The following is a 47,819-nucleotide window of genomic DNA, read 5'->3' as shown; positions in this document are numbered from 1 at the left end:
TGGCGGCGCCGCTGGCACCGCTGCCGGTGCAGTACGCCGACTATGCGGCATGGCAGCGCGAGCGCCTGCAGGGCGAGGGGCTGGCGCGCGAGCTGGGGTACTGGCGCACGCAGCTGGCGGACCTGCCAACGGTGCACGGCCTGCCGCTGGACCGCCCACGGCCGGCCCAGCAGTCCTTCGAGGGCGCGCATCTGGAGCAGGTGTTCGACGCAGCGCGAACCGAGGCCATCTCGGGCTTCTGCAAGGCGCGCGACATCACGCCCTTCGTCTTCCTGCAGACCGTGTTCGCGATGTTGTTGGGACGCTTCAGCCGCGAAGACGACATCGTCATGGGCACGCCGGTCGCCGGCCGCGTGCATGCGGACGTCGAGCCGCTGATCGGCCTGTTCCTCAATACCCTCGTGCTACGAACGCGCCTGGATGGCGATCCGCTGTTCGAGACGCTGCTGGCACGCAGCCGCGACATGGTGCTCGACGCGCACACACATCAGGAAATTCCCTTCGAGACGCTGGTGGAGGACCTCAAGCCCACGCGGAGCCTGGCCTACAACCCGCTGACGCAGATCCTGATCAACAGTTTCGACGCCTTCGAGGAGGCATCCCCGCTGCCCGGTGCGCTCCAGGTCAGCCAACTGGAGGCCGGCGATGGCGAAGACCTCGCCAAGGCCGAGCTGACGCTCTACGCGCGGCGTTCGCCGGCGGGCACGATCCTCAAGTGGTCGTACCGCAGCGGACTCTTCGCCGCGAAGACGATCGAGCGCATGGCCGCGGCGCTGGACACCCTGGTCGGGCAGGTGCTGGCCGATCCGGGGCGCCCGATCTCCAGCTACCGGCTGCTGACGCCCGCACAGGAACTGGAGGTCCTGGCCGCCTGCGCGCCGCGGACGACGACGCTGCCCGGACGATGCCTGCACGAAAGCGTGTTCGACGTCGCCGCGAGCGACCCCTCGCGCCTGGCCATCGTGCACGGCGATGCGACGCTCACGTTCGGCGAGCTTGCGCGCCGCGCGCGATCGCTGGCGCATGCGCTCGGGGATGCGGGCGTTCGCAAGGGCGACATCGTGGCGATCCTGCTCGAGCGTGGGATCGACTATGCGGTCGCGGTCCTGGGCGCGTTGTCGGCGGGTGCGACCTACCTGCCGCTCGCGGTCGACCTGCCGGACGAACGCCTACGCTTCATGCTCGAGGACGCCGGCGCCGGCGCATTGCTGACCCGCGCGGACCTTGCCGGCCGTGTCGGCGACGCGCCACGCACGCTGCTGCTCGAAGACGTCCGCGAGGACCGAGCCTGCGCCGACCCTGCATTGCCCGCGGTCGCGCTGTCCGATGCCTCGCACCTGCTCTACACGTCGGGTTCCACCGGCCGTCCCAAGGGCGCGATCTGCCCGCACTCGGCGCTGCTCAACCGCGCCGCCTGGATGCACCGCGCCTTCCCCTACCGCGAGGACGATGTCTGTTGCCTGATCACCAGCACGGCGTTCGTGCGCGCGGTCTGGGAACTGCTGGTGCCGCTCGCTGCCGGGCAGCCGATGGTCGTGGTGGACGCGGCGGACGTGGTCGACCTGGAACGGCTCGCCGGCATGTTGCACGCGCACCGCGTCACCCGCGTGGTGACCACCCCTTCGCTGGCGCGTGCGCTGCTGGAGCATCCCGGCGCAGTGGCACGGCTGGGCCGGTTGCGGCACTGGTTCGTCAGCGGCGAGCCGCTGAAGCCCGACACCGCCCGTTTCATCCGCCAGTCGTTGCCGGCTGTCGTCCTGTGCAATCTCTATGGGTCCACGGAGACCATGTCCGACGTTGCCAGCCATGTGGTCGACGATTGGCCGGCGGGCGCCTCGGTGCCCATCGGTCGCGCCATCGACAACTGCGCACTGCTCGTGCTCGACGACGCGCTGAGGCCGGTGCCGGTCGGCGTGGCGGGTGAGATATGCGTCTCGGGCGCGAACCTCGCCATCGGCTACCTGGGCCGCGAGGCCCTGACCGCGGAGAAGTTCCCCGGCCATGCGCTCGGCCCGGCCCATGGCGGTCGCCTCTACCGGACCGGCGACCTCGGCCGGCTGCTGGACGACGGCACCATCGAATGCCTGGGACGCCTCGACCACCAGGTCAAGATTCGCGGCTACCGCATCGAACTGGGCGAGATCGAATCCCGCCTGCAGTCGAGTCCGCGCGTGCGCGACGCGGTGGTGACGGTCGCCGGCAGCGGCGAGTCGTCCTTCCTGGCGGCCTACGTGGTCCCGGCCACGGCAGCTGAAGCCGACGACGGCGCGTGGCTGGATGCCCTGCGGCAGGAACTGCGCGACTGGCTGCCCGACTACATGTGCCCGGCGAGCTGGATCCCGCTGCCGGGATTGCCGCTGACCGCGAACGGCAAGGTCGACCGACGTGCGCTGCCGGCGCCGGAGCTGCTGCACCCGGACGCTGGCGAGCCGCCGCGAACCGCCACCGAAGCGGCCATCGCCGCGATCTGGAGTCGCCTGCTCAAGCGCGACGACATCGCCGCGAACGCGCATTTCTTCGAGATGGGCGGCCATTCCCTGTTGGCGACACGCGTGGTGGGGGAGATCTCCCGCGCACTCGACAAGCCCGTCGCCATCCGCAAGCTGTTCGAGTACCCGGTGTTGCGCGACCTGGCCGCGTTCGTCGACACCGCCGGGCACGCGGCCCACGAAGGCATTCCCGTGGCCGACCGCGACGCCGCCCTGCCGCTGTCGTTCGCCCAGCAGCGCCTGTGGCTGGTCGACCGCATGCAGTCGGGCAGCGCGCAGTACAACATGCCGGTGGCACTCGAGCTGGAGGGGCCGCTACGGGTGGACGCCCTGCAGGCCGCGCTCGATGCGCTGGTCGCGCGCCACGAAGTCTTGCGCACCGTCTACGCCGACGCACCGGATGGCCCGGTGCAACGGATCCTGCCGCCGATGCGCGTCGACCTCGCTATCAGCCGCGCGACTGGCGACGACCCGGGGATGCGTCGGGATGCGGTCCTCGCACTCGCGCGGCGCGAAGCGCTGGAGGTGTTCGACCTGGCCGAGGGGCCGGTGTTGCGTGCCCGCCTGGTCGAGCTCGACCGGGACGCGCACGCGCTGCTGCTGACCGTGCACCACATCGCTTCCGATGGCGGTTCCCAGGCCATCATGGTGCGCGAACTGGTCGCGTTGTACGCCGGTTTCGCGGCCGATGCCTGTCCGGGGCTGGCGCCGCTGCCGTTGCAGTACGCCGACTTCGCGGCCTGGCAGCGTGCGCGCATGACCGACGATCGGCAGGCGCAGCAGCTCGACTACTGGCGCACCCAGCTCGCCGGCCTGCCGGTGGTGCATGGCCTGCCGCTGGACCGCCCGCGGCCGCCGCGCCAGGGCTTCGATGGCGAGCGCGTCGAACAATCGCTGCCGTCGGAAACGCTGGCCGGCCTCAAGGCACTGGCGCTGCGCCACGACGCCAGCCTGTTCATGGTGTTGCAGGCGGCATTCGCGTTGCTGCTGCACCGATGGAGCGGCGAGGAGGACATCGTCGTCGGCACGCCCGTCGCCGGGCGCCTGCACCGCGACCTGGAACCGCTGATCGGCATCTTCGTCAATACGCTCGTGCTGCGGAACGACCTGTCGGGCGATCCCGGCTTCGACGTGCTGCTGGCTCGCACGCGCGAGACGGTGCTGCAGGCCTTCGAGCACCAGGAGATCTCGTTCGAGGCGCTGGTCGATGCGCTCCGGCCCGAGCGCAGCCTCGCGCACGCACCGCTGTTCCAGGTCCTGTTCGCCTTGCAGAACCATGAACACGCGGAGGTCGAACTGCGCGAGCTCTCGATCCGGCCGCTCACCGCCGGCCACGAGCAGGCCCGCGTCGACCTGCAGTTGACCGCCACCGAGCATGGCGAGGGCCTCAGGCTGGGTTGGCTGTTCGCGCGCGATCTGTTCGAGCGCGCGAGCATCGAGCGCATGGGCCACGCGCTGGCGACCCTGCTGCAGGGGATCGTCGACACGCCCTCGCTGCCGGTTTCCCGGCTGCCGTTGCTGCCGGTGGGCTGCGAAGAGGCGGCTCCGGTCGGGGAGGCGGGCGGCTTGCTGGTGCATACCCGCTTCGAGGCCCACGCGGCGGCCAGTCCCGGCTGTCCCGCGGTGGCCTGCGATGGCGAGCAGCTCGACTACGCGACGCTCAATGCCCGCGCCAACCGTCTCGCGCATGCCCTGGCCAACGCCGGTGCAGGCCCCGAGACGCGCGTGGCCCTGCACGTGGCGCGCGGCATCGACATGGTCGCCGGCATGCTCGGCATCCTGAAGTCCGGCGCGGCGTACGTGGCGATCGATCCCGAGCTGCCGGCGGAGCGCAAGCGCGCGATCCTCGCCGACAGCGAGGCGGCGGTCGTCCTGACCCAGGCCTCGCTCCGCGACGATCTCGAGCAGGCGATCGCCCCCGGAATCGCCATGCTGGACTGCGAAGCCGTGGCCGGCATGGACCTGCCGGACGGCAACCCGGTCCCGGCCGCGCTCGATTCGACCCACGCGGCCTATGTCGTCTATACGTCCGGGTCGACCGGGGCGCCGAAGGGCGTCATCCTCGAACACCGGGGGCTGATGAACCTGGCCGCCAACCAGCAGGCGCTCTACGGCGCGGGCGAGGGCAGTCGCGTCCTCGCGTTCGCATCGGTCGGCTTCGATGGCGCGACCTGGGAATGGCTGATGGCCCTGGCGTCGGGCGCCTGCCTGCAGGTCTGCACGCAGGCCGAGCGGCACGACCCTGACCGGCTGGCCGACCTGCTGGTCGAGGCGGGCATCACCCACGCGGCGATCCCGCCGGCGATGCTCGCGCAGCTCGACCCCGAACGCGCCTATCCCCTCGAGGTCCTGATCGTTGCCGGCGAGGCCTGCGAACCCGCGCTGGCCTGGCGCTGGGCCCGCAGGTACCGCGTCTGCAATTCCTATGGGCCGTCCGAGGCCACCGTGGCCGCGACCCATGCCGAAATCCAGCCCGACGCACCGATCACGCTCGGCACGTCCTTGCGCAACGTCGTGGTGCGCGTGGCCGACCGGCATGGCCGGCCGCAGCCGGTCGGCGTCGTCGGTGAGATCTGCATCGGTGGCGTGGGCCTGGCCCGCGGCTACCTGGGCCAACCGGTGCTGACGGCCGAGCGTTTCGTCCCCGATCCGCTGCGTGCCGGCGAGCGCCTCTACAGGACCGGCGACCTGGGCCGCCGTTTGCCCGATGGACGGATCGAGTTCCGCGGCCGCAACGACCACCAGCTCAAGCTGCGCGGCTACCGCATCGAACCCGGTGAGATCGAAGCGCGACTGTGCGCGCTGGCAGGCGTGCGCGAAGCGCTCGTCATGGCCCGGGAAGACCGCCCCGGCGAGCGACGCCTGGTCGCCTACGTCGCCGGCGACGCCGCCCCCGGGGCGGACGCCGATGCGCGGACGGCCTCGTGGCGGAACGCGCTCAAGCAGGCCTTGCCCGACTACATGGTCCCCTCGGCCTTCGTCGTGCTCGACGCCTTGCCGGTGACGCCGAACGGCAAGGTCGATCGCCGTGCGCTGCCGGTCCCGGTCTCGAGCGGCAGCGCACAGGCGCTGCCACCGCGTCCCGGCACCGAGGCGCGACTTGCCGCCTTGTGGAGCGAACTGCTCGGCGTCACCGCGATCGGGCGCGAGGACAACTTCTTCGAGCTGGGCGGGCACTCGCTGCTCGCCACCCGCCTGGTCTCCGCCATCGGCGCGCGCCTGGGTCGCCAGGTCCCCGTGCGCGCGGTCTTCGAGCACCCGCGGCTGTCGGCGTTCGCCGACTGCGTGGACGCCTGTCCCGAAGTCGAACTGCAGGGCATCCCCGTCGCCGATCGTAGCCAGGCGCTGGCCCTGTCGTTCGCGCAGCAGCGCCTGTGGTTCATCGATCGCCTGGAGGGCGGCAGCCCGCAATACAACATGCCGATGGCCTTGCGCCTGCGCGGCCGCCTGGACGAGACGGCCCTGCAAGCGGCGCTCGACGCGCTGGTCGCGCGCCACGAGCCCCTGCGGACCGTGTTCGTCGCCCACCACGGCGAAGCCAGGCAGGACATCCTGCCGCCCTCGTCGTTGCCGCTGCGCCGGTTCGACCTGTCCACGCGGCCGGCCGCGCAGCGCGACGCGGCACTGCATGAGGCGATCGCGTCGGAAGCCGCCGCTGCCTTCGACCTTTCGCGCGACCCGATGCTGCGTTGCGCCCTGCTCACGCTGGATGCCGACGAACACGTGCTGGTGATGACGGTGCACCACATCGCATCCGATGGCTGGTCGCAAGGCATCCTCGCGCGCGAGTTCGCCGCCGTGTACGCCGCCACGACGCGGGGCGAGGGCCGTCCGGACCTGCCCCTGCCGCCGCTGCAGTACGCCGACTACGCGGCCTGGCAGCGCAGCCGCCTGGGCGGCGAGGCCGGCCTGCGGCGCCATGTCGACTACTGGCGCGAACAGCTCGCGGGCATCCCGGTCAGCCATGCGCTGCCGCTGGACCGTCCGCGGCCGCCCAAGCAGCGCTTCGAGGGCCGGCGCGTCGAGCACACGCTGGACGCAGCGACGACCGCGCGCCTGAACGCGCTGGCGGCGACGCACGACGCCAGCCTGTTCATGGTCCTGCATGCGGCTTTCGCGCTACTCGTGTCGCGCTGGAGCGGCGAGAGCGACGTGGTGATCGGTACGCCGATCGCGGGCCGCGCCCATCCCGACCTCGAAGGGCTGGTGGGTTTCTTCATCAACACGCTCGCCCTGCGGGTCGAGGTCGACGGTGCGTCGTCCTTCGAGGACCTGCTGGTGCAGGCCCGGGCCACGGCGCTGGCGGCCTTCGAGCACCAGGACGTGCCCTTCGACATGCTCGTCGAGGCGCTGCGGCCCGACCGCAGCCTCAACCACGCGCCGATCTTCCAGATCAGCTTCTCGTTCCACAACATCGAGCAGCCCGTCGACGTCCGCCTGCCGGGCCTGACGATCGAAGGCGTGCGCGGGGCGGAGGACGCCGCGCGCTTCGACCTGGAGCTGCACGTGGGCGAAACCGCCGACGGCCTGCGCATCTCGTGGCTGTATGCCCAGAGCCTGTTCGACCACGACACCATCGAACGGATGAGCCGCGGCTTCGAAGCCCTGCTGGGCGGCATCGCGAACGCGCCGGCGAGCGGCGTGCTCGAGCTGCCGATGGTCGACGCGGCACAGGCCGCGCAGCTGGCGGCCTGGGGCGAAGGCGAACGCGTCGACGTCGACCCGGGCTGCGTCCACGCCCTGTTCGAGCGACATGCGCGGGCCACGCCCGCGGCCATCGCCGTCGTGCACGACGGTGAGTCGCTGGACTATGACGCGCTCAACCGGGAATCCAACCGCCTCGCGCACTACCTCAGGGAGCAGGGGGTCGGCGCGGGCGACGTGGTCGGGCTGTGCACCGAGCGCTCGGCCGACATGGTCGTCGGCCTGCTGGGCATCCTCAAGGCGGGCGCCGCGTACCTCCCGCTGGATCCGGAGTACCCCGAGGAACGCGTGCTGGAGATGCTCGACGAAGCGGGCGCCGAGTTCGTCGTCACCCATGCCTCGGTGCTCGGTGCGCATCCGGCCCTGTCGGATCGCAGCGTGCTGCCGCTGGATGCGCCGATCCGCGAGGCGCTCCTGGCCGGCCAGCCCGGGCACGACATCGCGGCCGGGGCGGCCGGCATCGACGCGCGGTCGTTGGCCTACGTGGTCTTCACCTCGGGTTCGACCGGGCGACCCAAGGGCGTGCTCGTCGAGCATGGCGGCCTGGTGAACCTGGCCGCCAACCAGCGTCGGCTGTATGCGATCACGCCGTCCAGCCAGGTGCTGGCATTCGCCTCGATCGGCTTCGACGCCGCGGTCTGGGAATGGCTGATGGCGCTGGCGCACGGCGCGACGCTGCATGTGTGCGGCACCGGACAGCGGGGCTCGGCGGTCGCCCTGTGCGACCTGCTCGAACACGCGCGCATCACCCATGCCACGCTGCCGCCGGCGCTGTTGCCCCAGCTCGACCCGGACCGCGACTATGCCCTGGAGGCGTTGATCCTTGCCGGCGAAGCGCCGGACACGCGCAGTGCGTGGGCCTGGGCCGGCCGCTACCCGGTCTGCAATGCCTATGGACCTTCCGAGAACACGGTGGCGGCAAGCAGCGTGGAGGTGGCGCCCGGTCGTCGCATCATGCTGGGTCGTCCGATGGCCAACGTTCGCGCCCGCGTCGTCAACGCGGCCGGCGGTCCGCAGCCGGTCGGCGTGGCGGGTGAGCTCCTGCTCGGTGGCGCCGGGCTGGCGCGCGGCTACCTCGGCCGGGCGGAACTGACCGCCGAGCGTTTCATCGAGGATGCCGCGCGACCGGGTGAGCGCCTGTACCGCACCGGCGACCTCGTCCGCTGGGCCGCGACGGGAGAGATGGAGTTCGTCGGGCGCGTGGACGACCAGGTGAAGATCCGTGGCTTCCGCATCGAGACCGGCGAGATCGAAGTGCGCCTGCGCGAGCACCCCTCGGTCCGCGAAGCGGTCGTGGCCGTGCATGGCGCCAGTGCCGCGGAGCGCCGGCTCGTCGCCTATGTCGTGGTCGCTGGGGCCGGGGAGGGCGACGACGCCGCCGCGATCGCCCGGGCGCTGCGCGGGCACCTCCGGCAAACGCTGCCGGAGTACATGGTGCCCGCCGCGTTCGTGGGCCTGGAGCGACTGCCGCTCAACCGCAACGGCAAGATCGACAAGGCGCGGCTGCCCGAGCCGCGATTCGGCGAAGCGCGCGAGCATGTCGAACCGGTAGGCCCCACCGAGCGGGCGCTGGCCGCCTTGTGGGCCGAGCTGCTGGACGTGGACGGGATTGGCCGCGACGACAACTTCTTCGAGTTGGGCGGACATTCGCTGCTGGCCATCAAGCTCGGCGCGCGCTTCCACGAACGCTTCGGCAAGGCGCTCAACGTCAGCGACCTGTTCGCCCATCCGAGCCTGGCCGAACTGGCGGCCTGCCTCGACGGGCGTCCCGCCGAAGGCGAAGGCGACGAGGCCTGGTCCCCGCTGGTGGGCCTGTCGACGACCGCGGACGCGCCGACCGTCTACTGCGTCCCCGGCGCTGGCCTGACGTCGGCGGCCTTCGTGCCGCTGGCGCGCGCCGCCGGCGATCGCCTGCGGGTGCGCGTGTTCGAATCGCGCGGTTTCCGCGACGGCCAGGCACCGCATGCGAACGTCGAAGCCATTGTCGAGGAGAACATCGCCGCACTCCTGTGCGAGGCGCCCGCCGGACCCTACCTGCTGGCCGGGCACTCGTTCGGCGGGGCGGTGGCGTTCGAGATGGCGCGCGTCCTCGAAGCCCGGGGCGAGCAGGTCGGGGTGGTGCTGCTCGACAGCCTGCTCTGCCTGGACGAAGCGCGGCGCGAGGCCTCGTCCTCGGCACTGGCCTCGATGCTCGGTCGCTGGATCACCGGCGAGGCGGGCGTGGAAGAGGATATGGGGCCCGATGGGCACCGCGAGCGCCTGCAACGGCACCTGCAGCGGTCCGGCCTGCTGTCCGCCTCCGACCCGGCCGCGCTCGACCGCTTCCTGGGCCTGATCGAAGCGCAGATCGCCGCCTTCGCCGCCTACCGGCCCTCGGGCCGGGTCGGGGGTCCCGTCGGCGTCGTCCTGGCCGCACAGGGGCAGGCGCACGGCATCGGCGAGGCCAACCTCGTCCGCCATTACCAAATGCACTGTGAACGCCTGGGTGCGCCTGTTACCCTCCAAGGAGGACACGTCACCCTGTTGTCGCAGGTTGACCTCGAACCGCTCGTCGATGCGTTGTTCTCAACGATCCGGGCTATGGACAAGGAACAAGTCGATGGCTCGATGCCACTCCCCGCCTGACCCGATCCTGCCGGCGCAACCGCCCCGGCGGGCATGCGCGTGCGTTCACGCCACCGATGGCCGGCCCGCCGGGCGGGCCGCGTACCGAAAGCAATAGCGAGTACTTCCATGGATATTGCACGACAAGCGGCAAAGAAGAACGGACTCAGGCGCTACTGGCTTCCCATCGCCGTCGGCGCGGGCGTGCTGGTGCTGGTCGGCCTGACCCAGATGGTCAACGGCAACGGGTTCTCGGTGGACCGCGACAAGCTCGTGTTCGGCGAGGTCCAGCGCGGCGACTTCTCGGTGCAGGTGCGCGGCATCGGCACCCTGGTGCCCAAGAACATCCAGTGGCTGACCGCGAACGTGGACGGCTACGTGGAGAAGATCGGGGTGGAGGCCGGCGCGCAGGTCAAGAAGGGCGACGTCATCGTCACCCTGACCAACCACAAGCTGCGCGAGGAGCTCGAGGAGTCGCGCTGGGAAATGGAGGCGCAGGCCAAGGAGAACCGCGCGGCCGAGATGAGCCTGGATTCCGAGCTGGCCGACCTGCGCACGGAGGCGAGCAACGCCGAGCTCGACTACGAGAGCGCGCGCCTCAAGCTCGACGCCGAGGGCAAGCTGGTGGGGCAGGGCATCGTGTCCAAGATCACCTACGAGCAGTCCAAGCTGGCCGCCGAGCAGTCGCGCCAGCGCATCGAGTCCAAGCGCGCCCGGGTGCGCAAGATGCAGGAGAACCTGGCGGCGATGCGCGACGCCCACGTCGCCCGCCTGAACATGCTCAAGAACTCGCACGCGCTGATCCAGCAACAGATCGACGACCTTGAGGTGAGGGCCAGCATCGACGGCATCGTGCAGGAAATGCCGCTCAAGCTCGGCCAGCACGTCAGCCAGGGCATCCAGGTGGCGCGCGTCGCGCCCCACGACGATCTCATCGCGCTGCTCGACGTGCAGGACTTCCAGGTGCGCGACATCGAGCTCGGCCAGAAGGTCGTGATCGACACGCGCAGCAGCAAGATCAACGGCACCGTGGCGCGGATCGACCCCGCGGTCGTCAACGGCGTGGTGAAGGTGGAGGTGACCCTGCAGGGCGAGCTGCCGGGCGACGCCCGTCCCGACCTCAGCGTCGAAGGCGTGATCGACGTCGAACGCAAGGCCGACGCACTCTTCGTCGACCGCCCCAGCTTCGCCCAGAGCCACCAGGTCGCCACCCTGTACAAGGTCGACGGCGGTACCGCGCAGGCCACCCGGGTCGAGCTGGGCCGGGCGTCCACCCGGCACATCGAAGTCGTCAAGGGCCTGGAGGCGGGCGACCGCATCATCGTGTCCGACACCTCGGCGTTCGAGAACCAGCCGCAGATCGACATCGAGTAGGCCATGGCACAGCAACAGACACTGATCGAACTCGACGGCGTCAGGAAGTCCTTCTTCACCGAGGACGTCGAAACGCGTGCGCTGGACGACATCGACCTGGTGATCCGTCGCGGCGAGTACGTGTCGCTGTCGGGGCCTTCGGGCTGCGGCAAGTCGACGCTGCTGTCGATCCTGGGCCTGCTCGACGTCTGGAACGGCGGGCGCTACCTGCTCGCCGGCCAGGACGTCTCGGGCATCGACCGGGCCGAGCGTGCGCGGATCCGCAACCGCGAGATCGGCTTCGTGTTCCAGTCCTTCAACCTGATCAGCGACCTGACCGTCGAGGAGAACGTGGCGCTTCCGCTCACCTATCGCGCGGACCTGGGCAAGGCCGACGTGGCGCCGCTGGTGGCGCAGGCGCTGGAGAAGGTGGAGATGTCGCACCGCGCGCGCCACTACCCCTCGCAGCTGTCAGGCGGCCAGCAGCAGCGCGTCGCGGTGGCCCGCGCGGTGGCGGGCAAGCCGTCGCTGATCCTGGCCGACGAACCGACGGGCAACCTCGACTCCAGGAACGCCGAAACGGTGACCGAGCTGCTCGAGACGCTGCACCGCGAGGGCTCCACCATCTGCATGGTGACCCACAACCCGGAGTCGGCGGCGCGTGCGTTCCGCCGCGTCGAACTGTTCGACGGCCGGGTCGTCGCCGACACCCTGGCGCCGGCCAGGACCCTCGCGGCGGTCTGACGTGTTCCACTGGGCCGACTTCAGGTACGCGCTGCGCCTGCTGCGCAAGAGCATGGGCTTCACCGTGCTCACCATCGTCGTGCTCGCCGGCGGGCTGGGCATCAGCATCTACACCTACGCCGTGCTCAACGCGATGCTCTACAAGGACCTGCCCTTGCCCGGCAGCGCGTCCATCGTGCGCGTCGCCGGCGAGAAGGACGGTCGCATCGGCGCCGTGGGCGCCTACGAGATGAGCGAGATGCGCGCCGCCGGCATCCGTCGCCTGGAAGAGATCGGCGTCTACGAGACGACCTCCGCGGTGCTGTCCAGCATCGACGGGCGCACCCGGGCGCTGGCGGCCGTGCGGGCGGAGTGGAACGTCTTCGAGTTCTCCAGGGTACGGCCGCAACTGGGGCGCGGTTTCATCCGCAACGACGCCATCGAGGGCGCCGAGCCGGTCGTCGTGCTGGGCCATGGCGTCTGGCAATCGGTGTTCGCCGGCGACCCCGACATCCTCGACCGCGTCGTGCGCATCAACGGCAGGCTGACCCGCGTGGTGGGGGTGATGCCCGAGGGCTACGCCTTCCCGGGCGCCGCCACGGCCTGGTTGCCGATGTCGAACCGCGAGGTATCGCCTTTCGCCCGCAGCGACGCCAGCGTCGACGTGTACGCCCGCCTGGCCCCGGGCGCGAGTCCGCGCTCGGCGGGGATGGAACTCGACAGCCTGCTTGAGCGGGTGCATGCGCAGACGCCCGGCATCAACGCCGAGGAGACCCGCCTCGACGGCATGACCGTGCTCACCTTCCAGGAATTCCAGACCTATCCCGACGGTCCGTTCGTGTTCGGCATCCTCAACGTGGTGTCGCTGTTCATCCTGCTGCTTGCCTGCGTGAACATCGGCAACATGCTCTTGGCGCGGACCAACGAGCGGCTCAAAGAGATCGCCGTGCGCGTGGCGCTCGGCGCGCCGCGCCTGCGCCTGGTCTTCCAGATGATGCTCGAGAGCGTGATCATCTGCGTGGCGGGCGGCATCCTGGCCATCTTCCTGGCGGGCTGGGGCCTGCACGCCACCAACGGCTTCATGAACTCCACCCTCGAGGGGCACCTGCCGTACTGGTGGCAATGGGGCATCGACCTGCCGACCGTGGTCGCCGGACTGGCCTTCGTCCTGCTCGCGATCGCACTGGTGTCGGCGCTGCCGACCTACAGCGCGACCCGCGTCAACTCCAACACGCTGTTGCGCGACGGCACGCGTGGCGCCCGGGGACGCGCGAGCGGACGCATCTCGCGCGCCCTGGTGACCCTGCAGATCGTGCTGATCTCGGTGATCATGGTCGTCGGCAGCGCCATGGCCCTGATCGCCTACCGCGCGGCCCACATCGACTTCGGCATCGACACCGAGCGCCTGCTGACGACCACCGTCAGCCTGCCCGTCGACGCCTATCCGGAGGACGAACAGCGCACCCTGTTCTACGACCGCCTGCTGCAGGAACTCCGGGGCAACCGCGAGGTCGAGGCGGCGATGGTGTCCAGCAACCTGGGCGAAACCCGCTTCGCACTGGACGGGGTCGAGTACAACGTGCTCGACGATTATCCGCTCGCCACCGCGATCGTGGGTTCGCAGGCGCCCGAGCCGGTCGGCACGCGCCTGCTGGAGGGCCGTTACTTCGACTCGCGCGACGTCGCCGGCGGACTGGCCACGGTCATCGTCAGCGAGGCGCTGGCGCAGGCGTACTGGCCCGGCGAGTCGGCGCTGGGGCGCCGCGTGCGCCTGGTCGACGAGGCCGGCAAGGTGCTCGAGCAGCGCACCATCGTCGGCGTGATGAGCAACGTCCGTCGCGGCGAGAACCTGCTGGTCACCGACAGCCAGACCTACGCCGCGCTCTACGTGCCGCTGGCGCAGTCGCCGGTCGACTCGGCCGGCGTGCTGGTCAAGTACCGGGGCAGCGAATCCGACGCCCGCAGCGCCATCTACCAGGCGATCTCCCGCGTCGACGCCTACGTCGTGCCGGGGCCGATCTCCAGCTACAGCGAAGTCCTGCAGAAGCTGACGGTGATGGCAACGACGATGACCGACATCTTCGTCAAGTGCGGCATCTTCGCGCTGCTGCTGGCGATGACCGGCATCTACGGCCTCAGCAGCAACGCGGTGGTGCAGCGCACGCACGAGATCGGCCTGCGGCGCGCCATCGGCGCCACCGACGCGCACATCATCCGCCTGTTCATGGCGACGGGCATGCGCCAGCTCGCCGTGGGCCTGGTCGTCAGCGCGCTCATCTGCGTGGCCATCATGTTCCTGGTCTCCCGGTTCGCCGGGGTCGGGGCAGGGACGCTGACGGTGATCGGCGTGCTGGTGGTGGCGCTGGTCTCGGCCCTGGTGCTGGCCGCGATCTACATCTCGACCAGCCGCGCGGTGCGGCACGAGCCGAGCGTGGCATTGAGGTACGAATGACGGGACGTTGAGGACGGCATCGGCGCGGAGGGCGCCGGCCGCAGGACAAGCAATTGCCCGGCGCACCGCCGGGTCCATGGAGACAGCCAGGAAGGGCCATGAACAGGATCGCGGACATTGGATGCGGGGAGCTCGAGGAGCTTGGCGGCGCGCGGATATTGCTGGGGGTGGAGGGCACGGGCATGCGTGCGACCGAATGGGCCGAGGAGAACAGGGCCGACGTCGAACGCCTGCTGCGCGAGAACGGCGCGCTGCTGGTACGAGGCCTGAGGTTCACCGGCAGCCAGCAGTTCGGCACGGTGCTCAAGACCCTGTTCGGCGAGGAACTCGTCCAGTACACCTACCGCTCGACCCCACGCACCGAGTTGCGCGGCAACGTCTACACGGCGACCGAGTACCACGCCGACCAGACCATCCCGCAGCACAACGAGAACTCCTATTCCAACCGCTGGGCGATGCGCCTGGGCTTCCTGTGCACGACGCCGGCGGAGCAGGGCGGTGCCACGCCGATCTGCGACAGCCGCCGGATCCTGGAATGCGTGCCCGATGCCCTGCGTGCGCGCTTCGAGGCGCACGGCGTCCTGTACGTGCGCAATTACACCGACCTCGACATTCCCTGGACCGAGGTGTTCCAGACCGACGACAAGGGCGAGGTGGAAGCCTTCTGCCGCGACAACCAGCTCGACTTCGAGTGGGTGTCGGACGCGCATCTGCGCACTCGCCAGGTCAACCAGGCCACCGCCATCCATCCGGACAATGGCGCCCGGGTCTGGTTCAACCAGGCGCACCTGTTCCACGTGAGCAACCTCGAGCGCGAGGTCCGCGACAGCCTGCTGGCGACCATCGCCGAGCCGGACCTGCCGCGCAATACGTACTACGGCAATGGCGATCCGATCGCCGACGAAGACCTGCGCACGATCCGGGCGCTGTACGAGGCCCACCAGGTCGCGTTCCAGTGGCAGCGCAACGACCTGCTGCTGCTGGACAACATGCTGTATTCGCATGGACGCACGCCGTTTTCCGGCAACCGGCAGGTGCTGGTGGGGATGGCACGCATCCATGGATCGACCCCGGGCGCGGGCATTGCCTGAACCCGGCCGCCACGCACGGACACGCGAGGACCGACATGAAGAACCCCTGGCTCGTACCGATCTCGATCGGCCCCTTCACCGACCACCGGCTGTTCTGCTTCCCCTATGCGGGCGGTAGTGCGCACGTCTTCCGGACCTGGGGCCCGCTGTTGCCGCCCGCGGTGGATGTCATCGCCATCCAGTCGCCGGGGAAGGGGAGTCGCCTGATCGAGCGTCCCTGCCAGACCGTGGAGGAGGTGGTCGATGGCGTGGTGGACGCCATCGAGCCCTACCTCGACGAGTGTCCCTTCAGCTTCTTCGGCCACAGCAATGGCGCGCTGATCGCCTTCGAACTCAGCCATGCGTTGCGCGCGCGTGGCCTGCCCGCACCGACCCACCTGAACCTCTCGGCCAGTCCCGCGCCCTGGACGCGCAAGCCCGAGCGCAACTGCGCCCACCTGGACGACGCCGGCTTCATCGAGCACCTGCGCGAGCTGGACGGCACGCCGCCCGGCGTGCTCGACAACGCCGAGCTGCTGGAGATCCTGCTGCCCGGCCTGCGTGCCGATTTCTCGCTCGGCGAAACCTATCGCTACGCGCACCCCGCCAAGCTGGACGTCCCTACAACGGTGTTCCATGGCGAGGAGGATGCGATCGAAGCCGGGCAGATCGAAGCCTGGCAGGAGGCGATCGCGCCGCGCATCCGCATGGAACCGATCGCCGGCGGGCACTTTTTCGTCCACAGCCATGCCGAACGCCTGACCGGCCTGCTGTCGCGGCAACTGCAGCGCGACATCGCACGCACGATGCCGTCGCCGGCCTGACGCGCCGCGTCGCCCCGCCATATCCACACCGATAGCCAACGGAAGCACCCGATGAACCAGGAAGAACAGCTGTATCTCAGGGAAGACGTGTATTTCGAACCCCTGGTCAACCAATGGTACGCCTGGCCGTACCTGCTCCCGCCCGTGCCGGGCGCGCGCCACATGGTCAACACGCACCGCCGCATTATGAGCTCGTTCGTCAAGAACTACCGCCTGCACATCATGGCGGTGAACCAGCCGGGCATGGCCGGCAGCGAGTTCATGGACTGCAGCGAGGAGCAGGTCGACGAGATCAAGGCCCTGGTCGAGCGCATCAATGCCGAGCACGCCGACCTGGTGGAACTGTCGGACGCGGTCCGCGAACTCGACGAGATCCTGCGCGAACACACCAGCGGCGAGTCGATCGAGCACCTCTACGAACGCATCCCCGGACCGCTGAAGGGCTACGTCGAGATCAGCATGGACCTGGAGCACCATCCGTCCTACCGCCTGATCGAGAGCCTGCTGTACCGCAGCCGTTACTACAAGAAGTCCCTGCAGTCGGTCTCGTTCGGCATCCTGGACGAGGCAGGGCAGCGGCCCTTCGTCCTGAGCACGCCGCGCCTGCCGGCCGCGGACAACCTGCAGCTGCCGATCGACTACGCCCATCCGATGCTGGACGAGCTGTTCCGCGCGCGGGAATTCCCGATCCCGGCCTCGCGCGTGGACGCGCTGTTCGAAGGGCTGGAGACCAGCGGCGGCCTGTCGCCGCGCGACCTGTTCACCACGCAGGCGCCGCCGCAGCGGCACCAGCCGGCGGGCGAGGGCGTCCACATGGCCTACCTGGGCCATGCCGGCTTCCTGATCGAAACCCCCGAGGTGTCGATCCTGGTCGACCCGGTGATCGCCGCGCGCGGCGAGTCGTTCTCCGACGAGGTCCTCAGCTTCAGCCAGCTGCCCGAGCGCATCGACTACATCTGCATCACCCACCTGCACCAGGACCACGCCAACCTGGAGACCCTGCTGCAGCTGCGCTACAAGACCGACACCATCCTGGTGCCGCGCAACAACGGCGGCACCCTGGCCGACCCCTCGCTGCGCCTGCTGCTGCAGCAGTTCGGCTTCAAGGTGCACGAGCTCGACGACATGGACGAAGTCCCCGTGCCCGGCGGCCGCATCGTCGCGATCCCGTTCCTGGGCGAGCACGGCGACCTCAACGTGCGCTCCAAGACCGCCTGGTTCTACGAACTGCTCGGCAAGAAGATCTTCGTCGGCGCCGACTCCTCGAACCTCGACCCCAACCTCTACGAACACATCGGGCGCGAGATCGGCGAAGTGGACATCATGGCCATCGGCATGGAGTGCGTCGGCGCCCCCTACACCTGGCTGTACGGCGCCCTGCACACGCGCCTGGTCAGCAAGAAGGTCAAGGAATCCCGCCGCCTCAACGGCTCCGACTACGACAAAGCCCGCCAGATCGCCGATGTGTTCAAGCCCAGCCAGGTCTACCTGTACGCCCTGGGCCTGGAGCCCTGGTACAAGTACTTCATGGGCATCGACTACGACGAGAACTCCATGCAGATGATCGAGACCGGCAAGATGCTCGAAAGCTGCCAGTCCCTCAACGTGCCCGCCGAACGCCTCTACGGCAAGAAGAGCGTGGTACTGGCTTGAGGTTGGCGGCGGGTGGGGCTCCCTTTGCTGGATTCGGGAGTACGATACGCTGTGGCAGCATGTGTTCTTAACGGCGCGAGAGTAGGGGTAGGGGATGGGCGCTGGCGTTGGTGAACGTCGGAGTGACGGCGGCGTGATCCTCGGCCAGCACTGACCAGTATCTACTTATGTCGATAAGGGATGTTTATCGAGGGTAGGGAAGGGCAGCCCTCGACCCGAAGCGGACACCCTTCCGGCAGCCGGCGCGCGGAGGTTCCCGAGTCTTACGCTGTCTTTCGGGCATAGCGAGGCGATCAAGTAGCCTACTTCAGACTCTCAGCCGAGATACCGAGGGAGCGTGTAATGCCCATGCAGCGATATGTCGGTCAAAGGTTGTACCACTTGGTGGGTAGTCGGCAACCAGATGCAGACGAAGCTAATTTTGAGATCCTATGCGCGATCCTGCGTTCGATGGAGCTAAGGACCTGCGAGGTCGCGGGCCAGCGTGGAGGAGTCCGAACCGTTCGCGACCCGAGTCGTCCGCTCACCAATGGAGAGCCGATCCAGCAGACAGTGGTTTGTTTTTGCGACATCCCGAGGGACGATCTACCGTTTCATGCCCGGCGCTACGGCCGCTTCGGTCTTGGCGTGTGCCGTTCTGTGGTTGCCCAGTGGGGCGGACGCCCAGTCATTTACGTCCCGTTCTCAAGAAAATCTTATGGGACATGGGCTGCCCGATTTCCGGCTTTAGTAAACTCGGTATTGGACGGACTCGATCGCTTCTTCCCTGACTCGTCGGACACTCGGTCAAAGATCGAAGGCGGACCGGCCGAGGACGCTCAGGAGGCGGTGGATGAAGCGAGTAGCCTAATCACGCGGGACGTGCAGGCATTCCTAAAGTTTTGGGATGTGGATCTCCCCGAAGACCATCCCGAGAACTTCTACATGGAGCGCGAGTGGCGGAAGTTCGGAAATCTTGGCCTAGCGTCGTGCCTACAGGAAATTATCGCACCGCCTCACTACCACCAGGCCTTGCGATCCATCCTGGACAGCCTACGGGTTGGAGGAAGATATTTGATTGGAGAAGTCGAATTTACGAGCATTCCGGATCAGCCCTAGCGGGCGCTACCGCGGCTCACTTGCAAAGCTTTCGCAGGCTGAGCGCGGTCCTATCTTCTGAAGAGCAGTAGGCTCATCCCGCGCGGGAGGACGGCGGAGGCATCGAGATTGAGCGCGCTGGGGAATCTGGGATTCATCGGGAATAGAGCTGGCTCGCTATCGACCCGAAGCGGACAGTGCATCATTTGAATCGACAAGGCCCGCAGAGATGCGGCCTTGTGCATGATGAGCGATCAGGAAGTGAACCTGACCCGGGTAGTTGCTCGGCCCGCTACTCAATGCGGAGGTCGTCGGGCATACAAGTCAATGCAATACGACCGGTCGCAGGTCCAGAAGACGAACCACGAGCAGCGATTCAAATCCCAGCCGGGCGGCGATATCGTCCGCATCGACCTGCAGCAGGGCGATGACTTCCTCGACGTCTATTAGGTGTCCGTCCTCGAGGTGTTTCCATTGTCTGGATGATGCAAGCGAAATCATCAGGCAGCCCACTCGGCGCGCTTCCGGCACCATGTACCGACCCACCAGCTGGTCGCGCAGAGCCTTGCGCAAGTCCGCCACCGAGTAGTCCTTGTCGCCCACCTTCAGTTCTATCACGGCCTCGATGGGATAGCCGGAGGAGCGCAGGCGAACGTCCGTTTCCTTCTCCTCGCCGGTGACTTGCTCTTGCGACACGTTGTACGCCCCGTTGGCTAGGTGCTCGAGCTCTGCGGCAACCAGCCGTCGCAGTTCCGTCTCTTCCCGAAGCCGAGCCCACAGTTGCCGTGGGGTGGAATCCTGGCGTAGCCGATCATCGAGCTCGCCCAGGCGATCGAGCAGCAAGGCCGCCATATCCGCCCGCGTAACCGGCGCCATGTCATGGATGGATTCGAGCGCGGCCACGTCCGATAGTCGATACAGCGGCGCATCCCATTCTTGCGCCATGGCCTGCTCAGCCAGAGCGGTGACGCGTTCTTTGAAATGCGTTGCCAAGGGATCTTGCGCGAACTTCAACTTGTATTCCCAAGCGGCCGCGCCCTTGCTTTCGAACAACAGCTGGACCAGTCGGCTTCGGGCGAATTCGGCATTGCTGCGCGAATCTGATCGCCTGGGCCCATCGTGCTCGCGATCGTCAGCGACACGGATATGGCGGTAAGCCAGCAGCACCAGGCGATACAACAGCTCGGGGTCCGCCAGCAGCTCGGTGGTCACGGCCTCGCCGCGCGAGTGATGGCCGAACATCACGCCGAGCCAATCGGTCACGATCGACATGAAGGCGGGCGTGACGGGCGCTGCCAACCGCTCCATCTCGTCCACTGCCTGGCGCGGGGCAAGCCGCAACAGCAGGGGCAGCCAGAACAACAGCCCTTGTTGATCCAATCCACGCGCTATGAATGCCTGCGCGGCGGCAACAATCGACGCCGCATCCCCGGGCGTACCGTGGATGAGCAACAGGTCGATGGCCCGTTCGAACTTGTTGGACCCGTGGAGTGAGGCGCCGGATGCCAAGGCAGCGCTGAGCCAGCCCCGGATCGTGTCCACGAACAGAGCGATGACACCGGGTCCGGAGTGCTCGATGTACTGAAGCAGCGACGAATGCGTGGACTGCTCGCCGGTGTCGTTCAGTTGCGCCTCCAGTTCAGGCGCCAGCATCTCTCGGACGACCTCCGGGTGTGCCTGCGCCAACGCGCCTACCCACGCAGGCAACCCGTTCACCGCCGTGATCGCATAGCGCATCGCCAACTGCGCCTCGGCCTTCGTCAAGCGTCGCGCCCAGTCCGGGTCTTCGGCCTCTGCATAGAGGCCGATCACTCCCACCCACCAGCTCTTGTAGTACCAGTTGCGTTGTTCTTCGGGCCGCTCGGACGGCAAGGTGGGTTTGACCTTGCGCCACTGGTCGATCAGCAACTGGCGAAGCTGCGCAACCTTGTCGGGGAACGTGCGCTCAAGGAAGCCTCGGTTCCAACCGATGTGCTGGTTATCGTCGCGCACGCGCGACATCACTTCGACCAAGTTAATGGCCGAGTTGGCGGCGCGATCTGCGGACATGGGCAGGCCTTGGGCGTCGTTCAATTCGCGGAAGAACAACTTCCAACTGGCGCGGTCCTTGAGTTGCTTGCGCTCGCGCTCGCGCTTTTTCTTTTGGCTCTCCTGTGCCCTTTGCGGCAGCGGCCGGGGATTTTCGATGTGGCCTACGGCTTCATCGAGGTGGACCACCAGCGTCGGAGTATCGCTCACCATCGGCCGCAGTGCCTTGAGCGCGGACAGGGCGGAGGCGGTGCCGCGCAGCGTTTGAATGAAGCAATCGAGCACCAAGCGACGCCGTTCGGGCGGGCTGGCGCTGTCGCGCAGCGACGCCTCCATCCACGCCTGGTCCAATGCCAGATCCAGCGCGAGCGAGGGCGCCCACAAGATGCGCACCAATCGATCGTCGGCGTCCTTGCCGATCATCTTGCTCGACAGCAGGGTTTCTTGGGCCCAGAACACGGCGGCGCGCAACGAGGGGCGCGCGGTGGCGAGCAGCCCGCGCATGCGAAGCGTGTCACCGTTGGCAAAGTCATCATCGCGCGACAACTGCAAAACCAGGGCGACGGATTCGGCCAGAGGACCATCGGCGGCCCGATCCTGGATTTGCAGTTCGCACACTCGCATGAGCGGGCCGACAAGGTCGCGCCGGCTGGTGCGGATGCGATAGTTGCCGGGGTCCCACGCGCAGTCCGCAGCGACGTATTGGGTCAGTCCGTGGCGAAGCCGTTCCAAGTCGCCCGGCGCAAGTTCCGCGCGCGTGATCGCGTCGGGCAGGAAACTCGAGATGCCGCCCGCTTCGAAGCGACGGTACTTCAGGGCACGCAGTGCCCCCAACATCTGCACCAGCGTCATCTTGGCGGGAAACAGATACAAGATCGACAGCTTGGCCAGATCTGGCGGCCAGCCGGCGTGCTGGGAGGCGATCTGGTCGAGTAGCCCGGTGAGACGCGGGTCATCGGTCGCCGCCAGGCCCTTGAGGCCGTCCAGGCGCTCGCGCACGTAGCGCGTGACATCCACCGCCACGTCAAAAGCGATGTCCGCGCAGGCATGGATCCGGCCAGTTTCGATCAGGTCGAGTAGCGTCTCGCGCACTTCGTCATTTTCGATGCCTGCGTCCCACAGCTTGCGGATCGTGGGAGCCAGCTCCGGCGACGCCAGGCGGCGCGCCTGTAGCGCCGGCACGTGCATGCCGCGCCAGCCACCGCTCCCGTAGCGCTGGGCGTACAGCTCCAGGGCCTGGACGCGCATCCCCGGTTGCAATGCGCCAGGATCGCCAAAACGCAACAAGATGCTCGGATCGCGCTGCAGCACTTCATTGCGAATCGGGTCCAACTGCGGGGCCAGCCAGGCCGCCACCGGTTGCATGGTCGGGCGCACGAGTTTCAGGCCGACGGGTGAGGTCACGAACAGCAAGCGCTGCAGTGTGCGCATGCGCAAGCCACGCTTCATCAACCCGAGCAACCGGCAGGCCGCCAAGTACTCGATGGCGGAACGATTGTGAAAGCGCACGCGGCCATAGGAGGCAAAGCCGAACAGTGGCCGTTCGAGCAGTGTCTGGATTTCCGCGGCGGTCCAATCCGTCAGGACCGACTGGGGGTCAAGCGCGTCGGCGGCGCCGTGTCCCCGGCCGGTTTCGGCGTCATGCCACAAGGTGAAATTGCGCGTCATCAGCGCCGCGAGAGCCAAGCGCTCGGCGCCCTCGCGCGCTTTGTCGGGCTGAAGATCCGCCGGCTCATCGCGCTCGCTGCGGGCGCGCGGTCGCAGCTTGACCGCGATGCTAGACTCCAGCTGGTCGCGGTGCCCGCGAATACGGCCGTAGGCCTTCCAGTCCGCGCACAGCTCGATGAAGTCGAGCGGCCGCTTGCTAAACTCCTGCGCGTGCGCCGCCTCGATGGCTTTCAATAGCTTGTCCGGATCGCCTACGCCTTCGAGATGGGCCAATGCTCGCATCTGCACTTCGTTCAGCGGCGCCAGTGCGACAAAGCGCGACCGCGGCATGGCGCTGGCGACGGCGTCCTTGGGCAGCTCCACTCGCATTGCCACGTCGGCAAAGGCTTCCTCCGCCTCTATAACGCGCACGACCTGTCGAAGAGGCAGCTCGTTCTCGACAATGGCGCGATCGTCGGTGCCCGGTCGCGTCGTCAGCACGATACAGGCCCGGTCAAGATTGTCCCCCAAGGCATTGGCGAACTGGCGAAGCGTGAGGGCGAATGAGTGCGGGGTCAGCCGCAACTCGTCGATGGAATCGAGGAAAAAAACCGCGCGCTCGTTCTGCGCGCTCCGCCAGCTCTCCAATCGCTGGCGCTGCGCCGGCTTGAGTTGCGCTTCCGGCGTGGAATTGGCCAGGCTCGCCAGCTCCAGGTAGAACGCCGACTCGCCCTGCGCGAAGAGGCGCTCTTGCTGCGCTTTGCACTCGTAGGTCTTGCCAGCACCCGCCTCGGAGACGATCAACACCCGGTCCGCTTCCAACAGCTGGTCCCAGGTCAGGTCCCCGCTGGGCATCAGGCCGTAAAGGAATTCATAGTCTTGGGTCTCGGCATGGTCCTTCTTGGGCAGGTCCAGGAACGATCGCGACAGGGCGGAATCGGAAGAAGGCATGGGGCGCGCTGGGGGTAGGAAGCGCTCATCGGCGGTTGCATCAAAAGTAGGTGCCGACGCTGGCCCGGTCAATGCGAACGCCCCCGCGCTCGCGCCCGGAATCTGCCCGGCGAGAGGGAAGCTCAGCCTATGGCGGCGGCGAATTTCGCGACGATCAGCTCAAAGCCTTCTTCGTCGGATGCAGTTCATTCGCCTCACTGTTTGTTGTAGTTGGTGCTATTGGACAAGGTCTTGCGAAGGTCCAAATGCTTTTCGTGGGCAGGTCAGAACTGCCAGCTGGCGCCTGTCCCCGTTAATGTCTACTCTTGGCCGGTACCGGACGCTGCGCATCAGCTGGTGACAGGTATTCACTTCAGAAGTCTGGCCGCAGGATTATCTTCCGCAGCTCCAGCCTGAAAGTACCCGATCACACTCGCTATCGATCGGTGCTCGGTCATCGCCATGACCGCTGGTAGCGGCACCCCCTGTTTTCCTGCCTCAGTTACGAACCCCGACCGCAGCCTGTGTGCCCTAAAGTCCCCCTCCAATCCCGCCAAGCGAGCCCGGCGCTTCACGATCGAAGCCACTGACCCGGGGAGGAGGGCAGGCCAACACGATCCTTCCAGATACGCCGAAAGATCGCCCCTTCTACGATTTGTGCTGCCTCTAACCACGCGGATGAGGCAGCAGCGCTGCGCCCCAGAATAGGTTTATCCGGCGTCGAATCCGCCTTGACCCCAGCCTGCTGGGTCTTCGAATACTCCAGTAGGTAGATGTAGCCGTCGTCACCGACCTTGCGTAGGTCCCGCATGTCGGCGGCAGCGATCTCGCTACGACGACGCCCACCGCTGGCAAACCCAAAGCAGAGCAGGGCGCGATCGCGCAGGCCCTCCAGGCTGTCATCGCAAGTCGCGAGCATGGCCTCGAGCTCAGGCCAGGTAATCGCGGTCTTCTTGGTCGGGCGCTCGCCGCGTTTGACCGCAGCACGTCGAGCGCGACTGAGCAGCGTTCTCACACTCGGCTACTCACAAGGGTTGGCCAGACGCTTGAGCTTATGTGCAGTGGACAGTACGGCCACGCGCTGCACCACGGTCGAAAGCTTGAGCGGCGCAACCCTGGCCTTGACGCCGGCGGCCACCAGCGCCTGATCCAACGCAGGCGGCAATTCGCTGACCAGACCAGTCTTGTTCTTGCGCTGGATGTGGTCGACCAGGAACTGGATCACCACAGCCTCGCTCGCCGGCAAGACCAGCTCAACACCATAGCGGGCCTAATGCCAACCGGCCCAGTAGCGAAGGGCAGTGGCGTAGCTGCGGGTGGTGTTGGCGGTGGCGGCCTCGGCGAGCAGTTCGCGCACCGCATCGGCGGCCTGCTGGGCTAGCTGCTCCGGCAGGACCAGATTTACGGCTGTAACAGGTGGCGGCTGCAAGCCACAAGGCGGAGCTGGCTACCACCCGGGCCGCGGACCTTCAGCGCTTGGTGGGCAGGCTGTCTGCCGCCAGCGCGATGCGGCCGTTGTCCAGGCCGCGGACGGGGCAAGCATCCGCGACGCTCTGGAGGTCAGGATCCGCTCGTTGCAGGATACCGGCCTAGCTGAGCGCGAGTCACTCGGCCAGCATGTCCGTGCCGTGGAGGATCGAGCCCTCCAAGAGATCGATCGAGCTCTTCAGGAGACAAAGGAACTGCAAGGGAGGCTGTCGGCCGCAGCACGCCAATCGGCTGCTGCCGAGAAGTCGCTACGTGAACTGATCGATCAGGCGAACATCAAGTCGCTGGAAGTTTCTCGCGAGGCCTCGGCGCAAAGGGCGCGCGCCGACGCGCGTGAGGGTCAGCTGTTGGCGCTGCGGGATCTGCCTGCGGAGTTCAGGGCGGCATTCCCCCAAAAATCGCGCAGTCGAGGCAAAGCTGCGCCCTAAAAGCAGGCCTCGGAGCACGACACTGTTAAGGGGATACGGCGCCCGGATCGTCCACGGCAGACGTTAAAGCATGGAGGCTACAAGTCATTGATCAATATGGGAATGGCCGTCGGACGATGACACGGTTTCGGGGCACGACAGGGTTAACAAGCTAGCGTCGGAGCCTTCTGCGGATCATATGACATAATATGCATTATGCGAAGTGCGAGGCGCTTGGCACGGAAGGTGCTCCACCACCTGTCCCGTCTCAAGGATCGAGCGTATGCACCCGCCCTGCTGGCGTCCCGGTAGTCCCTGTCCCAACGACTGCGCGGCCCAGTACCAACGACGAACCGTCTACAACGAAACGCCTCTCTATGGGGCATGGTCGGTGTTCATGGCAGAGATTTTCGCCTCTTCCAGGTAAATACTCTGCGTTTCCGGGCAGACAATTTTGTCCTCCGGTGAACCTAGGCAGACTTTATTGCCTTGAGGTTGGCGCATTGCAGAAACGTCTGCCGAATCGATGCACCGGGTTTGCGGTCTACGCGCTGTTGGACGGCCAACTTTCGCACTCCCAATGCTCAATTCACGCAGTTTGATGGGTTCACCGGTTTGGCAGTGCACTCCAAAGTATGCAGCTTTCCAATTAACGCACTCGAGTCTGCCTATTCGTCCCACCAACCTGAGTGCTGCCACCGACTCGCCGTCTGGTCAACTTGGTACTGGCTGGAACGATCCTGCATGAATTCCTCCCAGGCGACCGACCGCCCTGCAGCAAATGCAGTGTGTAGCCCTCACCATCGGTCGCTAGCCTCAAGAATGGCTTTCACCGGTCCAGAATAAGCTAGCCGTTCTGACCACCAGAAATGGATTGCAGATAGCGCATTGCCTTGTCGGAGTCGCCCTCAAGGATGGCCTCTTCCAGCGTGCGATTCCCAAGGACGCGGATCTTGGTGTCCTTCAGTTTGAGCGCTACATCGAGGTCATTTGGGCGTAATTCTCGTAGAGCGCCAAGTACGCTCCGGTACGCGTCAATTTCCGATTGTTCGCCCTGACGATCATTTGAGCCACCCAACTCGGATTCACCCTCGGCTCGAGACATGTGGCCTCCTGATGTGCCTAGGACTTGTCCATTGCCACTCTAGCGCGCTTCGCCGGCTTTCGGCTCGCCGTTTTTTCAGTCTTCTTGCGTGTGCCTGTTGGTGCACCCGTGCGGCGTAGGGCCGCTTCGATCGCAGCTGGAAAGTCCCTAAGCTTGGCCAACTGCTCCTCAAGCGCATCTGCGCGAGCACGTTGAATGTCCTTTTCACGAGTCGCGGTGGTTGCGTCATTCCTGATCGCTTCAACGACACGACGCTGGGATTCCTGGTCAGCCGCGCGTTCCTTCTTCATTGTCGAGAGGGTGGCTTGAAGCGCCTTAGCTTCCTGCCTTGCACGATCGATCTCCGTATTGGCGCGGTCTTCGGCGGTGCGACTGTACTGCAGAAACCCCTCTCGTTCAGCGGCTGCCGTTTCCTGCAGCGCTTGGTATCGTTGCTCGAGTGCCTGCCGGGAGGCCTCGATCTCAGACTCTCGCTTGCCGGCCGCGTCTCGCTGTCCTGTGAGTTCTTCGATCTGGGCCTCGAGCCGGGTAACGAGCCGACTTAGCTCCGTCGCTTGCGCCTCGGCTAGTCGCTTGGCCGCCAAGGCAGCTTCGTTATCAGAGCGAAGTATTGCTGCTTCGGCATCTAGCGCCTCGCGCTCTTGCAGCAGGGCATCCCGATCGCACCGCAGGGCCGCGCGCTCGGCTGAAACTTCCTCTTCAAGGCTCGCTTTGGCCGCCTCGAGCGCAAGAGCCCACCACTGCCCTGCCGCACGTGCGACTGCCTCGGGGGCGTCTGGCACAGCCAGTTGCGCTGCATGCCCGTCTAGGCGTCGGCCCATGCCCTGCCACCAGGTCTCCAGCCAGCGCGTCACCGTGTTCGGTGACCCGGTGCCGAGACGCACGCGGATCCGTTCGACTGTCGGTCGTTCGCCGGCTCGTACGATCTCGTCTGCGGCAGTGTGAACGTCGGTTTCTGTGATTCCTCGGGCCATGAATGTGTCTCCTACGCGAGCGCCCTACCCCGTTGATTCCGTACTGGTGATAAGAGATGATTATCGCTAGTAGACACCCAATTTCATAACTTACATTACATAGTATGAAACGAAATAGCACATCAATGACCACCCCCGCGACGGCGACCCACCTGGTGCTGCCCGAGCAGTTGGCACAGCAAGCCGCGGACGCCGTGCGCGAATTGCTCGCGGAAGCGGCCGCGGCCAACACCACGCGCAGCTACGCCACCGCCCTGCGCTACTGGGCCGGCTGGCATCAAGGCCGCTACGGCATCGATCTGAGCCTGCCGGTCAGTGAGGCCGTGGTGATCCAGTTCCTGGTTGACCACATCCAGCGCAAAGGCAAGACCGGGCTCGTTAGCGAATTGCCGCCAGCGCTGGACCAGGCTTTGGTGTCGGCTGGCCTCAAGGCCAAGGTCGGGCCGCTCAAGCTCTCGACCGTGGTCCAGCGGGTAGCCGTACTCTCGACCGCCCATAAGCTCAAGCGGCTGCCGAACCCCTGCGAACTGCCCACTGTCAGGACGCTTCTCAGCCGAGCTCGGCGTGCCTCGGTCAAACGCGGCGAGCGCCCCACCAAGAAGACAGCCATCACTCGGGCCGAGCTGGAAGCCATGCTGGCCACCTGTGATGACAGCCTGGAAGGCCTGCGTGACCGTGCCCTGCTCTGCTTTGGGTTCGCCAGCGGCGGACGACGGCGCAGCGAGATTGCAGCAGCCGACATGCGAGACCTGCGCAAGGTGGGCGACGACGGCTACATCTATCGTCTGGAGTACTCGAAGACTCAGCAGGCCGGGGTGAAGGCGGATTCGACACCGGACAAGCCGATCCTGGGGCGCAGTGCTGAGGCACTGGCCGCTTGGCTGGGCGCTGCGGGGATAGATGAGGGGGCGATCTTCCGACGTATCTGGAAGGGGCGGATCGGCCCTGCCCTCCTCCCGGGCTCGGTGGCCATGATCGTGAAGCGGCGCACTAAACTAGCGGGGTTGGAGGGGGATTTCGGGGCTCACAGTTTAAGATCGGGATTCGTTACCGAAGCTGGCAAGCAAGGGGTGCCGCTACCAGCGGTGATGGCAATGACCGAGCACCGCTCCGTGGCGAGCGTGATCGGGTACTTCCAGTCTGGGCAGGCCGAGGATAACCCAGCTGCACGGTTGCTCAGGTGAGCCCATTGGGGGGGAGCTATCAGAAGACTTAGCGGGCCGTTGAGCCGGGAGAGACATGTTTGAACCAGGGATTTGCCAGCGATGAAGGGATTCGTCGCAACGCCGGCCGACTGGGCGCCGCACAAGGGCCCGGTGCACTTCGCAACGCCTTGGCGAACCTACCCGTGCTCCACTGCGCTCCGCTCTACGATGCGGGCGACATCACCTGCGCGGATCAGGCATTGGAGCTGGCGCAGGCCCACTACTCGCATCGAGCGCAGCAACTGCTGGATCAGGGGCATTGGGTGATTGGTCTGGGCGGCGGTCACGAGATCGGGTATGCCAGCTACGCCGCACTGCGCGGACACCTGGGCGCATCCAAGGCTCGCATCGGTATCTTCAACTTCGACGCACACTTTGATCTGCGCGAGCAAGGCAGTGCAAGCTCGGGCACGCCCTTCCTGCAAGCACTGGAGCATGCCCGCAGCATTAGCACCCCGCTGCAGTATCACTGCATCGGTGTAAGTCGATCCAGCAACACGGCGCGTCTATTCGCCACGGCCAACCGCGAAGGCGCCCATTACCTCACCGATGACGTGCTGTGCACCTGGAATTGGCAGGCACAGGCTGAGGTTCTGCGTGCTTGGTGTGATGCGGTTGACGTTATCTACCTGACGCTGTGCCTGGACGTGCTGCCACAGGCGGTGGCCCCGGGCGTGAGTGCCCCCAACCCACGCGGGGTGAGTCTGGAGGTCCTGGAAGCCCTGCTGGATCTGGTCATGGCCTCGGGCAAGGTACGTGTGGTCGACGTGGCGGAACTGTGTCCGCCCCTGGATCCGGATCAGGCCACCGCACGTGTGGCTGCGCGCTTGATCCACCGCATGGTCAGCGCGCAGGCTCAGTGGGGTGATACCGGCTGGCAAAAGGCAATGAGCTAGCGGGAGCGCTCAGCCAGAAGTTGCTTCATCTGGGCGATCTCCTGCTTCTGCGAGGTGATGATCTCCTGGCAGAGCTTGACCAGCTCGGGATCCTTCAGGCGGTTTTCCTCGCACATCAGAATGGCGCCGGCATGATGGGGAATCATGGAACGGATGAACTGCCGATCTGTCACCGCGGCCTGCGTGCGAATTCCCCACCAGCAGAACAGCATGAACGCCACGGTCACGCCGGCCAGGATCAGATTACGCCGACGATCGGGGTACATGCTGGACATGAGCCAAAGCTCGATCAACAGCATCGGCGCGGCCATCAGGCCCGCCATGTAGAACTGGTTGACGTTGTGATAGACGTTGGCCCACTGATCGACCATGGCATACATCAGGGCGTACATGGCCAGGAACGACAAGGCCATCATCAGCAGCAAGCGACCGTAGTGGCCCTGATGCGTCTGACCGGAACTTCCGTGCGAGGCGTGTTGCTCTGAATGCTGCGTGTGCGTGCTTTCGTGCTTACCGTGCGAAGAAGACATGTCGATCTCCGTGGGAATGGCAGAACATCGCCGAATCCCGGGGGCCAAGGAACCAGCCCCCGGGGAGATAGCAGTTACATACCCTTGCCGGCAGCGAATTCCTGCGGGCTCAGCTTGCCGTCCTTGTTGCCATCAAGCATGCCGAAGTGCGGTGCGAGCTTGTGCTTGGCCAGTTCTTCCTTGGACAGCGCGCCATCCTTGTTGGTATCGAGCTTGGTGAAATCGGCATCGGCCGCGGCCGGCTTGTGCTGACCATGCTCCTGCTTCTTGTGGTCCATCGGCTTGTGCTGACCGTGGTCAGTGGTGGGCGTGGTGGTTTGGCCGCCGGCGAAAGCCGCGCCCGCCATCAGGAACAGGGCCATCATCGAGAGGGAGGCATAACGCTTCATTGCAGTACTCCTTGTGGGATATGAGCCATCAGTGACAGGAATGGCCGCGCGCAGGCTCATCGGCGCGGTCAGGGTGGGAGGTGGCAACAACGGTGGAGCCGGACAAACGCAAGGCATTGGTGACCACCGAAACCGAGCTCAGGCTCATGGCCAAGGCCGCCATCATCGGACTGAGCAAGATGCCGAAGCTGGGGTACAGCAGGCCGGCGGCGATAGGCACGCCGATGGCGTTGTAGACGAAGGCAAAGCCCAGGTTCTGCTTCATGTTGGCCACCGTCGAAGACGAGATGGCACGGGCTTGCACGATGCGCCTCAAATCACCCTTGACCAGGGTGAGCTGGGCGCTGGACATGGCCACATCCGTGCCCGTCCCCATCGCGATGCCCACATCGGCTGCCGCCAGGGCCGGCGCATCGTTGATGCCATCGCCGGCCATGGCCACACGACGCCCTTGGGCTTTGAGTTGCTGGACCAGTTCGGCCTTGTCCTGAGGTTTGACGCCGCCACGCACATCATCGATGCCCAGCGTGCGCCCCACGGCCTCGGCCGTCGCCTGTGCGTCACCGGAGGCCATCACCACGTGCAGGCCATCGGCACGTAGCAAGTTCAAGGCAGGCAAGGTTGTGGCTTTGATGGGATCAGCCACCGCAATGGCGCCGGCCAACCGGCCATTGATCGCCAGGAACATCACGCTGGCGCCTTCCTTACGAAGACGCTCGGCGCTGCTCTGCAAAGGTGCTACATCGGCGCCAACCGACGCCATCAGGCTCTGGTTGCCGAGCACAACATCCTGATCGGACACGCGCCCGCGAACGCCTTGGCCGGTGAGCGAATCGAAATCCTGGGCGGCCACCAGGTTCAAGCCACGTCGTTGGGCCTCAGCCACGATGGCCTCGGCCAAGGGGTGCTCACTGCCCTGCTCCAGGCTGCCAGCCAAGCTGAGGATCTGATCGGCATCGAAACCGGCGTAGGAGAGCGTGTCGCGAAAGGCTGGACGCCCCTCGGTCAAGGTGCCGGTCTTGTCCACAATCAACGTGTCGATCAAACGTAGCTGTTCGATCGCCTGAGCATCGCGGAACAGGACCCCAACCTGTGCAGCGCGGCCGGTGGCGACCATGATCGACATGGGGGTAGCCAACCCCAGGGCACACGGGCACGCAATGATCAGAACCGATACGGCATTGAGGACGGCAAAGGTCCAGGACGGTTCGGGTCCAAACAGGCCCCATCCGAAGAACGTGAGCACCGCCGTGACCAGCACGGCCAGAACGAACCAGTACGCCACCTTGTCTGCCATACGCTGCATCGGCGCGCGGGAGCGCTGGGCTTGGGCCACCAACTGCACAATCTGCGCCAGTACCGTCCCGGATCCGACTTTGTCCGCCCGGATGACCAGGGCGCCCGTCCCGTTGAGCGTGGCGCCTATGACGTGATCACCGACAGTCTTCTCCACCGGAATGGGTTCACCGGTCAGCATCGACTCATCGACACTGGTGCGACCTTCGATGACTTCCCCATCGACCGGCACCTTCTCGCCCGGTCGTACGCGAAGTAGATCGCCCACGTGCACGTGATCCAGCGCAACGTCCTCTTCGCCACCATCGGGTTTGACGCGGCGAGCCGTCTTGGGCGCCAACCCCAGCAGGGACTTGATGGCCGCCGAGGTTTTGGAACGCGCCCGCAGTTCCAGCAGTTGGCCGAGCAGCGTGAGCGAGACGATGACCGCTGCCGCCTCGAAGTAGACCCCTACCCGTCCATGCTCGCGGAAAGAGTCCGGAAACAGGCCCGGCGCCACGGTGGCCACCACGCTGTAGCCAAACGCAGCGGCCACGCCGATGCCGATCAGCGTCCACATGTTGGGGCTGCGATTGCCGATGGACTGTAGGCAGCGCTCAAAGAAAGGCCACCCCGCCCAGAGCACCACCGGGGCGGTCAGCACGAGCTCAATCCAGGTGCGCGCCTGCGTGGACAAGCCGGGCAGACGATGTCCCAGCATGGCCAGGACCAGGACGATCAACGTCAAAGGCAACGTCCACCAGAAGCGTCGGGTGAAATCGCGTAACTCCGGATTGTCGTCCTCCTCCAGCGAGGGCATCTCCGGCTCCAGCGCCATGCCGCAGATCGGACAGGTGCCGGGACCGGGCTGACGAATCTGCGGATGCATCGGGCAGGTATAGACCGTAGCGTGGGTATCGCTGGGTGGGGCCAGCGCTACTGGGGCGGTCACTTCGACTTGCTGGGGAGCATCGTCCGTATAGCGGACGGGACTGGTGATGAACCGCTCTCGGCATTTGGCTGAGCAGAAGTGATACTTCGTTCCGCCATGCAGGGCGTGGTACGGCGTTCTAGCCGCGGAGACCTGCATACCGCATACCGGATCACGCACCGAGTCTGGACCATCGCTGGCACCCTGCGGCATCGCCTTGCCGGCTTCATCGTGGGAATGAGGGGACATGGATCACTCTGGGCTGTGAAGAAGGGATCGCGAGAAAACTGTCAGCTGCGTTGACCGTGCAGGACGTAAGGCTGCGTGGTGCCATCGGGTAGTACAAATTCCACCGTGTAGGGTTGAACGCGTCCGTCGGGCATCTCCATGCCAGGAGAACCGGCGGGCATCCCCGGTAGCACTAATCCACGGCCTACCGGGCGCTCACGCAGCAGGCGCAGGATGTCCTGCACCGGCACATGACCTTCGACGATGTAGCCATCGATCTCGGCGGTATGGCACGAGCCGCGTCCGTAAGGAACGCCCAAGCGCGCCTTGATCGGGTTGAGGTCTTCGCTGTTGTGCACCTCAACCGTAAAACCTGCTTTCTCCAGATGCTCTACCCACAGTTGGCAGCAACCGCAGGTCGCACTCTTATGTACTTTGACCAACGGCAACGGACGCTGCGGTTGAGCGACCTGCTGCGCAGCCGCCGATGTCGGAGATTGGGCAGCCGATGCCGCCTCTGTACTGACAGCCGATTCGGGACGCGCGCATGCGGTCAGCGACAAGGCCGTGGTCAGCAGAAAGAGACAGCTGCGAGAAGTATTCATCATGCATCCTCAAGAGATGCCCGAGCGCCGAGGCGCTCGGGCGTGGAGCCGGGGCAGCTCCATGAAGGGATCAATGCTGGTGGTCGTGGCCGTCATCGGCCTTGGGAGCTGGCTCGGTTGATTTGGCTGGCATGGAGGAGTGCTGATCGTGCTCACTTTCGGGTTTTGCCTGCGCCGGTTGCATGGCTGGCTCGGCCCCATGCACGTGCGTCTTGCCGTCGGCATGCACGTGCGTGGTGCCTTCCTTAGCTTTGCTCATGTCCATGTCCATGCCACCGGCTTGATGATCCTGGCCATGGCCATCACCCATCTCTGCGCCATCACCGCTGCCATGGTGATCACCCGCTTCCTCGCCATGCGAGTGCCCGCCGGTCTCACCACCGCCGTGTGAATGACCATCACTGCTGGCCACCAACGCCTGGTAGCCGGCCTTGTCCAGGGTGGGCAGCTTCTGCAGGAAGGCCGACATGTTCCAGATGAACTCATCGTCCATGCTGCTGCCCCACGCGGGCATGCCGCTGGCCTTGATGCCGTGCTTGATCACCCAGAACGCCTCAGCTGGAGCGACCGGCTGTTTGCTTAGGTTCGGTGGCGTGGGGTACAGGCCCTTGCTCATCTCGGTGGCCGCCGCGTCTGGCGAAAGATGGCAGGTCACGCACATGGCGTTGTAGTTGCCCGCACCCTGGCGGATACGCTCAGGATCATCCAGGTTCGTGGGCACCTGAAGCTTGGCGGCGCGCACCTCAATGGAACGCTCACGTGCGGTTTCGAGTAGCGCATACACCGGACGACTATGCGGATCATCGGCGGCCACGTTGTACACGCCCAGAGAGACCGTGGCAGTTGCCGCGACCGCAACCAATCCCACGCCGGCACCGAGCCATACCCACATCTTCTTGTTGGATTTCATTGTCAGTTCCCCTTAGAACCAGGTACGAAGGCCGATGACCAAGCGCGTGTCTTCAAAGGACTCGCCATGCTCGCGTCGCATGTCTGCGGTATTGCCAAACGCGCGCTCGTACACCACGCCGATGTAGGGAGCGAACTTTCGGGTGAACTCATAACGAAGTCGCAGCCCCGCTTCAGCGGTACTCAGACCCGAACCTATCCCGCGCAATGGATCGTTCTTGCCATAGGCGGTGACCTCCACCAGCGGCTGCAGGATCAGCCGATTGGTTAGCAGCAGTTCGTACTCGGCCTCGACATTGGCGGCAGTCTGGCCCCCTTCTCCGAGATAGGCTGTGGCGGACACCTCGAACTTCATCGGCGCCAAGCCCTGTACGCCGATAGCGGCGAAGTTCTGCGAAGCCCCAGGCTTGAAGTCATGCCGCACACCGGCCACTACGTCCCACCACGTGGAAATGCTGCGGCCGTAAAGCACTTCCAGATCAGCCGACTCGGTCTGACCATCCGTGCGTTCGCCTTCACTGCGGAGCCAGATGCGATTGAGGTCCGTACCGATCCAGCCCTGACCCTCCCAGCCCAGCCCGGTGCCCGGATCGGCATCCCAGGTTTCCAGGCGATTGAGCAGCACGTAGCTCTTGATCGAGTTGTCATGCACCGGGTGCGCGTGTGCTGGCGCGATGGCCGCCTTGCGATCAGCCTCGGTCACCGCGGGAATTGGGGTGCGCGGCTGCGTTGGCGCTGCGGGCCCGTGTCCCATCTGACTGTGGTCCATGCCCTCCATTGATTGCATGCCCGCTTCAGGCGTCGCGGGCGCGGGCGAATCGTGGCCCATCTGCGAATGGTCCATCCCCTGCATCGCAGGCGTGGCCATACCAGAGGTGTCGGCTGCAGCGGGCTTTGCCATCTGACTGTGATCCATGCCCTGCATCGACTGTGTCTGCGCTTTGGGCGCTGCGGGTGCGCTCGCGGGCGAGCCGTGCCCCATCTGCGAGTGGTCCATGCCCTGCATGGCCGGCTCGGACACTTCAGCCGCCGGCGCGGCGTGGCCCATCGCCGCATGATCGATCGTCGCTTCGCTCTTCTTCGCCGGTGTTGCAGGCTTTTTGGCTGGCGCAGGTTTTGATGTGGGCGCCTGATGTGCAGAGTGATCCTGAGTCTGGGTCTGCGCGCCCTGCTCCATCGGCATGGAGCCGTGCTGCATGGATTGGGCGCTGGCCGCATTGGCCAGGGCCAGCGAGATAGCCAGCGTCAGCGCCGTCAGGGTGGTATCGCGTCTATTGATGTTCATTCGTCGACCCTCACCGTGCGCATCATTCCGGCTTCCATGTGATAAAGCAGGTGGCAATGGAACGCCCAACTGCCCAACGCATCGGCACGCACGCGATACGTACGTCGGCTACCTGGCGGCATGTCCACCGTGTGCTTGCGCACCATGAAGTTGCCGCTATCGTCTTCCACATCGCTCCACATGCCGTGCAAATGGATCGGATGGGTCATCATCGTGTCGTTGACCAATACGATGCGCATACGCTCGCCGTAGTTCAGCCGCAGCGGCTCGACATCGGAAAACTTCTGACCGTTGAAACCCCAGGAGAATTTCTCCATGTGTCCGGTCAGATGCAGCTCGATCTCACGACCGGGGTCGCGTCCGTCAGGGTCTTCAAAAGTGCTCTTGAGCATGGAATACGTCAGCACATGACGGCCGTTATCGCGCAGGCCATTGCCCGGATCATCCAAGCGCGAACTCACGCTCATGGCCTGGTTGTCCAACAGGGGATTGTTGGTCTCGCTGGCAGGGTGTGATTGCATGCCCCCGTGCTGCATACCTGCCATCGCACCATCGCCGGCGGCGGGCATCGCATGGCCTGCATGGGCCGAGGTCGCATTACCGCTGGCAGGTGGGGTCATGCCAGGCATGCCCATGGCCGCACCACAGCCGCCTTCCATGCCCTTACTGCCGCCAGACATATCCATCGATCCATGATCCATGCCCATGTCTGCCATCGTCAGCAGCGGCCGGGGATCCACAGACGGAACGGGCGCGCGTAAACCTTCGCGCACGGCGAGCGTGCCACTGACGTAGCCGGTGCGACCGGAGTCCTGGGCAAAGATGGTGAATGCGTCCTGCCCGGAGGGCTCCACGATCACATCGAAGGTTTCTGCTACTGCAATGCGGAACTCGTCGACGGAAACCGGATGGACGTACAAGCCATCTGCCGCCACCACGGTCATCTTCAGCCCCGGAATACGCACATCGAAGTACGTCATGGCAGAGCCATTGATGAAACGCAGACGCACCTTCTCGCCACTGCGGAACAGACCGGTCCAGTTGCCCAGAGAGGTCGTGCCGTTCATCAGGTAGGTGTAGGTGTTGGCATTGACGTCGGACAGATCCGTGGGCGTCATCCGCATCACGCCCCACATCTTGCGATCTTCCAACGTGGCCGACAGGCCGTTGCGTTTCACATCGCGTGCAAAATCGCCGACCGTGCGCTTGTAGTAGTTGTCATGGCCCGGCATCTTCTTCAAACGATCGAACAGGGCCGTCGGGTCCAGGTCTGTCCAATCGCTTAGCATCACGACGTAGTCGCGATCGAAGCTGAAAGGCTCTGGCTCCAGTGGATCGATCACGATCGGTCCATAAAGCCCAGCTTGTTCCTGGAACCCTGAGTGGCTGTGATACCAGTAGGTGCCGCCCTGATGCAGGGTGAACCGGTAGTGGTAGGTCTCACCACGTCCGATGCCGTCAAAGCTCAGGCCCGGCACGCCGTCCATATTGGCCGGCAGAATGATGCCGTGCCAATGGATGGAAGTGTCCGTGCCATGGAGGGAGTTGGCCGGCAATGCATTGGAGACACGCAGGTTGACCGTGGTGCCTTCCCGCCACCGCAGCAGCGGCGCCGGAACGGACCCGTTGACCGTGATCGCGGTGCGGGTCTTGCCGGTGAAGTTCATCGGCGTCTCGCCGATGGTCAGGTCAAACTCGGTGCCCGACAATACGTTGGCTTGTCCGGGGCCCTTGAGCGCCCAACTGGCTTTGGGCCAGAACCCCAATCCTGCGACTGCGCCTCCCAAGGCCAAGCCTTGGACAAATCGCCGCCGCGAAGGCAGCAGCGGTCCACCATGTGGACCACGAAAATCATCATGCGACATGTAAATGCTCCAAGCGTCGTGTTGCCACCGGCAGGCGGTGGTACAGAGCGGGTGGCTGGCCTATACAGGCATGCAAGCCACACCAACGGCGCCATTGCGGCGCCTAGGGACGCTTAGCCGATCGGTGGTCGGATCAGATGAGGCAAGGCAGGCGCCGGATGCCCCAAGGGCAGCGGCATGACATCCAAGCCCAAGGCCAGTTGTACCGAAACATGCAGGCGCGCAGGCAATGCGCTCGCGCACGCGTGCACGCAGGCGCACCGGCACGCAGACGACTTGCAACAGTCGGGGCCGGCATGATCGCCGTGCCCAGTGCCAGCCTTTTCAATCGATGTGGCATCGGGATGATGCTCAGCACTGTGATGGGCGACGCAGTCTTCGTCGACTTGCACCGCGGCAGCGACTTCGCTGGCCTGCTCTTCCATCACCGGATTCATACTGACCGACGCAAACGCCGACCACGCCCCGTTAAGCACGAGCATGGCGATCAGGATCAGTCGCAGTAGAAGTGAGGAGGCTGACACGGGTGACATGGTAAATCACTTTAGACAAGGCGCGCGTGTATCGGTCGTGAACAAAATCTCAGGCAGGCCTGAGATGCCGCGCCCCGTTAGTCGCGCTAGCCGCGCCCACTGGTGTTCCATCCGGGGGCGCTCCAAAGGGCCGGGTTGAAGCGAAGTGCTGCCCATAAAGCGAGCGACCGTACGGCCTACTTCTCGGATGTGCTCTCGATCAGCTTCACCAGCTCGCGCTTCTGCTGCTTGCTGAGCGAGCCCCAGCGTAGGAGCAACTTCGCCAGCAGATCATCATCGGTGTACAGCAACGCGGCGGGGATCCCCAACGCTTGAGCCAACCGCTCAGCGGTCTCCAGCTTCGGCTCGTGCTTGCCACGCTCGTACTGGTTGATTCGGGGGCTGGCCACGTGAGGATCCAGACCGGCCCGGATGCCCAACTCCTTCTGCGACAAGCCCGTGCGCAGGCGGGCTTGTTTGAGGCGTCGAGCGAAGGTCGGTGTTGAGTCGACTGACAAAGTCACGCGCGCACCCCATGGAGACCCCATAAGGATGGCGGATGTACCCTGCCTTGCATACTAAGATATTCTTAGCTTTGAGGCAACCGGCGACCCCGGTAGCGCTGCCATCGCCAGGAGCCACGCCGCTCCCTCACCCCCGGAACCCGCATGCCCGGAACCTCGTCAATGACGCCATCTGGGGTCGCCAGCATCGAGGCGTTGGGGCTTCGTGGCACCCTTTTCCTTGCCGCGCTGCTGGCCGCGCAGCTACGACGCATACCGGTGGCGCCCACACGCCGCTCCACCTTGCTGGTGCTGGACGCCTTGCGAGACTTGGCCCTGATCCAAGTTCCCTGGCCAGCGGATCGATGGCAGATCCGACCCGATGCCGAGGTCACGCCCATCGAAGATCTGCAATGGGCTTTCGCCTGGTCTACCCACGAGCGCAGGCACCTGCTCCCGGTGCTGGAAGACCAACTCGGTGATATGGCACACGATGTAGAACTGGCGGACGCAAAACTAGAGCTGTGGGATGAACTTGCACTCTGGGAGACCGAGCAGTTTCTAGAGCAGCAATTGCTCAAACATCACTTCGACCCAGGCTGGGCACGTGATGTGGGGTTCGTGTTTCAATCCGGACCGCGGGGTCTGCCGATCGCGCAGTGGCGCTATTGTTGCTGGGCGGCGGTACGCCAAGGCGCGTCGGTGGCAATGCGTCTTGGCGTGCACGACAGCGCCCATGTGCGCGAGGCCATCTTTCAAGAGGTCAAGAAGCGCTTGCGCTACCTGATGACCAGTTCGCCCCAGCAAGGCATGTTCAAGCCCTACCATCTGGCACCGGAGTCCTCAGTAGCCAAGCTGTTCGTAGACTGGGTCGTACCTATGGAATGGGCGTACTGGACTGGGGAGCGCTATCCCGGCCGCTAGCAGGCAAACGAGTAGCCTCGTTAGTCCGCTCCCCCACCCTGCGTACTGCTGCGCCGGGTTCTCTTCACCGTATTTTGTGCCGGCGTCAGTTGATTCAGCAGGGGCTCCAGCGCTTCAAGACGCGCGTTGGCACGCAACGCATCGGCTTCAGCGCTCTGGCGGCGCTCACGCTCCTGCGCAAGGGTGTCTTGGACTTGAGCTAGCTCGCTGCGCAGGGCATCCAAGGCCTTGACGTCAGTCTTCCAGCGCTCCTGCAGTGCCATGTGGTCCGTTGCGGTCTGGCGCAACGCCACGATCTCGCTGTGTTGGCCTTCGTGGACCTGCCTCAACTGGACAAGCTCACGCTCAATCCGCCCATGGCGCTCCAGCCATTGGCCATTGTCGCGGTTAAGCACCAACAGCTCCTGATTCTTCGCGCCCAAGGCTTCATTGGCCTGACGTAAGGCTACTTGCAGCTCTTGGATCTGATGCTCGTGACGGCGAAGCTCTTGCTCGCGCTGCTCTTTGGTTGAAGCGCGGTAGTGCTCGAGCGCTTCCCGGGCGTGGGCATGCTTGTCCTCCAGAGAACGCGTATGCGCCTCGTAATCAGCCAGCCGCACCGTCATGCCGGCGATGCGCTCATTCAACTGGGCGATTTCCGCGACCTTGTCGCGCAGATTCTGCTGAAGTAGGGCGTGAGCGGCTTGCTCTTGCGTCAAGCTGGTCTCAGTGCGCTGCAGCTGACTGCCCAGGGCAGCGGCTTCCTGTTGGGCGGTGGAAAGCGCTTGTTGCTGACGCTGGAGTTCGGCCCCATGGCGTTCTCGCTCCCTGGTGAGGATCGCTTCTGCCTCCTCTTGAAGTCGCGCAGCCAGGCGCGCGACCAAGTCTTGCAAGGCCTCACTCACGGCCACCGCACGTGACGGACCGCCGCCCTCCTCCTCTTCCAGTTCACGCAAGTAGCGATGGATCGTGGTCTTGGAGCCCGTGTTGCCCAAGGCCACTCGCACCGCGTCGACTGACGGCTTCTTGCCTTGGGCCAGCAGCGCGTCGCGCGCCTTCTGGACGTCACTCTTATAGAGTCCTGCGCGCGCCATCGTGCCACCCCGCTTTTTTTTCGTAACGTATTACATACCATGTAATTACATACGTTTAAAGTAGGTAGGCCGCCGTTCGTCGGTGCAAATAGTCATACGGGATAATGTTGAATTATCCCGCCTTAAGCGTCGCCGTGGCCGCCAATAGGGGTCGAACAGTACGAAACTAGCCTGCATTGGGAACTTTCGGAATTCGCCGTGCTTCCAAGCTGCAGTCCGCAGTACACTCCTTGACGATGCCCCTGTCCTCGCTCCCGCTCATGCGTAACCTGTTCGTGGCGCCCGCTCGCCACGACGTCGCGTTGCCTTGCGGAGGACACCAATGAAACTGCGCGCATTCCGGACTCATTCGCTCCGTCTGCGCTTTGCTTGGCTTGCGTTGTTGGCGCTGCTATTCCAGCAGGCCGCGCTCGCCGCCTATGCGTGCCCGATCAACGAGGCGCCGCCGGAGCCGCGGATGGTGATGGCTGGCTGCGAGGGCATGGAAATGCCCGATCCGGCCGCGCCGGTGCTGTGCGACCAGCATTGCCTGCGAGACCATGTCACTAGCCAGGATCTCAAAGCGCCACAGGTACCAGCGCTGGCCTTGCCGCCGCTGCACTTTGCCCTGACCGCGGCCCTGTTGCCGCCGGTACAGGCCCAGCACTACGAAGACGTGCCCACCTGCCGGTCCGATCCGCCGCCGGCGCAGCGCTTCTGTAGCCTGCAGATCTAGACCCCGACCGCGACCCATTCCCGCGCTGCCGATCCCGGCGGCGCGTTCGTCGTTGCGTGTTCGGAGGTCTCATGTCCTTTTCTTTCTCGCTGCACCGCTGGTGCGGCACTCGTCGCTGGCCCGTGTGGGCGCTCGCCATCGGTTTCGTTGTCACGCCCGCCTGGTCCATCGCGGCTGGTATCTCTTTCAATGACGCGCAGCGCCTGGCGACCGAACGTGCTCCTTTGCTCAGGGCCCGCCAAGCGCAAATCGCGGCCACGCAGGAAGAAGCCGCCCGCGCCGCCGCCTTGCCCGATCCCAAACTGACGCTGGGTCTGACCAGCTGGCCGGTCACCGGTCCCGACGCGTTCGAATTCCACGCCGACGACATGACCATGAAACAGATCGGCGTGATGCAGGAATTCCCGGCTCGCGCCAAACGCCAAGCGCGTCAGGCCGTCGCCGATCGCGGGATCGAGCAAGCGGAAGCGCTGTCAGTGGCCGAACAGTTGGCGGTTCGGCGCGGCACCGCCGAGGCCTGGATTGCCCTGTGGGCCGCCCAGCGCGAAGTAGTCGCGCTGCAGACCCTGCGGGAACCGGCTTCCATCGCCGTGCGCACAGCCAAGGCACGTTTGACAGGTGGCACTGGCACGGTAACTGACACTCTGGCCACACAAGCTGCGGCGCTGGAACTGGAAAATCGGGTTGATGCCGCGCTAGCCGCGCTGGAAGCCGCTCGCGCTAGCTTGGCGCGGTGGCTCGGTGTGGATCCGGCGGATATAGAAGCCGAGGACGCACCACCCGAGTTGACGGAACTTCCCGTGGCTCCGGCCATGCTGCTGGCCTCGATCGACAGCCAAGGACCGCTGCTGCCGTGGCGCTCGCGCGAAGCCCTGGCTGAAGCTGAAGTCGACGCCGCTATCGCCGAGAAGCGGCCGGACTGGAGCCTCGGCGTGACCTACGGGCAACGTGACCGGATGCCGAACGGTGTCTCTCGTAGCGACATGCTGATGGTCGAGTTCGCCATTGACCTGCCGCTGTTCCCCCGCAATCGGCAGGACCGGGGCGTGGCAGCACGGCGAGCCGAGTTGGATGCGGTGACCGCTGAGCGCGAGGATGCCCGTCGCGTCCAGACCGAAGCCGTCCGCCGCGCTCTGGCCGACTGGCAGGGCCTGCAGCGCCAGGTCACTCGCAAGGAAACCGAGTCGCTCCCGTTGGCCCGCGACCGCGCGAAGATCGCGTTGGCTGCCTACGCCGGCGGTGGTGACCTGCAGCCGTGGCTGGAAGCGCGCCGCGACGAAATCGAACTGCACATCGAACACGCCCGCCACTTGGGCGAACTCGGCCGCGCCTGGGCGGCGTTGGCCTATCTACTGCCCGCGGAGACCACACCATGACATCCACGACGAACCGTTTGATGTTGGCAACCGCCGCTGCTGGGCTGCTGACCGTGGGACTCGGTGCCGGCTACTGGTGGGCGCAGCGCCATGCCGGCCACGACCTGAAGCAAACAGCCATGCCAATGGCGAGCCAGACCGAGCGCAAGGTCCTGTACTGGTACGACCCGATGGTGCCGGACCAGCACTTCGACAAGCCAGGTAAGTCGCCGTTCATGGACATGCAGTTGATGCCCAAGTACGCCGACGAAGTCGCCGGCGACGGCGTGCGCATCGATGCCGGTCTGCAGCAGAACGTCGGCATTCGCACTGCGCCCGTCGAATTCGGTCGCTTGACGTCCACGGTGCGCGTGCCGGGCACGCTGACCTGGGACTTGCGTCAGGAATCGGTGGTCAGCGCCCGCGTCGAGGGGATCGTGAGCCGGGTGCAGGTGAAAGCTCCGTACACGAAGGTAACGCGCGGCCAGCCGCTGGCCTCGCTTCTAGCGCCGAGCTGGAGCAGTGCGCTGGCTGAAGCCCAGGCGCTGCGGCAGGCGCAGTCGACTTCGGCGCGGGAGCTGCAGTTGGCTGCCCAACAACGCCTGCGCGTGTTGGGCGTGCCAGGCGGCATGGCTCGCGACGGCAGCGTGACGCTAAGCGCCCCCCGTCATGGTGTCGTCACCGAAGTGCTCGCTCGCGAAGGCCAGACAGTGATGCCGGGCACGCCACTGTTCCGCATCAACGGCACCGACACGCTGTGGCTGGAAGCGGCGATCCCGCAGGCCAATGCGATGGCGTTGCGTCCTGGTACGCCGGTGGAAGCCGTCGTCAGCGCAGCGCCCGGTCAGACGTTCGTCGGTGAGGTCGAAGCGCTGTTGCCGCTGGTCGATACCACCAGCCGTACGCAGCGGGCACGCATCGTGCTGCGCAATCCCGGCAATGTGCTCGCCCCGGGGATGTTCGCCGAGGTGACGCTGCAACCACAGGATGGCGTCGCAGTGCCGCTGGTACCGACCGAGGCACTGATCGCTACTGGTGCCGATAGCCGCGTGATCGTGCAAGACGCCGACGGCGGCTTCCGTCCCGTCCGGGTGCGCGCCGGACGCAGCAGTGGTGGGCGCACGGAGATCCTCGCCGGGCTTACTGGCCGCGAGAAGATCGTGGTCTCAGGCCAGTTCCTGATCGATTCGGAGGCAAGTCTGTCTGGCGCGCTGGAGCGTCTGAATAGCACCTCCACCCAACCGGCGCCAACCACGAGCGCGCCCATGCCGAGCATGCCGATGGGAGATCGGCAATGATCGCCGCCCTGATTCGCGCCGCGATTGCGCATCGCGTGTTCGTGCTGTTGGCCGCACTGGCCCTGGCCATGATCGGCACGTATTCGGTGACACGCACGCCCGTCGATGCATTGCCGGACCTGTCCGACACCCAGGTGATCATCCGCACCAGCTACCCGGGCCAATCACCGCAGGTGGTCGAGGATCAGGTCACTTATCCGCTGGCCACCACCATGCTCTCGGTGCCCGGCGCGACGACGGTGCGCGCCTTCTCGTTCTTCGGCGACTCCTACGTCGACGTGCTGTTCGATGACAACACCGACCTGTACTGGGCTCGCTCGCGGGTGCTGGAATACCTGAGCCAGGCGCGGGACCGCCTGCCGGCCGGTGTCACGCCCGCGCTCGGCCCCGATGCGACGGGACTGGGCTGGATCTACGAATACGCGCTGATCGATCGCACCGGCCAGCACGACCTCGGCCAGTTGCGTGCGCTGCAGGACTGGTTCCTGCGCTACCAGCTCAAGACCGTGCCGAATGTCGCCGAAGTGGCGACTTTGGGCGGCATGGAACGGGCGTGGCAAATCGTACCCGATCCGCAGGCGCTGGCCGCCCGCAGCATCACGGTAGCGCAATTGGTGGACGCCGTTCGAGCTGCCAATGGTGCCAACGGTGGCTCGGTGATCGAACAGGGCGAAGCAGAACTGATGGTGCGCAGCGAAGGCTACCTGAAGAGCCGCGTGGACTTCGAGAACGTGCCGGTCACCACCGACGCCAGCGGCGTGCCGGTGCTGCTGCGTGACGTGGCCGTTGTGCGACGAGGCCCGACGTTCCGCCGCGGTCTCGCCGAGTTGGACGGGCAAGGCGAAGTGGTCGGCGGCATCATCGTGATGCGCACTGGCAAGAACGCGAAGACCACCATTGCCGCCGTGAAAGCGCGGCTGGCGGAACTGCAGCGTAGCCTGCCGGTTGGCGTCGAGATCGTGCCCACCTATGACCGCTCGCAACTGATCGATGCCGCAGTGCGCAATCTGTGGAGCAAGTTGTTCGAAGAATTCCTGGTAGTGACGCTGGTCTGCGTGTTGTTTCTCGTGCACTTGCGCTCGGCGCTGGTGGCCGTGATCACGCTGCCGCTGGGCGTACTGGTCGCCTTCATTGCACTGCATCTGCAAGGTGTCACGGCGAACCTGATGTCGCTCGGTGGTATCGCCATCGCGATCGGTGCGATGGTGGATGCGGCGATCGTGATGATCGAGAACACCCACAAGCATCTGGAACATTGGCGTAACGCGAACGAAGGACGTGAACCACAAGGTGCAGAACGATGGTCGCTAATCGCCGACGCTGCCACCGAGGTGGGGCCTGCGTTGTTTGTCAGCTTGTTGATCATCGCGCTGTCGTTCGTGCCGGTCTTTGCGCTGCAGGGGCAGGAAGGCAAGCTGTTCACGCCGCTGGCCTTCACCAAGACCTACGCGATGGCTGCAGCGGCTGGGCTCGCGGTGACGCTGGTGCCGGTGCTGATGGGTTACCTGATCCGCGGGCGCATCCGGCCGGAACACGCCAACCCGCTCAACCGCGGCCTGATCGCGCTGTACCGGCCGATCCTGGAAGCGGTGCTGCGCCATCCGAAGGTGACCATGGCGCTGGCCGGATTGCTGCTGCTCACCGCGCTGCTGCCTCTCAGCCGGCTTGGCAGCGAGTTCATGCCCGCCATGGATGAAGGTACGTTGTTGTACATGCCCACGGCATTGCCGGGGCTATCCGCCGGAAAGGCCTCGCAATTGGTGCAGTTGACCGACCGCATGATCAAGACCGTGCCGGAGGTCGATCATGTGTTTGGCAAGGCGGGGCGCGCCGACACGGCCACCGACCCGGCACCGCTGGAAATGTTCGAGACCACGATCACCTTCAAGCCGAAGGACCAGTGGCGGCCCGGCATGACGATGGACAAGATCAAGGCGGAACTGGACAAGGCGGTACGCGTGCCGGGGCTGACGAACCTGTTCGTGCCGCCGATCCGCAATCGCATCGACATGCTCTCCACCGGCATCAAGAGCCCGATCGGCATCAAGGTGCTGGGCACCGATCTGGCCACGCTGCAGACCGTGGCCGACCAGATCGAAACGGTGGCGAAGACCGTGCCCGGCGTCAGCTCGGCAATTGCTGAACGCCCGACCAGTGGCCGCTACGTCGATGTGCACATCCGTCGTGATGCCGCGGCGCGCTACGGATTGACCCAGGAGCGCGTGCAGCAGTTGATCGCGACGGTGGTGGGCGGCGATCCGATCGGCCAGACCGTTGAAGGGCGCGAGCGTTATCCCATCGTGGTGCGCTACCCGCGTGCCGAGCGCGACTCGGTCGAGGCTTTGCGACAACTGCCGATCGTCGCCGCAAACGGCGCCCAACTCACGCTGAGTCAGGTGGCCGACATCGCGGTGGTTGCAGGACCTTCCATGTTGAAAAGCGAGGGTGGCCAACTGGCCACTTATGTCTACGTCGATACGGCCGGCAGCGATCTGGGCACGGTGGTGGCCAATCTGCAACATGCGGTGGCGCGGCAAGTCAAATTGCCGCCGGGTACGACCGTGGCCTGGTCCGGTCAGTTCGAATATCTGGCCAGTGCCACGGAAAGGCTCAAGGTGGTGGTGCCGATTGCGCTGGTGATCATTTTTCTATTGATCTATGCCGTTTTCAGACGCGTGAGCGAAGCTGCGCTGATCATGGCCAGCGTGCCTTTGGCACTGGTCGGTGGCCTATGGCTGATCTGGTTGCTTGGTCATGCGGTGTCGGTGGCCACGATCATCGGCTTCATCGCGCTGGCGGGCGTCGCAGCCGAGTTTGGGGTGGTGATGCTGTTGTATCTGCACCATGCCTGGGAGCACCAACTTGCGCTCGATCCCCACGCAGACCAGGAAGCGCTGGATGCAGCAATCCGCGAAGGTGCCGTGCAGCGCGTGCGCCCGAAGGCGATGACCGTCGCGGTCATTCTCGCCGGTCTGTTTCCGATCCTGCTCGGTCACGGTGCCGGCTCGGAAGTGATGCAGCGCATAGCCGCCCCGATGATCGGCGGCATGGTCACTGCGCCACTGTTGTCCATGCTCGTGATTCCGGCCGCATACCGGTTGCTGCACGGCCGCGCCTTGACTCGCCGCCGTTCGTCCACCCCGTCATCCCATGTCATCACAGGAGAACACCAATGAAGATCCCCGCCTATCTCATCACCACTTTGCTTCTGGCAGGCTGCTCGCAGGCCCCTGACAACACCGAAGCGGTGCAGGCCGCGCCCACAGAGCAGATGCCGATGTCCGAAGCCGAGCAAGCGAAAACACCGGCCGAAGCGTCCGCTGCCGTGACGGCGTCGGCAACAGGCACCGTGCAAGCAGTCGATGCCGCAGCCAGCAAGATCACCATCGCGCACGGCCCGGTAGAGGTGCTGCAATGGCCGGCGATGACGATGGCCTTCAAAGCCACACCCGAGCAGATCGCCTCAGTGCGGGCCGGTCAGAAAGTGCAGTTTGAGTTCACTGCCGAAGGCATGAACGCCACGATTATCCGGGTCCAGTCCATCCAATAATTGATCCAAGCCTTGATGAAGCGCGGCGCCACCGCGTCCGATAGTCAGCTTGTGATCGAAGTTAGGGTGTTGGAGAGTCGCATATCACCTGAATTAAGCCGAGCCGCGAAGCGGCTTCGGCTTGAATGATGAAATGGACGCCTCCCGCGTCGCCACACGGCTTCGATGAGCCAGACCGATACTGGATCGGGACACGGGAGCACGAGAGGAGTCCACGCCATGCATGCTACGACCGTCGCCATC

30 protein-coding genes and 1 pseudogene are annotated in these 47,819 nt (G+C 65.5%); 17 read left to right on the top strand and 14 right to left on the bottom strand.

Features of this window, described 5'->3' with window-relative positions:
- The first annotated feature begins 11 nt into the window (after positions 1 to 11).
- From H4F98_RS16025 to H4F98_RS17075, 8 genes are all read left to right on the top strand, one after another.
- On the top strand, positions 12 to 9,818 hold the full coding sequence (locus H4F98_RS16025) for a non-ribosomal peptide synthetase (RefSeq protein WP_343064783.1): 9,807 nt from the start codon (positions 12 to 14) through the stop codon (positions 9,816 to 9,818).
- A 108-nt stretch (positions 9,819 to 9,926) separates the two neighbouring features.
- Positions 9,927 to 11,171 (top strand): efflux RND transporter periplasmic adaptor subunit, encoded by a 1,245-nt coding sequence (locus tag H4F98_RS16020; RefSeq protein WP_182688834.1) that lies wholly within the window; start codon positions 9,927 to 9,929, stop codon positions 11,169 to 11,171.
- Positions 11,172 to 11,174: 3 nt separating this feature from the next.
- The gene (locus H4F98_RS16015; RefSeq protein ID WP_182688833.1) at positions 11,175 to 11,894 is read left to right on the top strand and encodes an ABC transporter ATP-binding protein; all 720 of its coding nucleotides are present in this window, start codon (positions 11,175 to 11,177) and stop codon (positions 11,892 to 11,894) included.
- Position 11,895: 1 nt separating this feature from the next.
- Complete coding sequence (locus tag H4F98_RS16010; protein ID WP_182688832.1) at positions 11,896 to 14,325, top strand: ABC transporter permease; 2,430 nt, start codon at positions 11,896 to 11,898, stop codon at positions 14,323 to 14,325.
- Between the two features lie 98 nt (positions 14,326 to 14,423).
- Positions 14,424 to 15,416, top strand: coding sequence for a TauD/TfdA family dioxygenase (locus tag H4F98_RS16005; protein WP_182688831.1), 993 nt, complete (start codon positions 14,424 to 14,426; stop codon positions 15,414 to 15,416).
- Between the two features lie 35 nt (positions 15,417 to 15,451).
- Positions 15,452 to 16,219: a thioesterase II family protein gene (locus tag H4F98_RS16000; RefSeq protein WP_182688830.1), complete on the top strand. Its 768-nt coding sequence runs from the start codon at positions 15,452 to 15,454 to the stop codon at positions 16,217 to 16,219.
- A 51-nt stretch (positions 16,220 to 16,270) separates the two neighbouring features.
- Positions 16,271 to 17,872, top strand: coding sequence for an MBL fold metallo-hydrolase (locus H4F98_RS15995; protein ID WP_182688829.1), 1,602 nt, complete (start codon positions 16,271 to 16,273; stop codon positions 17,870 to 17,872).
- Positions 17,873 to 18,214: 342 nt separating this feature from the next.
- On the top strand, positions 18,215 to 18,970 hold the full coding sequence (locus tag H4F98_RS17075; RefSeq protein WP_182688828.1) for an abortive infection system antitoxin AbiGi family protein: 756 nt from the start codon (positions 18,215 to 18,217) through the stop codon (positions 18,968 to 18,970).
- A 303-nt stretch (positions 18,971 to 19,273) separates the two neighbouring features.
- Here H4F98_RS17075 and H4F98_RS15985 read toward each other — a convergent pair whose 3' ends face one another.
- Together H4F98_RS15985 and H4F98_RS15980 are read right to left on the bottom strand one after the other, a co-directional pair.
- A complete protein-coding gene (locus tag H4F98_RS15985) occupies positions 19,274 to 23,575 on the bottom strand; it encodes an NACHT domain-containing protein (RefSeq protein WP_182688827.1) in 4,302 nt (1,433 codons plus the stop codon).
- 347 nt (positions 23,576 to 23,922) lie between these two features.
- Positions 23,923 to 24,953, bottom strand: a pseudogene (locus H4F98_RS15980) (site-specific integrase).
- 175 nt (positions 24,954 to 25,128) lie between these two features.
- On the opposite strand from H4F98_RS15980, the gene H4F98_RS15975 reads away from it, so the two are divergent.
- Positions 25,129 to 25,470, top strand: coding sequence for a hypothetical protein (locus H4F98_RS15975; RefSeq protein WP_182688826.1), 342 nt, complete (start codon positions 25,129 to 25,131; stop codon positions 25,468 to 25,470).
- Between the two features lie 826 nt (positions 25,471 to 26,296).
- On the opposite strand, the gene H4F98_RS15970 is transcribed toward H4F98_RS15975, so the two are convergent.
- Complete coding sequence (locus tag H4F98_RS15970) at positions 26,297 to 26,554, bottom strand: hypothetical protein (RefSeq protein WP_182688825.1); 258 nt, start codon at positions 26,552 to 26,554, stop codon at positions 26,297 to 26,299.
- Positions 26,555 to 26,571: 17 nt separating this feature from the next.
- On the bottom strand, positions 26,572 to 27,528 hold the full coding sequence (locus tag H4F98_RS15965) for a DNA-binding protein (protein ID WP_182688824.1): 957 nt from the start codon (positions 27,526 to 27,528) through the stop codon (positions 26,572 to 26,574).
- A 104-nt stretch (positions 27,529 to 27,632) separates the two neighbouring features.
- On the opposite strand from H4F98_RS15965, the gene H4F98_RS15960 reads away from it, so the two are divergent.
- Both H4F98_RS15960 and hutG read left to right on the top strand, forming a co-directional pair.
- On the top strand, positions 27,633 to 28,712 hold the full coding sequence (locus H4F98_RS15960; RefSeq protein ID WP_425487614.1) for a site-specific integrase: 1,080 nt from the start codon (positions 27,633 to 27,635) through the stop codon (positions 28,710 to 28,712).
- Positions 28,713 to 28,771: 59 nt separating this feature from the next.
- Positions 28,772 to 29,629: a formimidoylglutamase gene (gene hutG / locus H4F98_RS15955; protein ID WP_182688822.1), complete on the top strand. Its 858-nt coding sequence runs from the start codon at positions 28,772 to 28,774 to the stop codon at positions 29,627 to 29,629.
- On the opposite strand, the gene H4F98_RS15950 is transcribed toward hutG, so the two are convergent.
- The 9 genes from H4F98_RS15950 to H4F98_RS15910 all read right to left on the bottom strand — a co-directional run bounded on the left by H4F98_RS15950 (position 29,626) and on the right by H4F98_RS15910 (position 38,706).
- Positions 29,626 to 30,159 carry a DUF305 domain-containing protein gene (locus H4F98_RS15950; protein WP_102254393.1) on the bottom strand — a complete coding sequence of 178 codons (534 nt, stop codon included), beginning with the start codon at positions 30,157 to 30,159 and terminating at the stop codon, positions 29,626 to 29,628. The genes hutG and H4F98_RS15950 overlap by 4 nt on opposite strands.
- A gap of 74 nt (positions 30,160 to 30,233) precedes the next feature.
- Complete coding sequence (locus H4F98_RS15945) at positions 30,234 to 30,548, bottom strand: hypothetical protein (protein ID WP_049395166.1); 315 nt, start codon at positions 30,546 to 30,548, stop codon at positions 30,234 to 30,236.
- A 28-nt stretch (positions 30,549 to 30,576) separates the two neighbouring features.
- Complete coding sequence (locus H4F98_RS15940) at positions 30,577 to 33,003, bottom strand: heavy metal translocating P-type ATPase (protein ID WP_425487613.1); 2,427 nt, start codon at positions 33,001 to 33,003, stop codon at positions 30,577 to 30,579.
- Between the two features lie 41 nt (positions 33,004 to 33,044).
- Positions 33,045 to 33,587: a DUF411 domain-containing protein gene (locus tag H4F98_RS15935; protein WP_182688821.1), complete on the bottom strand. Its 543-nt coding sequence runs from the start codon at positions 33,585 to 33,587 to the stop codon at positions 33,045 to 33,047.
- Positions 33,588 to 33,657: 70 nt separating this feature from the next.
- The gene (locus tag H4F98_RS16885; RefSeq protein WP_246373316.1) at positions 33,658 to 34,497 is read right to left on the bottom strand and encodes a c-type cytochrome; all 840 of its coding nucleotides are present in this window, start codon (positions 34,495 to 34,497) and stop codon (positions 33,658 to 33,660) included.
- Positions 34,498 to 34,509: 12 nt separating this feature from the next.
- A complete protein-coding gene (locus tag H4F98_RS15925) occupies positions 34,510 to 35,781 on the bottom strand; it encodes a copper resistance protein B (protein ID WP_182688820.1) in 1,272 nt (423 codons plus the stop codon).
- Complete coding sequence (locus tag H4F98_RS15920) at positions 35,778 to 37,646, bottom strand: copper resistance system multicopper oxidase (RefSeq protein WP_182688819.1); 1,869 nt, start codon at positions 37,644 to 37,646, stop codon at positions 35,778 to 35,780. Before H4F98_RS15920 ends, H4F98_RS15925 begins: the two co-directional genes overlap by 4 nt.
- Before the next feature lie 113 nt (positions 37,647 to 37,759).
- On the bottom strand, positions 37,760 to 38,179 hold the full coding sequence (gene copL, locus H4F98_RS15915) for a transcriptional regulator CopL (protein WP_046934798.1): 420 nt from the start codon (positions 38,177 to 38,179) through the stop codon (positions 37,760 to 37,762).
- A gap of 176 nt (positions 38,180 to 38,355) precedes the next feature.
- Positions 38,356 to 38,706: a helix-turn-helix domain-containing protein gene (locus H4F98_RS15910; RefSeq protein ID WP_182688818.1), complete on the bottom strand. Its 351-nt coding sequence runs from the start codon at positions 38,704 to 38,706 to the stop codon at positions 38,356 to 38,358.
- Between the two features lie 120 nt (positions 38,707 to 38,826).
- Between H4F98_RS15910 and H4F98_RS15905 the strand changes: the two genes are divergently transcribed.
- Positions 38,827 to 39,585: a hypothetical protein gene (locus tag H4F98_RS15905; protein WP_228903388.1), complete on the top strand. Its 759-nt coding sequence runs from the start codon at positions 38,827 to 38,829 to the stop codon at positions 39,583 to 39,585.
- A gap of 20 nt (positions 39,586 to 39,605) precedes the next feature.
- Here H4F98_RS15905 and H4F98_RS15900 read toward each other — a convergent pair whose 3' ends face one another.
- Positions 39,606 to 40,658: a DNA-binding protein gene (locus tag H4F98_RS15900; protein ID WP_182688817.1), complete on the bottom strand. Its 1,053-nt coding sequence runs from the start codon at positions 40,656 to 40,658 to the stop codon at positions 39,606 to 39,608.
- A gap of 322 nt (positions 40,659 to 40,980) precedes the next feature.
- On the opposite strand from H4F98_RS15900, the gene H4F98_RS15895 reads away from it, so the two are divergent.
- The 5 genes from H4F98_RS15895 (at position 40,981) to H4F98_RS15875 (ending at position 47,576) form a co-directional block, all read left to right on the top strand.
- On the top strand, positions 40,981 to 41,373 hold the full coding sequence (locus H4F98_RS15895; RefSeq protein ID WP_182688816.1) for a hypothetical protein: 393 nt from the start codon (positions 40,981 to 40,983) through the stop codon (positions 41,371 to 41,373).
- 71 nt (positions 41,374 to 41,444) lie between these two features.
- On the top strand, positions 41,445 to 42,749 hold the full coding sequence (locus H4F98_RS15890) for a TolC family protein (protein ID WP_182688815.1): 1,305 nt from the start codon (positions 41,445 to 41,447) through the stop codon (positions 42,747 to 42,749).
- Positions 42,746 to 44,026 (top strand): efflux RND transporter periplasmic adaptor subunit, encoded by a 1,281-nt coding sequence (locus H4F98_RS15885; protein WP_343064782.1) that lies wholly within the window; start codon positions 42,746 to 42,748, stop codon positions 44,024 to 44,026. Before H4F98_RS15890 ends, H4F98_RS15885 begins: the two co-directional genes overlap by 4 nt.
- On the top strand, positions 44,023 to 47,202 hold the full coding sequence (locus H4F98_RS15880; protein WP_182688814.1) for an efflux RND transporter permease subunit: 3,180 nt from the start codon (positions 44,023 to 44,025) through the stop codon (positions 47,200 to 47,202). The genes H4F98_RS15885 and H4F98_RS15880 overlap by 4 nt, the downstream gene beginning before the upstream one ends.
- Entirely contained in the window at positions 47,199 to 47,576 is a 378-nt protein-coding gene (locus H4F98_RS15875) for a copper-binding protein (RefSeq protein WP_246373314.1), read from the top strand. The genes H4F98_RS15880 and H4F98_RS15875 overlap by 4 nt, the downstream gene beginning before the upstream one ends.
- Positions 47,577 to 47,819: the final 243 nt, after the last annotated feature.

The organism is Marilutibacter spongiae, assembly GCF_014145325.1.
GTDB classification, from domain to species: Bacteria; Pseudomonadota; Gammaproteobacteria; order Xanthomonadales; family Xanthomonadaceae; genus Marilutibacter; species Marilutibacter spongiae.
This window is presented reverse-complemented; position numbering and strand designations above follow the sequence as displayed.

Coding starts and splice junctions, on each gene's coding strand:
- H4F98_RS16020 (WP_182688834.1), top strand. CDS start 9,927: ATGGATATTGCACGACAAGCGGCAAAGAAGAACGGACTCAGGCGCTAC.
- H4F98_RS16015 (WP_182688833.1), top strand. CDS start 11,175: ATGGCACAGCAACAGACACTGATCGAACTCGACGGCGTCAGGAAGTCC.
- H4F98_RS16005 (WP_182688831.1), top strand. CDS start 14,424: ATGAACAGGATCGCGGACATTGGATGCGGGGAGCTCGAGGAGCTTGGC.
- H4F98_RS16000 (WP_182688830.1), top strand. CDS start 15,452: ATGAAGAACCCCTGGCTCGTACCGATCTCGATCGGCCCCTTCACCGAC.
- H4F98_RS15995 (WP_182688829.1), top strand. CDS start 16,271: ATGAACCAGGAAGAACAGCTGTATCTCAGGGAAGACGTGTATTTCGAA.
- H4F98_RS17075 (WP_182688828.1), top strand. CDS start 18,215: ATGCCCATGCAGCGATATGTCGGTCAAAGGTTGTACCACTTGGTGGGT.
- H4F98_RS15985 (WP_182688827.1), bottom strand. CDS start 23,575: ATGCCTTCTTCCGATTCCGCCCTGTCGCGATCGTTCCTGGACCTGCCC.
- H4F98_RS15970 (WP_182688825.1), bottom strand. CDS start 26,554: ATGTCTCGAGCCGAGGGTGAATCCGAGTTGGGTGGCTCAAATGATCGT.
- H4F98_RS15965 (WP_182688824.1), bottom strand. CDS start 27,528: ATGGCCCGAGGAATCACAGAAACCGACGTTCACACTGCCGCAGACGAG.
- H4F98_RS15960 (WP_425487614.1), top strand. CDS start 27,633: ATGAAACGAAATAGCACATCAATGACCACCCCCGCGACGGCGACCCAC.
- H4F98_RS15950 (WP_102254393.1), bottom strand. CDS start 30,159: ATGTCTTCTTCGCACGGTAAGCACGAAAGCACGCACACGCAGCATTCA.
- H4F98_RS15945 (WP_049395166.1), bottom strand. CDS start 30,548: ATGAAGCGTTATGCCTCCCTCTCGATGATGGCCCTGTTCCTGATGGCG.
- H4F98_RS15940 (WP_425487613.1), bottom strand. CDS start 33,003: ATGTCCCCTCATTCCCACGATGAAGCCGGCAAGGCGATGCCGCAGGGT.
- H4F98_RS15935 (WP_182688821.1), bottom strand. CDS start 33,587: ATGAATACTTCTCGCAGCTGTCTCTTTCTGCTGACCACGGCCTTGTCG.
- H4F98_RS16885 (WP_246373316.1), bottom strand. CDS start 34,497: ATGAAATCCAACAAGAAGATGTGGGTATGGCTCGGTGCCGGCGTGGGA.
- H4F98_RS15925 (WP_182688820.1), bottom strand. CDS start 35,781: ATGAACATCAATAGACGCGATACCACCCTGACGGCGCTGACGCTGGCT.
- H4F98_RS15920 (WP_182688819.1), bottom strand. CDS start 37,646: ATGTCGCATGATGATTTTCGTGGTCCACATGGTGGACCGCTGCTGCCT.
- copL (WP_046934798.1), bottom strand. CDS start 38,179: ATGTCACCCGTGTCAGCCTCCTCACTTCTACTGCGACTGATCCTGATC.
- H4F98_RS15910 (WP_182688818.1), bottom strand. CDS start 38,706: ATGGGGTCTCCATGGGGTGCGCGCGTGACTTTGTCAGTCGACTCAACA.
- H4F98_RS15905 (WP_228903388.1), top strand. CDS start 38,827: ATGCCCGGAACCTCGTCAATGACGCCATCTGGGGTCGCCAGCATCGAG.
- H4F98_RS15900 (WP_182688817.1), bottom strand. CDS start 40,658: ATGGCGCGCGCAGGACTCTATAAGAGTGACGTCCAGAAGGCGCGCGAC.
- H4F98_RS15895 (WP_182688816.1), top strand. CDS start 40,981: ATGAAACTGCGCGCATTCCGGACTCATTCGCTCCGTCTGCGCTTTGCT.
- H4F98_RS15890 (WP_182688815.1), top strand. CDS start 41,445: ATGTCCTTTTCTTTCTCGCTGCACCGCTGGTGCGGCACTCGTCGCTGG.
- H4F98_RS15885 (WP_343064782.1), top strand. CDS start 42,746: ATGACATCCACGACGAACCGTTTGATGTTGGCAACCGCCGCTGCTGGG.
- H4F98_RS15880 (WP_182688814.1), top strand. CDS start 44,023: ATGATCGCCGCCCTGATTCGCGCCGCGATTGCGCATCGCGTGTTCGTG.
- H4F98_RS15875 (WP_246373314.1), top strand. CDS start 47,199: ATGAAGATCCCCGCCTATCTCATCACCACTTTGCTTCTGGCAGGCTGC.